At 69.0% G+C, this 55538-nt stretch carries 53 protein-coding genes (2 of these 53 running past the window's edge); 33 read left to right on the plus strand and 20 right to left on the minus strand.

Going from position 1 to position 55538, the window contains the following annotated elements; genetic code table 11:
- Positions 1-2, minus strand: partial view of a hypothetical protein gene (locus ACRC20_RS00650; protein WP_438684392.1) — a 2-nt sliver only. It extends 661 nt beyond the left edge of the window; just 2 of its 663 coding nucleotides fall inside the window; only part of the start codon is in view: it crosses the left edge, with 2 bases visible at positions 1-2; the stop codon falls past the left edge of the window.
- Between the two features lie 169 nt (positions 3-171).
- On the opposite strand from ACRC20_RS00650, the gene ACRC20_RS00655 reads away from it, so the two are divergent.
- The 4 genes from ACRC20_RS00655 to dnaE all read left to right on the plus strand — a co-directional run bounded on the left by ACRC20_RS00655 (position 172) and on the right by dnaE (position 5971).
- Positions 172-702 (plus strand): DUF5078 domain-containing protein, encoded by a 531-nt coding sequence (locus ACRC20_RS00655; RefSeq protein ID WP_438684393.1) that lies wholly within the window; start codon positions 172-174, stop codon positions 700-702.
- A gap of 42 nt (positions 703-744) precedes the next feature.
- Positions 745-1293 (plus strand): signal peptidase II, encoded by a 549-nt coding sequence (lspA, locus tag ACRC20_RS00660; protein WP_438684394.1) that lies wholly within the window; start codon positions 745-747, stop codon positions 1291-1293.
- A gap of 44 nt (positions 1294-1337) precedes the next feature.
- Positions 1338-2264, plus strand: a complete 927-nt coding sequence (locus ACRC20_RS00665) for an RluA family pseudouridine synthase (protein WP_438684644.1) — start codon at positions 1338-1340, stop codon at positions 2262-2264.
- Positions 2265-2476: 212 nt separating this feature from the next.
- Complete coding sequence (gene dnaE / locus ACRC20_RS00670; protein ID WP_438684645.1) at positions 2477-5971, plus strand: DNA polymerase III subunit alpha; 3495 nt, start codon at positions 2477-2479, stop codon at positions 5969-5971.
- A 54-nt stretch (positions 5972-6025) separates the two neighbouring features.
- Here dnaE and scpB read toward each other — a convergent pair whose 3' ends face one another.
- Positions 6026-6796: a methylmalonyl-CoA decarboxylase gene (gene scpB / locus ACRC20_RS00675; RefSeq protein ID WP_438684395.1), complete on the minus strand. Its 771-nt coding sequence runs from the start codon at positions 6794-6796 to the stop codon at positions 6026-6028.
- A gap of 183 nt (positions 6797-6979) precedes the next feature.
- Here scpB and ACRC20_RS00680 point away from each other — a divergent pair, with 183 nt between their 5' ends.
- Both ACRC20_RS00680 and ACRC20_RS00685 read left to right on the plus strand, forming a co-directional pair.
- Complete coding sequence (locus ACRC20_RS00680) at positions 6980-7708, plus strand: VOC family protein (RefSeq protein WP_438684396.1); 729 nt, start codon at positions 6980-6982, stop codon at positions 7706-7708.
- A gap of 11 nt (positions 7709-7719) precedes the next feature.
- Complete coding sequence (locus tag ACRC20_RS00685; RefSeq protein ID WP_438684397.1) at positions 7720-8592, plus strand: ribokinase; 873 nt, start codon at positions 7720-7722, stop codon at positions 8590-8592.
- Between the two features lie 30 nt (positions 8593-8622).
- Here ACRC20_RS00685 and ACRC20_RS00690 read toward each other — a convergent pair whose 3' ends face one another.
- The 3 genes from ACRC20_RS00690 to ACRC20_RS00700 form a co-directional block, all read right to left on the minus strand.
- The gene (locus ACRC20_RS00690; RefSeq protein WP_438684398.1) at positions 8623-9516 is read right to left on the minus strand and encodes an ABC transporter permease; all 894 of its coding nucleotides are present in this window, start codon (positions 9514-9516) and stop codon (positions 8623-8625) included.
- Positions 9513-10496, minus strand: a complete 984-nt coding sequence (locus tag ACRC20_RS00695) for an ATP-binding cassette domain-containing protein (RefSeq protein ID WP_438684399.1) — start codon at positions 10494-10496, stop codon at positions 9513-9515. Before ACRC20_RS00695 ends, ACRC20_RS00690 begins: the two co-directional genes overlap by 4 nt.
- 109 nt (positions 10497-10605) lie before the next feature.
- Positions 10606-11979 carry a WS/DGAT/MGAT family O-acyltransferase gene (locus ACRC20_RS00700; protein ID WP_438684400.1) on the minus strand — a complete coding sequence of 458 codons (1374 nt, stop codon included), beginning with the start codon at positions 11977-11979 and terminating at the stop codon, positions 10606-10608.
- A 322-nt stretch (positions 11980-12301) separates the two neighbouring features.
- Here ACRC20_RS00700 and dnaK point away from each other — a divergent pair, with 322 nt between their 5' ends.
- The 4 genes from dnaK to ACRC20_RS00720 are packed head-to-tail and all read left to right on the plus strand — an operon-like array spanning position 12302 to position 16432.
- On the plus strand, positions 12302-14161 hold the full coding sequence (dnaK, locus tag ACRC20_RS00705) for a molecular chaperone DnaK (protein ID WP_438684401.1): 1860 nt from the start codon (positions 12302-12304) through the stop codon (positions 14159-14161).
- The gene (grpE, locus tag ACRC20_RS00710) at positions 14148-14801 is read left to right on the plus strand and encodes a nucleotide exchange factor GrpE (protein ID WP_438684402.1); all 654 of its coding nucleotides are present in this window, start codon (positions 14148-14150) and stop codon (positions 14799-14801) included. Before dnaK ends, grpE begins: the two co-directional genes overlap by 14 nt.
- Before the next feature lie 54 nt (positions 14802-14855).
- Positions 14856-16046, plus strand: a complete 1191-nt coding sequence (gene dnaJ, locus ACRC20_RS00715) for a molecular chaperone DnaJ (RefSeq protein WP_438684403.1) — start codon at positions 14856-14858, stop codon at positions 16044-16046.
- Positions 16043-16432, plus strand: coding sequence for a heat shock protein transcriptional repressor HspR (locus ACRC20_RS00720; protein ID WP_438684404.1), 390 nt, complete (start codon positions 16043-16045; stop codon positions 16430-16432). Before dnaJ ends, ACRC20_RS00720 begins: the two co-directional genes overlap by 4 nt.
- A gap of 35 nt (positions 16433-16467) precedes the next feature.
- On the opposite strand, the gene ACRC20_RS00725 is transcribed toward ACRC20_RS00720, so the two are convergent.
- Entirely contained in the window at positions 16468-18381 is a 1914-nt protein-coding gene (locus ACRC20_RS00725) for a beta strand repeat-containing protein (RefSeq protein WP_438684405.1), read from the minus strand.
- Between ACRC20_RS00725 and ACRC20_RS00730 the strand changes: the two genes are divergently transcribed.
- A complete protein-coding gene (locus ACRC20_RS00730) occupies positions 18368-19012 on the plus strand; it encodes a hypothetical protein (protein WP_438684406.1) in 645 nt (214 codons plus the stop codon). The two genes, ACRC20_RS00725 and ACRC20_RS00730, sit on opposite strands and share 14 nt — an antisense overlap.
- Positions 19013-19098: 86 nt before the next feature.
- Positions 19099-19995, plus strand: a complete 897-nt coding sequence (locus ACRC20_RS00735) for an aldose 1-epimerase (RefSeq protein WP_438684646.1) — start codon at positions 19099-19101, stop codon at positions 19993-19995.
- Between the two features lie 73 nt (positions 19996-20068).
- Here the strand turns inward: ACRC20_RS00735 and ACRC20_RS00740 are convergent, their stop codons facing one another.
- The 3 genes from ACRC20_RS00740 to ACRC20_RS00750 all read right to left on the minus strand — a co-directional run bounded on the left by ACRC20_RS00740 (position 20069) and on the right by ACRC20_RS00750 (position 22190).
- On the minus strand, positions 20069-21526 hold the full coding sequence (locus ACRC20_RS00740) for a hypothetical protein (protein ID WP_438684407.1): 1458 nt from the start codon (positions 21524-21526) through the stop codon (positions 20069-20071).
- A 168-nt stretch (positions 21527-21694) separates the two neighbouring features.
- On the minus strand, positions 21695-21991 hold the full coding sequence (locus tag ACRC20_RS00745) for a hypothetical protein (protein WP_438684408.1): 297 nt from the start codon (positions 21989-21991) through the stop codon (positions 21695-21697).
- A gap of 10 nt (positions 21992-22001) precedes the next feature.
- The gene (locus ACRC20_RS00750; protein ID WP_438684409.1) at positions 22002-22190 is read right to left on the minus strand and encodes a methionyl-tRNA formyltransferase; all 189 of its coding nucleotides are present in this window, start codon (positions 22188-22190) and stop codon (positions 22002-22004) included.
- On the opposite strand from ACRC20_RS00750, the gene ACRC20_RS00755 reads away from it, so the two are divergent.
- From ACRC20_RS00755 to ACRC20_RS00820, 14 genes are all read left to right on the plus strand, one after another.
- Positions 22189-22734: a hypothetical protein gene (locus ACRC20_RS00755; RefSeq protein WP_438684410.1), complete on the plus strand. Its 546-nt coding sequence runs from the start codon at positions 22189-22191 to the stop codon at positions 22732-22734. The two genes, ACRC20_RS00750 and ACRC20_RS00755, sit on opposite strands and share 2 nt — an antisense overlap.
- Before the next feature lie 88 nt (positions 22735-22822).
- On the plus strand, positions 22823-23422 hold the full coding sequence (gene pdxT / locus ACRC20_RS00760) for a pyridoxal 5'-phosphate synthase glutaminase subunit PdxT (protein WP_438684411.1): 600 nt from the start codon (positions 22823-22825) through the stop codon (positions 23420-23422).
- Positions 23423-23483: 61 nt separating this feature from the next.
- On the plus strand, positions 23484-24242 hold the full coding sequence (locus ACRC20_RS00765; RefSeq protein WP_438684412.1) for a YebC/PmpR family DNA-binding transcriptional regulator: 759 nt from the start codon (positions 23484-23486) through the stop codon (positions 24240-24242).
- A gap of 172 nt (positions 24243-24414) precedes the next feature.
- Positions 24415-25002, plus strand: a complete 588-nt coding sequence (ruvC, locus tag ACRC20_RS00770; protein WP_438684413.1) for a crossover junction endodeoxyribonuclease RuvC — start codon at positions 24415-24417, stop codon at positions 25000-25002.
- Positions 24999-25598, plus strand: coding sequence for a Holliday junction branch migration protein RuvA (ruvA, locus tag ACRC20_RS00775; protein WP_438684414.1), 600 nt, complete (start codon positions 24999-25001; stop codon positions 25596-25598). The genes ruvC and ruvA overlap by 4 nt, the downstream gene beginning before the upstream one ends.
- A gap of 59 nt (positions 25599-25657) precedes the next feature.
- Complete coding sequence (gene ruvB, locus ACRC20_RS00780; RefSeq protein WP_438684647.1) at positions 25658-26674, plus strand: Holliday junction branch migration DNA helicase RuvB; 1017 nt, start codon at positions 25658-25660, stop codon at positions 26672-26674.
- A 24-nt stretch (positions 26675-26698) separates the two neighbouring features.
- Positions 26699-27136 (plus strand): PPOX class F420-dependent oxidoreductase, encoded by a 438-nt coding sequence (locus tag ACRC20_RS00785; protein ID WP_438684415.1) that lies wholly within the window; start codon positions 26699-26701, stop codon positions 27134-27136.
- A 53-nt stretch (positions 27137-27189) separates the two neighbouring features.
- Positions 27190-27513, plus strand: coding sequence for a preprotein translocase subunit YajC (gene yajC, locus ACRC20_RS00790; RefSeq protein WP_438684648.1), 324 nt, complete (start codon positions 27190-27192; stop codon positions 27511-27513).
- Positions 27506-28144: a hypothetical protein gene (locus tag ACRC20_RS00795; protein ID WP_438684416.1), complete on the plus strand. Its 639-nt coding sequence runs from the start codon at positions 27506-27508 to the stop codon at positions 28142-28144. The genes yajC and ACRC20_RS00795 overlap by 8 nt, the downstream gene beginning before the upstream one ends.
- A gap of 13 nt (positions 28145-28157) precedes the next feature.
- Positions 28158-29813, plus strand: coding sequence for a protein translocase subunit SecD (secD, locus tag ACRC20_RS00800; RefSeq protein ID WP_438684417.1), 1656 nt, complete (start codon positions 28158-28160; stop codon positions 29811-29813).
- Complete coding sequence (gene secF, locus ACRC20_RS00805) at positions 29810-30940, plus strand: protein translocase subunit SecF (RefSeq protein WP_438684418.1); 1131 nt, start codon at positions 29810-29812, stop codon at positions 30938-30940. The genes secD and secF overlap by 4 nt, the downstream gene beginning before the upstream one ends.
- Positions 30930-32597: an ABC transporter substrate-binding protein gene (locus tag ACRC20_RS00810; protein ID WP_438684419.1), complete on the plus strand. Its 1668-nt coding sequence runs from the start codon at positions 30930-30932 to the stop codon at positions 32595-32597. The genes secF and ACRC20_RS00810 overlap by 11 nt, the downstream gene beginning before the upstream one ends.
- On the plus strand, positions 32590-33135 hold the full coding sequence (locus tag ACRC20_RS00815) for an adenine phosphoribosyltransferase (protein ID WP_438684420.1): 546 nt from the start codon (positions 32590-32592) through the stop codon (positions 33133-33135). Before ACRC20_RS00810 ends, ACRC20_RS00815 begins: the two co-directional genes overlap by 8 nt.
- Before the next feature lie 57 nt (positions 33136-33192).
- Positions 33193-35577 carry a RelA/SpoT family protein gene (locus ACRC20_RS00820; RefSeq protein ID WP_438684421.1) on the plus strand — a complete coding sequence of 795 codons (2385 nt, stop codon included), beginning with the start codon at positions 33193-33195 and terminating at the stop codon, positions 35575-35577.
- Positions 35578-35644: 67 nt separating this feature from the next.
- Here the strand turns inward: ACRC20_RS00820 and ACRC20_RS00825 are convergent, their stop codons facing one another.
- The 3 genes from ACRC20_RS00825 to ACRC20_RS00835 all read right to left on the minus strand — a co-directional run bounded on the left by ACRC20_RS00825 (position 35645) and on the right by ACRC20_RS00835 (position 37868).
- Positions 35645-35935, minus strand: coding sequence for a hypothetical protein (locus ACRC20_RS00825; protein ID WP_438684422.1), 291 nt, complete (start codon positions 35933-35935; stop codon positions 35645-35647).
- Positions 35936-36172: 237 nt separating this feature from the next.
- Positions 36173-36967: a peptidylprolyl isomerase gene (locus ACRC20_RS00830; RefSeq protein WP_438684423.1), complete on the minus strand. Its 795-nt coding sequence runs from the start codon at positions 36965-36967 to the stop codon at positions 36173-36175.
- Positions 36968-36977: 10 nt separating this feature from the next.
- Positions 36978-37868 (minus strand): peptidylprolyl isomerase, encoded by an 891-nt coding sequence (locus ACRC20_RS00835; protein ID WP_438684424.1) that lies wholly within the window; start codon positions 37866-37868, stop codon positions 36978-36980.
- Between the two features lie 104 nt (positions 37869-37972).
- Between ACRC20_RS00835 and ACRC20_RS00840 the strand changes: the two genes are divergently transcribed.
- Entirely contained in the window at positions 37973-38683 is a 711-nt protein-coding gene (locus tag ACRC20_RS00840) for an MBL fold metallo-hydrolase (RefSeq protein ID WP_438684425.1), read from the plus strand.
- Positions 38684-38694: 11 nt separating this feature from the next.
- Positions 38695-40002, plus strand: a complete 1308-nt coding sequence (gene hisS / locus ACRC20_RS00845; protein WP_438684649.1) for a histidine--tRNA ligase — start codon at positions 38695-38697, stop codon at positions 40000-40002.
- Here the strand turns inward: hisS and ACRC20_RS00850 are convergent.
- Positions 39999-41072 (minus strand): Rv2578c family radical SAM protein, encoded by a 1074-nt coding sequence (locus ACRC20_RS00850; RefSeq protein WP_438684426.1) that lies wholly within the window; start codon positions 41070-41072, stop codon positions 39999-40001. The two genes, hisS and ACRC20_RS00850, sit on opposite strands and share 4 nt — an antisense overlap.
- Before the next feature lie 76 nt (positions 41073-41148).
- Positions 41149-42081 (minus strand): KPN_02809 family neutral zinc metallopeptidase, encoded by a 933-nt coding sequence (ypfJ, locus tag ACRC20_RS00855; RefSeq protein WP_438684427.1) that lies wholly within the window; start codon positions 42079-42081, stop codon positions 41149-41151.
- A 198-nt stretch (positions 42082-42279) separates the two neighbouring features.
- On the opposite strand from ypfJ, the gene ACRC20_RS00860 reads away from it, so the two are divergent.
- From ACRC20_RS00860 to ACRC20_RS00870, 3 genes are all read left to right on the plus strand, one after another.
- The gene (locus ACRC20_RS00860) at positions 42280-44034 is read left to right on the plus strand and encodes a thiamine pyrophosphate-binding protein (RefSeq protein WP_438684428.1); all 1755 of its coding nucleotides are present in this window, start codon (positions 42280-42282) and stop codon (positions 44032-44034) included.
- A 141-nt stretch (positions 44035-44175) separates the two neighbouring features.
- Positions 44176-45585, plus strand: coding sequence for an alpha/beta hydrolase (locus ACRC20_RS00865; protein ID WP_438684650.1), 1410 nt, complete (start codon positions 44176-44178; stop codon positions 45583-45585).
- A 56-nt stretch (positions 45586-45641) separates the two neighbouring features.
- Entirely contained in the window at positions 45642-46724 is a 1083-nt protein-coding gene (locus ACRC20_RS00870; RefSeq protein ID WP_438684429.1) for an alpha/beta hydrolase, read from the plus strand.
- On the opposite strand, the gene ACRC20_RS00875 is transcribed toward ACRC20_RS00870, so the two are convergent.
- The 6 genes from ACRC20_RS00875 to ACRC20_RS00900 all read right to left on the minus strand — a co-directional run bounded on the left by ACRC20_RS00875 (position 46653) and on the right by ACRC20_RS00900 (position 53209).
- Positions 46653-48083 (minus strand): cytochrome P450, encoded by a 1431-nt coding sequence (locus tag ACRC20_RS00875; protein ID WP_438684430.1) that lies wholly within the window; start codon positions 48081-48083, stop codon positions 46653-46655. The genes ACRC20_RS00870 and ACRC20_RS00875 overlap by 72 nt on opposite strands.
- Positions 48084-48228: 145 nt before the next feature.
- On the minus strand, positions 48229-49251 hold the full coding sequence (locus ACRC20_RS00880) for an SIS domain-containing protein (RefSeq protein WP_438684651.1): 1023 nt from the start codon (positions 49249-49251) through the stop codon (positions 48229-48231).
- Positions 49252-49268: 17 nt separating this feature from the next.
- Positions 49269-50192 (minus strand): N-acetylglucosamine kinase, encoded by a 924-nt coding sequence (locus ACRC20_RS00885; protein WP_438684431.1) that lies wholly within the window; start codon positions 50190-50192, stop codon positions 49269-49271.
- Positions 50189-51472 carry an MFS transporter gene (locus tag ACRC20_RS00890; protein ID WP_438684432.1) on the minus strand — a complete coding sequence of 428 codons (1284 nt, stop codon included), beginning with the start codon at positions 51470-51472 and terminating at the stop codon, positions 50189-50191. Before ACRC20_RS00890 ends, ACRC20_RS00885 begins: the two co-directional genes overlap by 4 nt.
- 89 nt (positions 51473-51561) lie before the next feature.
- On the minus strand, positions 51562-52164 hold the full coding sequence (locus tag ACRC20_RS00895) for a hypothetical protein (RefSeq protein WP_438684433.1): 603 nt from the start codon (positions 52162-52164) through the stop codon (positions 51562-51564).
- A gap of 325 nt (positions 52165-52489) precedes the next feature.
- Complete coding sequence (locus ACRC20_RS00900; protein ID WP_438684434.1) at positions 52490-53209, minus strand: hypothetical protein; 720 nt, start codon at positions 53207-53209, stop codon at positions 52490-52492.
- A gap of 244 nt (positions 53210-53453) precedes the next feature.
- On the opposite strand from ACRC20_RS00900, the gene ACRC20_RS00905 reads away from it, so the two are divergent.
- Together ACRC20_RS00905 and ACRC20_RS00910 are read left to right on the plus strand one after the other, a co-directional pair.
- The gene (locus ACRC20_RS00905; RefSeq protein ID WP_438684435.1) at positions 53454-55082 is read left to right on the plus strand and encodes an ABC-F family ATP-binding cassette domain-containing protein; all 1629 of its coding nucleotides are present in this window, start codon (positions 53454-53456) and stop codon (positions 55080-55082) included.
- Positions 55083-55232: 150 nt separating this feature from the next.
- On the plus strand, positions 55233-55538 hold the 5' end (the start) of the coding sequence (locus ACRC20_RS00910) for an AAA family ATPase (protein ID WP_438684436.1). 474 nt of this gene lie beyond the right edge of the window; 306 of the gene's 780 nt are visible here — the first part of the coding sequence; its start codon is at positions 55233-55235; the stop codon falls past the right edge of the window.

Raw genomic sequence — 55538 nt, forward strand, 5'->3', positions numbered from 1 at the left:
ATAACAACTATTCAAGCGCCCGGCGGGCCCCGTCCCGCGACGCGTCGCGGGACGTTACCTGTCCGCGTCGAAGCCATTGCCCTATCGTGAGGAAGCGCGCAGCGGCGCGTCCTGTCCGGCCCGGGCAGGGGGAGCGGCGATTTTCGATATTATTGCGCTATAGTAAGTATCATGGCTTCGCAACTGAGAAAATCCTTGAAACGTGCAGGCGCGGGCATGTTTGCCCTCGGTTCGGCCGCCCTTGGCTTCCCCGGAGTCGCCGCCGCCGACCCGCCGCCGGACTACATCGACGGATACGTGCACTCCACGGACGAGTACCCCATCCCTCGCCGGATGCTCCTCACCACGTGCAGCGCCGAGCAGCTCCTGGACGCGGCGAAGTACGCGGCCCCGATGGAGTTCGACCGGTACATGATGGAGTACAAGAAGCACGGCGAGGCCCTCGACGAGCAGACTCGGGACCGGCTGCACTGGTTCTTCTCCCTCCCGCCGGGCGTGAAGGGGCCGCGCCGCGACTTCTCCGAGCACATGGCCGCGACGTTCGGCGACCCGCTCGACGTCCTGTACACCGACTACGCGAAGCTTTTCGTGAACAACAAGGGCGTCGCGGCGAAGATGACGGACAACTGCGCGAAGTACCCGAAGGACGACCAGTCCGCGTGGGACTGGCGCGACGACGACGCCCCGGTCGCTTACAGCTAGCGCCGGTGCCGCACAGGAGCGGCTGCTAAGCTCTGTCCCGCTATGGCGACTTCCCCCACACAGGCCGCAGAAGCCTCTCACAGCCCAAAGTCGCGCGCAGCGGCGGTGCGGTTGCTCTTCGGGGTCGCCGTCGTCGTCGCCCTCGTGGACCTGGCCTCGAAAGCGGCCGCAGTGGCCTACCTCGACCCGGAGCGCCCGGTCCGCGTCCTCGGCGGCGCGCTCTGGCTGGTGCTGGTGCGCAACTCCGGCGCGGCGTTCTCCATGGCCACCGGCTACACGTGGGCGCTCACCGCGATCGCGGTGGTGGCGGTCGTCGCGATCGTCCGGATGAGCCGGGCGCTGGGCTCGCTCTGGTGGGGCACAGGCCTCGGCCTGGTCCTCGGCGGCGCTTTCGGGAACCTCGTCGACCGGGTGTTCCGCGCCCCCGCGCCGTTCCGGGGCCAGGTCGTCGACTTCCTGTCGCTGTTCTCCGACCACGGCGAAGGATGGGCGGTGTTCAACCTCGCGGACTCGGCCATCGTCTGCGGCGCGGTGCTCATGGTGGCGTTGAGCTTCCTCGGGGTGGAGCATTCCGTCGGGCAAGAGCGTTGATCGAAACCTCGCCGGTCGGCGATGACGAGACCACGCAGTCGGCGGTGCGCGCGCTGCCGGTCCCGGAAGGGCTGGCGGGGCTGCGCCTCGACGCGGGACTCGCGCGGCTCCTCGGCGTCCCGAGGACACGGGCGGCCGAGCTCGCCGACGCGGGGCACGCCTTGATCGACGGGAAAGCCGCGGGACGCTCGGACCGGCTGGTCGTCGGGTCCTGGTTGGAGGTGACCGTTCCGGCCGCTCCGTCCGTCCCAGTCGTCGAGGACCCGCTCGAAATCATCCCAGGGCTGAACGTGCTCTATTCCGACGAGCATGTCGTGGTGGTGGAGAAGCCCCCCGAGATCGCGGTGCACCCGTCGGTCGGATGGAGCGGCCCGACCGTGGTGGGCGGCCTCAAAGCGCTCGGCTTCCACATCGCGACCACGGGGGTGGCCGAGCGGCAAGGCGTCGTGCAGCGCCTCGACGTCGGCACCTCGGGCGTCATGGTGCTCGCGGCCTCCGAGCACGCGTACACCGTGCTCAAACGCGCTTTCAAGCACCGTGAGGTGGAGAAGTGGTACGAGGCGCTGGTGCAGGGCCACCCGGACCCGTCGAGCGGCACGATCGATGCGCCCATCGGCAAACGCCCCGGTCCGGGATGGCGTTTCGCGGTCACCACGGACGGCAGGCACAGCATCACCCATTACGACACCGTCGAGGCGTTCGGGGCGGCGAGCCTGGTCGCGGTGAAGCTGGAGACCGGGCGCACCCATCAGATCCGGGTGCATTTCTCGGCGCTGCGCCATCCCTGTTGCGGCGACATGCTGTACGGCGCGGACCCCAAGCTCGCGGCGCGCCTCGGCCTGCGGCGCCAGTGGCTGCACGCGCGCAGCCTCTCGTTCGCGCATCCTGGGGACGGCCGGATCATGCGTTTCGAGTCCAGCCCTCCCGAGGACCTGTCGCGCGCGCTCGCGGTGCTGCGCGAGCAGGTGTGACCCCATCTGCCCCAGGCGCCACACCGCCGATCGGCGGTCCTCGCGCCGCGACGGTCCGACACGCCGCCTTGTTGTCCGCAAAGATTGCGCGGTTCGGTTTCCGGCCCGAGCGCGGGTAGGCTGGAACCCCTCTCGGACCTTTGTGACGCCTGAAGGGAAGGACGACCGTGGCCGATTCGTTCGTGCATCTGCACAACCACACCGAGTACTCCATGCTGGACGGGCATGCGCAGGTCAACGCGATGTTCGCGGAGGCGGCGCGGCTGGAGATGCCCGCTGTGGGCATGACCGACCACGGGAACATGTGGGGCGCGGCGGAGTTCTACCGGACGGCGAAGAAACACGGGGTCAAGCCCATCATCGGCATTGAGGCGTACCTCGCGCCGTCCTCCCGCTTCTCCACCAAGCGCGAGTTCTGGGGCCAGCCGGGCCAGCGCTCCGACGACGTCTCGGGCTCCGGGGCCTACACGCATATGACCATGGTCGCCAAGGACGCCCAAGGCCTGCGCAACCTCATGAAGCTCTCCTCGCTCGCCTCTATCGAGGGCCAGCTCGGGAAATGGCCCCGGATGGACGCGGAGATCCTCGCCGAGCACGGGCGGGGGATCATCGCCACCACCGGCTGCCCCTCCGGCGAGGTGCAGACCAAGCTGCGCCTCGGCCAGTTCGAAGCCGCCTGCGAGGCGGCGGGGCGGTTCCAAGAGATCTTCGGCAAGGAGAATTTCTACCTCGAACTGATGGACCACGGCATCGACATCGAGCGCCGGGTCCGCGAGGACCTGCTGCGCCTCGGCGAGCGGCTGAAGATCCCTCCGGTGGCGACGAACGACTGCCACTACGTGAAGCAGGAGCACTCCAGGGGCCACGAGATCCTGCTCTGCGTGCAGACCGGCAAGACCATGTCCGACCCCGGGCGGTTCAAGTTCGACGGCGACGGGTACTACCTCAAGTCCGCCGAGCTCATGCGCGCCGCTTGGGACTCGCAGGTGCCGGGCGCCTGCGACAACACGCTGCGCATCGCCGAGCAGGTGAGCAGCTACGACGAGGTGTGGACCCCGCGCGACCGGATGCCGGTGTTCCCGGTGCCGGACGGCGAGGACCAGAACTCGTGGCTCAGCCACGAGGTGGACCAAGGGCTCGAACGGCGGTTCCCGGGCGGCGTCCCGGACCACTACCGGGCCCGCGCCGCGTTCGAGCTCGACGTCATCAAGCAGAAGGGCTTCCCCTCGTACTTCCTCGTCGTCGGCGACTTGATCGCCCACGCGCGCGAGGTCGGGATCCGGGTGGGGCCGGGCCGTGGCTCGGCGGCGGGCTCGTTGGTCTCCTACGCCCTCGGCATCACGAACCTCGACCCCATCGAGCACGGGCTCCTGTTCGAGCGGTTCCTCAACCCGGAGCGGCCCTCGGCCCCAGACATCGACATCGACTTCGACGACCGCCGCCGGGGCGAGATGATCCGCTACGCCAGCGAGAAATGGGGCGCGGACCGCGTCGCGCAGGTCATCACGTTCGGCACGATCAAGACGAAGGCCGCGATCAAAGACTCCGCCCGCGTGCTGCACGGCCAGCCCGGCTTCGCGATGGCCGACCGGATCACCAAGGCGCTGCCCCCGGCGATCATGGCGAAGGACATCCCGCTGTCCGGGATCACCGACCCCGAGCACGAGCGGTACAAAGAGGCCACCGAGATCCGCGAGCTCATCGCGAGCGATCCCGATGTCGCGAAAATCTACGAGACCGCGCTCTCGCTGGAGGGCCTGATCCGCAACGCGGGCGTGCACGCCTGCGCGATCATCATGTCCAACGAGCCGCTCATCGACACGATCCCGCTGTGGAAGCGCGCGCAGGACGGGGCGATCATCACCGGCTGGGACTACCCGTCCTGCGAGGACATCGGCCTGCTGAAGATGGACTTCCTCGGCCTGCGCAACCTCACCGTCATCGGGGACGCGATCGAGAACATCCGCCAGAACCGAGGGGTCGACCTGGACCTTGAGACGGTGCCGCTCACCGACCCGGCGACCTTCGCCCTGCTCTCCCGGGGCGAGACCTTGGGCGTGTTCCAGCTCGACGGCGGGCCGATGCGCGACCTCTTGCGCCGGATGAAGCCGACGGGGTTCGGCGACATCGTCGCCGTCCTCTCGCTGTACCGGCCGGGCCCGATGGGCGTGAACGCGCACAACGACTACGCCGACCGCAAGAACAACCGCCAGCAGATCAAGCCGATCCACCCCGAGCTCGAAGAGCCGCTCAAGGAGATCCTCTCCGAGACGTACGGCCTCATCGTCTACCAAGAGCAGATCATGTTCATCGCGCAGAAGGTCGCGGGCTACTCGATGGGCAAAGCCGACGCGCTCCGCAAAGCCATGGGCAAGAAGAAGCTCGAAGTGCTCCAGGCCGAGTACGAGGGCTTCTCCGAGGGCATGATCGGGAACGGGTTCTCCGAGGCCGCGATCAAAGCGCTCTGGGACACCGTGCTGCCCTTCGCGGACTACGCGTTCAACAAGTCGCACGCCGCCTGCTACGGCCTGGTCGCGTACTGGACCGCGTACCTCAAGGCCAACTACCCGGCCGAGTACATGGCGGCGCTTTTGACCTCGGTCGGCGACGACAAGGACAAAGCGGGCGTGTACCTCGCGGACTGCCGCAAGATGGGCATCACCGTGCTCGCCCCGGACGTGAACAAGTCGCGGGTGGACTTCGCCGCTGTCGGGGAGGACATCCTCTTCGGCCTCTCGGCGGTGCGCAACGTCGGGGTGGGGCTCGTGGAGTCGATCATCCGCACCCGCGAGGCGGAGGGCGCGTTCACGAGCTTCTCGGACTACCTCGCCAAGGCAGACATCACCGCCTGCAACAAGAAAGCCGTGGAGTCGCTCGTCAAGGCGGGCGGCTTCGACGCGCTCGGGCATCCCCGGAAAGGCCTCTACTTGGTGCACGCCGAGGCGGTCGACTCGGTGATGGGCACGAAGAAGGCCGAGGCGCAGGGCCAGTACGACCTGTTCTCCGACTTCTTCGAGACCGGGTCGGAGGAGCTCTCCGCCGCGTTCGAGGTCAAGATCCCGGACGAGGAGTGGGACACGAAGCAGAAGCTCGCGCTGGAGCGGGAGATGCTCGGCCTCTACGTCTCGGGGCATCCGCTGGCCGGTCTGGAGCAGGCGCTCGCCGCCGCGACCGACGTGTCGATCCGCTCGATCCTCGACGGCGAGGTCAAGGACGGGTCGAGCGTGAAAGTCGGCGGCGTGCTCTCCGGGGTGAACCGGCGGGTGAACAAGAACGGCGCCCCGTACGCGAGCGCCCAGCTCGAAGACCTCGTCGGCGGCATCGAGGTGTTCTTGTTCCCGCAGAACTACGTGGCGTACGGCGAGGAGTTCGTCGAGGACGCGGTCGTGTTCATCAACGCGAGGGTGAACTTCCGCGACGACCGGATCGCGCTCATCGCGAGCGACGTGGTCCCGGCGGAGCTCACCCCGCAGGCGGCTGCGGGCTCGCTGCGCCTCTCGGTCGCGGAGAGCTGGTGCAACCCGGACTCGGTCGGCCAACTGCGCGAGATCCTCGAGCGCAACCCCGGCCCGACCCCGGTGCTGCTCGACCTGCACCGGAACGGCAGGTCGTTGTCGTTCCGGCTGGACGAGGCGCTCACGGTGACGCCGTCGCCCGAGCTGTACGGGGACCTCAAGGCGCTCATCGGGCCGGGCTGCCTCGGCTGACCTCGGACGTCGCGACGTGGTCCGCGGGGGCTCGCCGCAGGGCCGCGCGGCCCCTTAGAACCTGGGCTTGCGCTTTTCGAGGAAGGCCGCGATGCCTTCGCGGTAGTCCGGGCCGCAGTAGACTTCGCGGCGGAGGTTGTGCAGGTATTCGAAGGTGGTGGGCGCGATGGGCGCCGACTCGCTGAGCACCCGGAGCGTCTCCTTCGCGGAAGCGATCGCGGCGCCCGAGCGCGTCGTCACGGTCCTCGCCATGCCGTAGACCGCCTCTTCGAGCTCGGCGGACGGGACGACCCGGTTGACGATGCCGACGAACTCGGCCCGCTCGGCGGATATCGGCTCGGCCGAGAAAAACATCTCTTTCACGATGTTGAGCGGCAAGCGGCTCATGAAGTTCAGCAGTCCGGACATGCTGTAGGGCAAACCCAGCGTCACCGGTGTCACGGCGAACGTCGCCGTCGGCTCGCAGTACACGATGTCGCAGGACAGCACCAGGTCGCACGCGCCGCCCCACACGGACCCGTTGACCATGGCGATCACCGGCGCGGGGAAAGCCTTCACCGCGCGCAGCAGCTGCTCCAACGGATCGTTGTAGGGGAGCGGGTCCACATCGGCGTGGGGCAGCTCGTCCACGTCGTGGCCTGCCGACCAGACTTTGCCGTTGGCAGAGCTGCGCAGCACGACGGCCCGCGCGCCCCTGGCCCGGAAATCGGCGAGGGCCGCCATCGTCTCAGCGATCAGATCCGCGCTCAGCGCGTTGCGCTTGGCTTCCCGGTCGAAGGCGATGGTGCCGACGGAGTCCGCGAACGCGGTTTTGACGAAGGCCATGTCCAATCCTCAGGTCTACGCGACGCCGTGCGCGGCGACCGCCCGTTCCACGTCCATACGCACATCCACGACCATACCCAGCTTGAGGACCACAGCGGCGGCCGAGCCTCGTTTCACAGCCCTGACACGGTATTGCCGGGGTCCGGCGCTGCGCGGGCCGGGCGGTGCTGATTGAATTGCGCCATGCCTCTTGACCTCGCCCTTGACCGAGTGCTGCTGGACGTGCCGGACCAGGAGCGGGCGCGGGCCGCGTACACGCGGCTGCTCGGGACGGACGCGGGCCTCGAGCCGAGGGTCTCGAACGGCGGGGTCCAGCTGGGCCTTCCGACGTGGGCGCCCCGGCAGGGGCTGATGTTCTCGGCGCAGGACTACGACGCGGCCGTGCGCCTCTTGGCCCGGCGCGGCCTGCCGCTCGAGGAGAAAGCGCCAGCCTCCGACGGCAGGCGCGAGGCCGCGGCCGTCGTGAGCGGGCTGCTCCTCGGCGTCGTTGAAGGCCGTGTTGTCGAAGGCTCGCCCGCGCAGGCAGCGCAGGGGGGCGTCGGCGCCGTCGACCACGTGGTCGTCTCGACCACGCATCTGGACCGGATTGTCGCCACGCTCGGCGGCAGGCTCGGTCTGGACCTCCGGCTGGAGCAGCGGATCGCGCCGCTCATCAACCAATTGTTCTTCCGATGCCAGAACACGGTGGTCGAGGTGCTGGCGAAGCCCGGCCTGCCGGGGAAGGGGGACTCGATCTGGGGGATCGCGTGGCGCGTCGGCGACGTCGAGGCGGCACGCGCCCGACTCGTGGCGGGCGGCGCCGAGGTCAGCGAGGTCCGCGCGGGCATGAAGCGGGGGACCCGCGTCGTCACGGTGAAGGATCCCGACCTGGCTGCGCCGACCCTCTTGATCGAGCATCAGGTGAAGCCATAGGCTGGACGGCTATGGCATCCCCTCCCCGCGTCGCGGTCTTCGGCAGTGTGAACCAGGACCTCGTGCTCCGCGTGCAGCGACCCCCGCACCCCGGGGAGACGGTGATGGCGAAATCGGTGGAGCGCCTCCCCGGCGGCAAAGGGGCAAACCAGGCTGTGGCGGCGGCGCGGGCGGGCGCGCTCGTCCAGTTCATCGGGTCGTTCGGCGAAGACGAGGTCGGCGCCGTGCTTCGCGGCAGGCTGCGGCGGGAGAAAGTGGGCCTCACCGGGAGCATGACCGTGCCGGGCCCGAACGGCGTCGCCGTGATCATCGTGGACGACACCGGCGAGAACGTCATCGTCGTGCCGCCGGGGGCGAATGACAAACTGGCGATGACCGAGGCTGCGGAGAGCGTGCTGACCAGGGTCGACATGATGCTGTGCCAGTTGGAGGTGCCGTTCGAGGCGATCGTGGACGCGCTGCGGGTGTCGCGGGCCGCGGGCGTGCTGGCGATCGTCAACTTCTCCCCGGTCCCGTCCGGACCGTTCCCGCCGGAGCTCTTGGAGCTCGCGGACGTGCTGATCGTCAACGAGGGGGAGGCCCGCGAGCTGGGGGACCGGCTGCGCGGCGCGACGCATGTGGTGACCACGCTCGGCGCGCGGGGCGCCCGTTACCGAGGGCCTCGGGGCGAGGCGAGCGCGCCGTCGCCCAAGGTGCAACCGGTCGACACCACCGGTGCGGGCGACGTCTTCGCGGGAGTGTTCGCGGCCTCGTGGCATCTCGGACCAGAGCAGGCGTTGCGCCGGGCGGCGGTCGCGGGGTCCCTCGCGACGCTGGTCCCCGGCGCGGGGAACTGCGCGCCGACTGCGGAGGCGATCGACGAGGCGATGCGCAAGGCGAGGTGAGCAGCCGACGGGGCTGCTCCTCGTCCGGCCCTAGGTGATGTCGCGGGCCCTGGCCCGCCACCAGCCCAGCCCGAGGAGCACGACGGCCCACGCGGCGAGGGACGGGGGGCCGTACGCGAGCATGGTGATGCCGGTGTTCTGGTCCGGCCCCGACGTGTCGAGCATGATCGCGGAGCCCAGCAGGGTCTGCCCCGTCGCGCTCACCGGGAGGAACCGCGCCAGGGAGGCGGCGCCGGGGCCCTGGCTGCTGAGCGTGATGAAGCCGAGGATGAGCCAGACGAGCGGCTCGCCGGGGAAGGACCAGAAGGCTTGGGCGACTGTGGCGGAGAGCGGATTCCCGCTCAACAGCCCGAGCCCCGCCCCGATCCAGGTCCACAGCACCGCGACGAGCACCGAGGCGAGGCAGATGCCCGCGACGAAGCTCGCGCTGATGGTCGAACGGTGCAAGGTGCTGGACTCGAAGGAGCCGAGGAGGTAGGTCGCGAGCACCACCACAAGGTCGAGCACCAGGCCGTAGCCTATGCCGAAGAGCGTGGTGACGAGCAGTTTCGCCAGGATCGCCCGGTCTCGGGAGCGGGCGGTGGTGAAGGTGTGGGTGATCGTCCGGTGCTGGAATTCCGCGGCGGTGTTGACCCCGGCGAAAATCCCGCAGAACAAGATGGTGAGCGCCCCGGCCGCGAAGAACCCCGCATAGCCGAGCATCAGGGTGAGCGCGCTGAACAGGCTGGAGCCGTACCGGTGGAACGAGTCTTTGTCCCCGTGGACTCCGGCGAGGGCGGCGAGCCCCGCGACCGTCGAGAGGGCCGTGATGACGAGCGGCGCGGTGAGCAGGATCCACCAGAATCGGAGCGAGCGGACTTTGCGCCATTCGGACTTGACGAGCCGGAGGAACTCGAAGCCGCCTGCCGTGCCTGCCGTGGTCATGACCGGATCTCTCTGGCCAGGTACTGCGGTGTGACGAGGGAGGTGTAGAGCTGTTCGAGGCCGACGGAGTCGTCCGCCTGCCCGAAGAGCGCGATCTGGGCCTCGGCGGCGGCTTCGGCGATCTCTTCGCGGCCCGGCCCGGTGACGAGCAGCCGTCCGTCCGACGTGGGCTCGACGCCTGCCGCGCCGCGCTCGCGGAGCGCGGCTGCGAGCGCCTCGGGGTCGGCGCTGGCGACGTAGGTGCGGGTGGCATGGGCTCCGCGCAAGGTCTCCAACGAGCCCTCGAACACGACACGGCCTTGGCTGATGACGACGAGGTGGTCGATGGTCTGCTCCACCTCGCGCAACAGGTGGCTCGACATGAGCGCGGCCCCGCCCGCCCTCGCGAACGCGCGGAGGAACCCCCGCAGCCAGCTCAGCCCGGCCGGGTCCAGACCGTTCGCGGGCTCGTCCAGGATGAGGATGCGAGGGTCGCCGAGGAGCGCGGTCGCGATCGCGAGGCGTTGGCGCATGCCGAGCGAGTAGGTCTTGGGGCGCCCTGCCGCCGCCGGGCTCAGCCCGACTGCCTCCAGCACGTCGGCGGCTTTGGAGTCGGGCACGCCGAGCGCCGCGCAATAGATCTTCAGATGGTCGACCGCCTTGCGGTTCGGGTGCATGCTGCTCGCGTCGAGCACGCCTGCGACGACCCTGCCGGGGTTGCGTGTCGAAGCCAGCGGCGACCCCTCGACGAGGATCTGGCCCGCGTCGGGCCGCACCAGGCCGAGGATCGCCCGCAGTGTGGTGGACTTGCCGCTGCCGTTGGGGCCGAGGAAGCCGGTGACCGCTCCGTGCAGGACGCTGAAAGAGAGGTCCGAGACCACGGTGTTCCCTCGGAACGATTTGGTGAGACCACGCACTTCGACCGCGGGCACGGCCCCCGGCGCGGGCGCCGCGCCTGGTCGGATGACCGCTCCGGTGAGCGGATCGGCGATGGCTGTCATGCGAGCCCTCGGAAGTTCATCGTGTCTGGAGATTACACGAAGCGGGCAGCTGGCGGCAGATTCTGCAGGTCAGAGGCGTGTTCTCGCGGAGCCGCCTGGGCGGCGGGCGCTAGACGCCCGCCGCCTCTTCGAGCTCGGCGAGGGAGTTCTCCAGGTGCCCGAGGATCCTCGGCATATGGGGCACGCTCGAACGGCATCCGGTGAGGCCGAAGTGCAACAGGTTCGCCGTGCTGGTGACGGTGATGTTCAGCGCCAGCCCGTCCATGGCGATAGAGGCGGGGTAGAGGCCGACCAGTTCCGCTTGGTTCCAATATCGCGCGGTGCTTGGCCCCGGCACATTGGCGATGCCGATGTTGAACGCGGGCGCGACCCGGTCGCGCATCCCGGGGAAGGCGCCCATGCTGGCTGGCGCTGTGTTGATCAGCCCTGCGACGAGCTGCTGGAGCGGCGTCATCGTCGCGAGCATGGACTTCGCGCTGCGCACGGAGCGCACGATGGCGTCGAACCGCTCCAGCGGGTCGTCCTTGTCGGTGGCGAGGTTCGCGAGCAGGGAGGTGATGGCGTTGCCCGTCCCCTGGTCCTCCTTCGACCGCATCGACACCGGGCAGGCCGCCACGAGCGGTTTGTCCGGCAGCGCGCCGTGCTCCGCGAGGTACGCGCGCAGGGCTCCGGAGCACATCGCGAGCACCACGTCGTTGACGGTGCCGTCGAGGGCTTTGCCCACGGTTTTGACGCGCGGCAGCGCCCATGAGCGGGCGGCGATCCGCCGGGCTCCGCCGATCCCGACGTTGAGCATCGTCTTCGGGGCCTGCATCGGGCGGACGAGGTCGTCCTCGCGGAAGAGGTGCGACCCGTAGCGGGCCAGTCCCGGCATCACCTCGGCCACGCCTCTCGCCGCGGAACGCGCTCCTCGGATCATGGCCATCGGGCTCAACGACCCGCCCGGGCCGCTGCTCGCGCCTCGGTGCTCGCGCGGGGCCCACACGGCGGGGCAGCCCAGCGCCTCCGAGTCGTCCGAAAGCGCGCGTTGCAGGGCGCGCAAGGCGCCGACCCCGTCGACGAGGCTGTGGTGCACTTTGGTGTAGACCGCGAGCTTGCCGTCGGCGAGCCCCTCGATGACGGCCATTTCCCACAACGGGCGGTGCCGGTCCAGCGGGGCGCTGTGCAGCCGGGAGGCGAGGGCGAAGAGCTCGCCCATGCCTGCGGGCTCGGGCAGCGCGAGCCGCCGCACGTGGTATTCGAAGTCGAGGTCGGGGTCCACGGTCCACTGCAACGAGCCCGCGGCTCCGAGCGGCAGGCCGGGGCGCTTGCGGAAATCGCTCGACACCTCCGTGGTGGCGAGCAGTTGGTCGTGGAAGACGCGCCCGTAGTTCGGGCCAGCTTCGGGCGGCGGTTGGAACAGCTGTACGGCTCCAACGTGCATGGGGTGCTCGCGCGACTCCATGAGAAGGAACATGGCGTCGCTGACCGGCATAAGAGACATCGTTGGCTCCTCGTTCGGCGATATTCGGTTTCTGCGGTGATCGCGGGCCGGCTCCTATGCCGAGCTCCACGTCACAGACTGTACAGAGGATCGCCTAAGTAGGCGGTAACGAAAATATAAAAACCACTTTAAAAACTGAGGTCTTCGTCACTTTTCCGCCTTTCTCGGCGTAGGGGCGGGAATAACATCCGACCAACCGATGTTTTGCTGTGAGAAGACTTGAGCGATAGATGCTCAACTCTTATTGACGAATCAAAGAAAATGTGGCAGACTTGAGCGCGATTCGCTGAAGTCTATCGAACAGCAAGGAGAAAAGGGAACTATGGCTCGTGCAGTAGGCATCGACCTCGGCACCACCAACTCTGTGGTCTCGGTCCTCGAAGGCGGCGACCCCGTCGTCATCGCCAACTCGGAGGGCGCTCGGACAACGCCGTCCGTCGTGGCCTTCGCCCGCAACGGCGAAGTGCTCGTCGGCCAGCCCGCCAAGAACCAGGCGGTCACGAACGTCGACCGGACCATCCGCTCGGTCAAGCGCCATGTGGGCACCGACTGGTCCGTCGAGATCGACGACAAGAAGTACACCCCGCAGGAGATCAGCGCCCGCGTGCTGCAGAAGCTCAAGCGCGACGCGGAGGCGTACCTCGGCGACACCGTCGTCGACGCGGTGATCACCGTTCCGGCCTACTTCAACGACGCGCAGCGCCAGGCCACCAAGGAGGCGGGCCAGATCGCGGGGCTCAACGTCCTGCGCATCGTCAACGAGCCGACTGCGGCCGCGCTCGCCTACGGGCTCGACAAGGGCGAGAAAGAGCAGACCATCTTGGTCTTCGACCTCGGCGGCGGCACCTTCGACGTGTCCCTGTTGGAGATCGGCGACGGCGTCGTGGAAGTGCGCGCCACCTCCGGCGACAACCACCTGGGCGGCGACGACTGGGACCAGCGTGTCGTGGACTGGCTCGTGGAGAAGTTCAAGAGCACCTCGGGCATCGACCTGACCAAGGACAAGATGGCGATGCAGCGGTTGCGCGAGGCGGCCGAGAAGGCGAAGATCGAGCTCTCCTCCAGCCAGAGCACCTCGATCAACCTGCCCTACATCACCGTCGACGCGGACAAGAACCCGCTCTTCCTCGACGAGCAGCTCTCGCGCAGCGAGTTCCAGAAGATCACCTCTGATCTCTTGGAGCGCACCCGTGCGCCGTTCCAGCAGGTCATCAAGGACGCCGGGATCTCGGTCGGCCAGATCGACCACGTGGTCCTCGTCGGCGGCTCCACCCGCATGCCCGCCGTCACCGACCTGGTGCGCGAGCTGACCGGCGGCCGGGAGCCCAACAAGGGCGTGAACCCGGACGAGGTCGTCGCGGTCGGCGCGGCCCTGCAGGCGGGCGTGCTGCGCGGCGAGGTCAAGGACGTGCTGCTCCTCGACGTCACCCCGCTCTCCCTCGGCATCGAGACCAAGGGCGGCGTGTTCACCAAGCTCATCGAGCGCAACACCACCATCCCGACCAAGCGCTCGGAGACCTTCACGACCGCCGAGGACAACCAGCCCTCGGTGCAGATCCAGGTCTACCAGGGCGAGCGCGAGATCGCGTCGCACAACAAGATGCTCGGCTCCTTCGAGCTGACCGGCATTCCGCCCGCCCCGCGCAACGTCCCGCAGATCGAGGTCACCTTCGACATCGACGCCAACGGCATCGTGCACGTCACCGCGCGCGACAAGGGCACCGGCAAGGAGAACCGGATCAAGATCCAGGACGGCTCGGCGCTGTCCAAGGAGGACATCGAGCGGATGGTCAAGGACGCCGAGGCGCACGCCGAGGAGGACAAGGCCCGGCGCGAGGAGTCCGAGGTGCGCAACCAGGCCGAGAGCCTCGCGTACCAGACCGAGAAGTTCCTCAAGGACAACGAGGACAAGGTGCCCGCAGACGTCAAGGAGAAGGTGGCCGCCGCCGTCGGCGAGGTCCGCACGTCCTTGGAAGGCTCTGATCTGAACGCGATCAAGCAGGCGGTCGAGAAGCTCGCGACCGAGTCCCAGGCCGTCGGCCAGGCGATCTACGAGGCTTCCGCCTCGGAGCCCGGCGCGGCGGGCGAGGGCGCTGCCTCTGCCTCGAGCGCGGACAGCGACGTGGTGGATGCGGAAGTCGTGAACGACGAGACCGACGGGAAGAGCCATGGCCGAGCCTGAGACGTCAGCCGAGCGCGAGCCGGTCACGATCACCGACCGTCGCAGGATCGACCCGACGACCGGGACGGTGCGCGAGGGCGAGCAGGTCCAGGCCCCTCCTCAGGAGCAGCCCGCTCCTGAGGAGGGCTCCCCGCTCGCCGCTGCCGAGACGCAGGTGGTCGAGCTCACGGAGGACTTGCAGCGGGTGACCGCCGAGTACGCGAACTTCCGCAAGCGGGTGGACCGGGACCGGGCAGGCGTGGTCGAGGCGGCGAAAGCCGCCGTGCTCGCGCAGCTCTTGCCGGTCGTGGACGACCTCGGCCGGGCGCGCGGCCACGGCGACTTGGAGTCGAGCCCGTTGAAGTCGGTGGCGGACAAGCTGCAGCAAGTCCTCGACGAGCAGGGGATCGCCGCGTTCGGCGAGCCGGGCGAGTCGTTCGACCCGCAGCTGCACGAAGCGGTGCAGCACACCGGCGAGGGCGACGTCTCGGTCATTTCGGCGGTGTACCGGCAGGGCTACCGGTTCGGCGAGCGGATTCTGCGCACCGCGATGGTGGTCGTGGAGGACGTTCCGGGCACGGAGCCGGTCGACCAGGGCCCGTCGTCGGACGGGCCTGGCCCCCAGCAGGAAACGGTCGGGGAGCAATCCGACGATCAGTGACAGTTCTAGAATCACTGACAAGGGAGCATGATAAGAGAGAGGAGGTGACGCCGGGTGAGCCCACGAGAATGGGTTGAGAAAGATTTCTACGCGACGCTCGGCGTCGACTCCAAGGCGAGCGCGGACGAGATCAAGAAGTCGTACCGGAAGCTCGCCAGAGAGCTCCATCCGGACGCGCATCCGGGGGACACGGCCGCCGAGCAGCGGTTCAAGGAGGTCTCCGAGGCGTACAGCGTGCTCTCCGACCAGGGGAAGCGCAAAGAGTACGACGAGACACGGGCGCTCTTCAGCTCTGGGGCGCGCACTGGGGGAGGTGGTTTCTCCGGTTTCGGCAGCGGCTACTCGTCGGGGGCGCGCGACTTCGGCGTCCGCGATTTCGCCGACCTCTTCGAGGGCGGCGGGGGCGCCTCGTTCTCGGACATCTTCGGCGGAGCCTTCCGCGAAGGCCGTTCCGGGCGCGGCTCCCCGAGCAGGCCAGGAAGCCGGGCCCGTCGGGGCAACGACCTGGAGACCGAGACCACGCTCGGCTTCCGCGAGGCCGCAAGGGGAGTGACCATCCCGCTGCGGATCACCAGCCAGGTGACGTGCGAGACATGCCGTGGCTCCGGGGCGCGCAAAGGCACCTCGCCGCGCAAATGCTCGTACTGCGACGGCTCGGGCCTGCTGACCCGGCAGGAGGGCTCCTTCGGCTTCACCGAGCCGTGCGCAGAATGCCGGGGCACCGGCCAGATCATCGACGACCCCTGCACGGACTGCTCGGGCACCGGGCTGACGACCCGCTCGCGCACGATCACGATGCGGGTGCCGCCGGGGGTGCACGACGGCCAGCGGATCCGTCTCGCCGCGCAAGGCGAGCCTGGCATCCGGGGCGGCAGCCCAGGCGACCTCTACGTCACCGTCCACGTGGAGCCGGACCCGGTGTTCACCAGGGACGGGGACGACCTCCGTTTGACGGTGCCGGTGCGTTTCACCGAGCTCGCGCTCGGCTCGACGCTCACAGTCCCGACCCTCGACGGCAAAGTCGGGGTCCGCGTGCCTGCGGGCACTGCGGACGGCAGGACGCTGCGGGTTCGCGGCAAGGGCGTCGACAAACGCGGCGGCGGCGCGGGCGACCTCCTGGTCACGCTGCAAGTGGCGGTTCCGGTCAAGCTGGACGAGGCCGCGCTCGAATCGTTGCGCAAGTACGCGGCTTCGGAAGAGGCGAGCGGCTTCGACCCCAGGGCGAATTGGGCGGGCTCGAAATGACCGGGCGCCCGGGCGAGCACCACGATCCGCACGCCAAGATCTATGTGATCTCGGTGGCGGCGCAGCTTTCCGGCATGCATGCCCAGACGCTGCGAACGTACGACCGTATGGGGCTTGTGAGCCCGGGGCGGGCTCCCGGCGGCGGCAGGCGCTACTCGGCGCAGGACGTGGAGCTTTTGCGGGAGGTGCAGCGCCTCTCGCAAGAAGAGGGCGTGAACCTCGCCGGGATCAAGCGGATCCTTGAGCTCACCAAAGAGGTCTTGGAGCTGCGGCAACGCCTTGTCGAGGCGGCAGAGGGGGCGCGGTCGGTCCCGCAGGGGCGCGAGCTCGTGCCGTTCCCGAAGTCCACGGCTCTCGTTGTCTGGAAGCCGCGCAACAGCCGCTGATTCCTGTGGTCCAGGCGGCGGTTCGCTGCGTTGTCCTATTGGGGCACGCCGAACTGTGTGCCGAGCCCGCCGTTGAGCGCGCCGAGGCCGATCACGCCCGCGCCGAGCCCCATGCCGATGATCGTGCCGATCGTCCCGCCGGTCACCGCGCCGACCTCGCTGGACGAAACCAGGGCGAGTTGGCCGAGAGGCGAGCCTGCCTGGCTGCCGAGGAGGTTGTTCGTGGCGTCGTTGGCGATTTTGGCTCCGACCAAGGGGCCGTAATTCGCTCCGAGAACGGTCGTTCCGACGGCCCCGACGGCTCCGGAGGCCCCACCGACGAGCGCCCCCGCGAGAGGGTTGCCCGCGGCCTGGCTGTTCTGGGCGGCGGCGGCAAGGATCTGTCCGACGCCGTAGGGATCGCCGGAGAAAGGGTTCGGCGAGTCTGCCTTGGTGAAGACGTCGGTGCCGAGCGTCGTGCCGAGGGCGCCGTTGACCGCGCCCAGCACGGTGCCAGTGGACGCCACGAACGGGTAGGAGGCCCCGCCGAACGTGGTGCCGACGACTGCGCCTGCCGCCCCGCCGATCAGGCCCCCGACCGGGCCTGCGAACTGCGTGCCGACCCCGCTGCCGATCGTCGTGTAATTGAAGGCCCCGGTGGCTGTCGTCGGCGCGCCGTCGTGCAGGCCTGCGACCGTGCCGCCGATTGCCCCGCCGATCAGGCCGCCGAGGGGGCCTGCGGCCTGCCGTCCGGCTTGGCCTGCGGGGATGCCGCCGTTGATGGCGGCCTGCACCGCTGTCCCGTAGCCCTCGGGGTCGAGAGTGTTCACCGAGGCCGTGCTCGGCTGGGCAGTGCTCGGCTTGGCCGGGGCGCCGCCGGTCGTCGGCGCGGCGGCGCTCGGCGCGCTCCCAATGAAGCCTGGCGAGCTCGTTTGGCTCAGCGCGCTGACGCTGCCCTGAGCCGCAGGACTGGCAGATGCCGCGCTGAACAGCGTGCCGAGCCCGCCGTTGAACGGCACGCCGAGCTGCGTGCCGAGCCCGCCATTGACCGCCGCGACCGCTGCCGTCTCAAGGCCGACGAAGGCGCCGATAGGGGCTCCGGCGATGGCCCCGATGGACGTCCCGATCTCGGTGATGGCGACGAGGCCGACTTGGCCGACCGGGCCGAGCTGTTGGATTTGGGGGCCGAACATCGCGTTCGCCAGGTCGACGGCGACAACCGCGCCCACATCGCCATACCGGTTCGTGGCGATTTCAGTGAGCGCGGGTGTGGCGGCGAGCCCGATCGCCCCGCCGAGGAGCGCCCCGGCGACGGGATTCCCGGTCGCCTGGCTCGCGGCTGCCGCGACCCCGAGGACCTGTCCGACGCCGAGGGGGTCGCCCGCGAGCGACGGCGTGCCTATATCGGAGCCGAGCGTCGTGCCGAGCGCTCCGTTGGTCGCGTCGATGACCGCCGTGCTGGTGATGATGTTCGCGTACGCCGCCACGCCGAATGCGCCGCCGATAGCGGCGCCGATCGCCTGGCCGACCGGGGCTCCGAGCGGGCCTGCGAGCTGGTTCCCGGCTGCCCCGAACGTATTTGCGTAGAAAGCTGCTCCGGTGGGGGTGACCTGCGAGCCGTCTTGCACGCCCGAAGCGGCTCCGCCGACAAGGCCGCCGAGAAGGCCGCCGAGCGGACCGGCTGCCTGGTTCCCGGCGGCGCCTGCGGGGATGCCGTCGTTGATCGAGTTTTGCAACGCCTGGCCGAAGTTGTACGGATCTTTGATATTTCCAGGCCCGGTCGGGGGGCCTATCGCCTGCGCTGAAACGCTTGGCGCGTTCCCGACTGGGTTGTTGGGCGCCGCCACGTTCGGGACGCCTGCGGTGGCGGCGAGACCTGTGCCGGTCGTGCCGGCCGTGCCGCCGAGGGTCTGGCCGGTCGCGGGCTTGGCGCTCTCCGCCGGGGAGTTCGCGCCCGTGCCGGTCTTCACGGAGTCGGCGGAGGAAGAGCCGGTTCCGTTCGTGCCCGAACCACTCACGCCTGTTTTCGGCGATCTGGCGCCGGAGGACCCTGTGCCGGAGGATTGCGTGCCCGAGGAGCTTGTGCCGGAGGAGCTTGTGCCTCCGCCGCTGCTCGATCCCGAGCCGCTCGCATGGCCGCTCGTGCCAGTGTGGCTGCCCACGCCGCCTGCGGCTCCGCTAGAGCTGCTGCTGGAACCACCGCCCGAGCTTCCACCGGTGTGGTTGCCTATGCTGCCGGAGCTGCTGCCACCACTGCCGGAGCTGCTGCCGCCGCTGCTGGAACCACTGCCCGAGCTTCCGCTGGTGTGGCTGTTTGTGCCCCCAGAGCTGCTCCCGCTGCTGGAGCTGCCGCCGGAGCTGCTGCTGCCGCCGGAGCTGCCGCCGTGGTTGTCTGCGGATCGAAACACGAAGTTGTCTTGCCGTACGAGGGCGGGGCCCGCCGAAGCGTTTGGGAAGGGCGCGGCGAAGACTGCCAGGGCGGCGACCACGGCAACAGAAAGGGATTGCAGTTCTTGGCGGAAGCCGCTCATGGCAGGTGCTCCTTTGAACCTGGCGTGCCTCCTCGTCTCGGAGGCCGTGGACGGGCGGTCAAGCCCGTGACGACCACGTTACCCCCTCATTGTGACGCGGACAACATCGATGCGGCCCCCGGGGGCGCTATGGCATGATCCAGGGACATGACCAAGCTGCAGACATTCGCCCTCGCCGACGAAGCCTCCGACCTCTCCGCCGTCTTCGTGCCGGGCGCGGGCATGATCGGCGTCTCCCTGTCCGACAACGGGGTCGAATTGCTCGGGCAGCGGCGCGGATTGGAAGCGTATGTGTCGGCGGGCAAGACCATGGGCGTCCCGCTGCTGCATCCCTGGGCGAACCGCTTGAGCGCGCACGACTACACCGTCACGGGCGAGACGGTGGTGTTGGCTCCAGACGCCGCAGGGGTGCACTCCGATGGGAACGGCCTGCCCATGCACGGCCTCTTGGCCGCGAGCCCGGACTGGCAGGTCCGATCCGCCACGGCGGGCGAGCTTGTGGCCGAGTTCGATTTCGGGGCGCGGCCGGAACTGCTCGCCAGCTTCCCGTTCCCGCACCGGCTGACTCTTGCGGCCACGCTCGCCGAGCGCAGGCTGCGGATTCGCACGACGCTGACCGCCACGTCGTCGAAGCCGGTGCCCGTGTCGTTCGGCTTCCACCCGTACTTCCAGATCCAGGGGGAGCCGCGCGGGCAATGGCGGGTCGAGCTTCCGGAGCGCCGCCATCTCGCGCTAGACGGCTTGAGCATCCCGACCGGGGAAGGCGCCAGGCAGCAGGCGGAAGCCTTCGAGCTCGGCGAGCGCCTCTTCGACGACGGCTACGACGAGATCGCGCCGGGCGCGGTCTTCGCCGTCTCGGCGGGCGGGCGGCGGATCGAGGTGGCTTTCGACGAGGGCTATCCCTGCGCCCAGATCTTCGCCCCTGCGGGGGAAGACGTGATCTGCTTCGAGCCGATGACGGCGCCGGCCAACGCGCTGCGCAGCGGCGACCAGTTGCGTTTTGCCAGCCCCGGCGTGCCGTTCGGCGCGGAGTTCTCGATCAGGGTGTCGTGAGGGCCGAGCTCGCTCGCCTTCTCCTCGCTGGTGAAGTCGACTCGCCCGCTTCGCAAGGCAAGCGCTCTGCGCCTTAATACGTGCCCAGCGCGCCGTTGGCCGTGCCGAGGCCGATCACGCCCGCGCCGAGCCCCACGCCGATGATCGTGCCGATTGTTCCGCCTGCGAGCTGGCCGATCTCGCTGGACGAGACCAGGGCGAGTTGGCCGAGGGGGGAGCTGGCCTGGCTGCCGAGCGCCTGGCCCACGATGTCGTTGCCGATTTTGGCCCCGACCAAGGTGCCGTAGGTGCCGCCGAAAACAGTTGTGCCGACCGCGCCGATGGCTCCGGCTGCTCCTCCGACCAGCGCTCCCGCGATAGGGTTGCCGGTGGCTTGGCTGTCGTTGGCCGCTGCGGCCAAGATCTGTCCGACGCCGTAAGGATCGCCTGCGAAAGGATTCGACGAGAGCGCCATGTCGGCGATATTGACGCCGATTGTGGTGCCGAGCGCGCCGTTGACCGAGCCGAGCACGGCGCTGCTGGCGACCGCGAACGGATAGGCGGCCGCGCCAAAAGTGGTGCCGATGGCCGCGCCTGCGGCCCCGCCGATCACACCTCCGGGCGGGCCTGCGAGCTGCGCGCCGACCGCGCTGAGGACTGCCGTGTAGTTGGCGGCCCCGCTGGCGGTCGTTGGCACGGCGTCGTGCAGGCCTGCGACCGTGCCGCCGATTGCCCCGCCGATCAGGCCGCCGAGGGGGCCTGCGGCTTGCCGCCCGGCTTGGCCTGCGGGGAGGCCGTCGTTGATCGCGGCCTGTATCGCAGGCCCGAAGCCCTCAGGGTCGACAGTGTTCGCCGGGGCCGTGTTCGGTTGGGCGGTGTTGGGCTTGGCTGGAGCGCTGCCGATGGCCGGAGCCGTGACGTTTGGCGCGCTCGCGATGGGATTCGGCGAACTCGCTTTGCTTGGCGTGCTGGCGCCGCTCGCCGGCGCGCCGCCGGTGCTCGGGCTCGCGGCTTGGGGGTCTGCCGCGGCCCGAGTAGTTGCGCCTTTGCTCGTGCCGCTGGAGCTGGATCCGCTCGTGCCTGTGCTGCCTGTGCTGCCTGTGCTGCCTGTGCTGCCTGTGCTGCCTGTGCTGCCTGTGCTGCTGGAGCTGTTGCGCGTTGTGCCGCTGCCTCCACCGGCACTGCCGCTAGGGCTGCTTCCACTGCTAGAGCTTCTGCCGCTGCCGGAGTTGTTGCCGGAGTTGTTGTGCGTGGTATTGCTTCCGCCTGTGCCAGAGCTGCTTCCGCCTCCGCCAGTATTGCCGCCGCTGCTCGAGCCTTTGCTGCCGCTGGCTCCGCCGCCGGAGTTGGCTCCTCCGCCGTGGTCGCCCCCGCCGTGGTCGCCCCCGTGGTGATCGGCGAGCCTGAATGCGGAACTGTTTTGCCGAAGAGAAGAGGGGGGCTCGGCAGAGGCCTGCGGGGGCGCTCCGAGGAACGCTGCCAGCGCGGCGATGACCGCCAGTGCGGACGGCGCGCCTGTCGCCCGCGCGGAGTGGGTAGGTTCGAGCTTCATAGCGCCGACTCCTTTGGCGTGTGCAGCTCCCGCAGTCGCCTGCGGGCGCTCTCTGCCAGATGCAAAGCCCTGGTGGTGACGAGACTATGCCACAATAGTGATCTATACCACATAGCGGCGTGTTTGTTACCGAGTCGGAATCTCGTCAGGATGCTCGCGGGCGGGCGGCTACGCCTCGGCGGTCAGCGGTTCTCCTTGGCCGCCGACGACCGCGATAGCGCCCGGCGTCGGGGTGGTCGGCGGCGGGGTCTGGTCGTGCTCGCCCGACACAAGGATCGCCGTGAGAATGATGATGACGACGACCGCGACGAGCCCGCCGATGAGCCACTTCTTCGCCTCGGACGATTCCGAGGGCGCAGCGGGGGCTGGGCTCTGCGCCGCAGCAGGCGCGGGCTGCTCGGCCGCGTAGACGGGGGGAGGCGTCACAGGCGCGGACGGCTGGTTCTGCTTGTACGGATACGTCATATGGACAACCCTAGTTCAGAGAGGCGGAGCAGGAGGCGTAGCCGACGCCCCGGTTCTCGGCGACCACTTGGCCGCCTCGGAGGATGCGGCAGCTGAACATGGGCCTGCCGCCGAGGTCGAGCGGACCCTCTTTCACCCATTCCACAGAGATGCGGACACTGCGGGGCAGTGTGACCGTGCTCGAATGGGTGAAAGGCATGGAGTACACGTACGACCCGCCCGAGGGGGTGCCGTCGTTCAGCGACACGCGCCCGACGCGAGCCCCGTTCCCGCCGCTGACTTCAAGGACGATGTCCGCCGTCGTCGGCGCGGGCGGGGCGGCGGATGTGCTTGTCGGCGCGGGCGGCGGAGGCGGTGGCGGGGTGGTCTCTGGAGCGGGCGGCGGCGGTGGCGGCGGCGCGGGCTCCGGTTCGAGGGTCCGGGTGACCGTCGTCGTCTGGGGAGGGGCGGGCGCGGGCGGCGGCGCGGCCGCGGGCGGCGGCTCGGAGGGCTCCGGCGGCGGCTCGGAAGAGGACTCGGAGAAGACCGGCGGGATGAGAGAGGTGCTCGACCGCGCGGCGGGGGCCTCGTGTTTCGACGGCCAGGCGAGATACGCGACGAGGCCCCCGACTGCCGCGAGGGAGAGCACGGTCCCGGCGATCAGTCCTTTCGACGGACCGCCCGGACCGGGTTTGCTCGGACTGGGCCCGGCGGGCTCCTGCGGAGTTGCGGGAGTCGGGGCGTCGTCGCGCCGATACGGGTAAGTCATGTGCTCATTATCGGCAACGACTCTGGCAGGCTTCAAGCGCCACGCTTTTTCGCGAACTCGTGTCCGAACGTATACTGCCTGGCATGGCCTTCCGCATCGGCGTTCTCGCGTTGCAGGGCGGAGTCGCCGAGCACGCGGCCGCCGTGCGGGCGGCGGGCGCGGAGCCTGCCCTGGTGCGCAGGCCCGAGGAGCTCGCCGGAGTCGACGCTCTGATCTTGCCGGGCGGCGAGTCCACGGCCATGACCAAGCTCCTGGCCATCAGCGAGCTGGCCGAGCCCTTGGGCGAGCGGCTGCGCGGCGGCATGCCCGCGTTCGGCTCCTGCGCCGGGCTCATCCTGCTCGCGGCCGAGGTGGACCCGCCAGACGCGCGGACCCGCAACTACGGCGCCATCGACATCGCCGTGCGGCGCAATGCCTTCGGCAGGCAGGTGGACTCGTTCGAGGAGGACCTCGACGTGCCGGAGCTCGGGCCGGAGCCCGCGCACGCGGTGTTCATCCGCGCGCCGTGGGTGGTCCGTGCCGGACCTGGGGTCCAGTCGCTCGCGACGGTGGCGGCCCCGGACGGCTCGGAGCCGAAAATCGTCGCGGCGAAGCAAGGGAATATACTGGTCACAGCGTTCCACCCGGAGCTAACGGCAGACATTCGCTGGCATGCGTTGTTCTTGTCGATGGCTCGCGCTTGACGCGTTGTTCGGTTGGGACCACGAACTCGTTGAGAATTGGTAGTCAAGAACTGAGGTATGTATGAGCGGCCATTCCAAATGGGCGACGACGAAGCACAAGAAAGCCGTGCTCGACGCGAAGCGGAGCAAGAACTTCGCCAAGCTGATCAAGAACGTCGAAGTCGCGGCGAGGCTCGGCGGCGGCGACGCCGGCGGCAACCCGACCCTGTACGACGCGATCGTCAAGGCTCGCAAGAACTCCGTCCCCAACGACAACATCGAGCGGGCGCGCAAGCGCGGCGCTGGCGAAGAGGCGGGCGGGGCCGACTGGCAGAGCCTCTTCTACGAGGGCTACGGCCCTGGCGGCACCGCGCTGTACGTGGAGTGCCTGACCGACAACAAGAACCGGGCGGCGGGCGACGTCCGCACCGCGTTCTCCCGTAATGGCGGCACGCTGGCGGACCCCGGCTCGGTCGCGTTCTTGTTCGCCCGCAAGGGCGTTGTCATCGTGGAGAAGGGCAACCTCACCGAGGACGACCTGCTCGGCCTGCTCCTCGAGGCGGGAGTCGACGAGATCAACGACCTCGGCGACAACTTCGAAGTGGTCTCCGACCCCGCGGACTTCCCTGCGGTCCGCGACGCGTTGCGCGCCGAGAAGATCGAGTACGACTCCGCCGAGGTGGAGTTCCAGTCGCTCTCGAAGGTCGAAGTCGACGCGGAGACGGCCCGAAAGGCGCTCAAGCTGGTCGACGCCCTTGAGGACTGCGACGACGTGCAGAACGTCTTCACGAACATGGACATCCCCGAGGCCGTCCTCGCGGAGCTGGAAGCCGAAGCCTAGGCGGCGATCTGCGGCGTTGCTCCGCTCCTCGTGTACCGGGCTCGTTCCTCGCTGTCTCCGTGCACCACGTCGCGGTGCGCCTTGCATCTCATCCGCCTATGCTCCGGCTTGGTTGGCGGGCGTCGCGGCGTGTCAGCCGGGCGCGGGGCCGCGTGTCCGATAGTATTCGAACATGCGAGTGATGGGCGTCGACCCGGGGTTGACCCGGTGCGGTCTGGCGCTGGTGGAGACCGGGGCGGGCCGCGCGGTCACGGCCCTCGACGTGGACGTGTGCCGGACCTCGCCGCAGGACCCGTTGCAGGACCGGTTGTCGCAGATCGCCGACGAGGTCGAGCACTGGCTTGACTCGCACCGCCCGGACGTGGTCGCCGTCGAGCAGGTCTTCGCCCAGCACAACGTGCGCACCGTCATGGGGGTCGCCCAGGTCTCCGGCGTGGTCGCCCTGCTCGCGGCCAAGCGCTCGATCCCGATGCGCATGCACACCCCGAGCGAGGTGAAGGCCGCCGTGACCGGCAACGGGCGGGCGGACAAAGACCAAGTGACCGCGATGGTGACGAGGATTTTGGGCCTCAAGGCCAAGCCGACGCCCGCCGACGCGGCGGACGCGCTCGCGCTTGCGATCTGCCATTGCTGGCGGGCGCCGCTGCTCGGCCGATTGCCCGGCGTCGAGGGCGCGGGCGGGGCGGGCGAGGCGCGGCCGAACCGTCTGGCGGAGGCCGTCGCGCTCGCGAAAACACGGAAAACAGGAGGTTGGTTGTGATCGCGTCAGTTCGCGGGGAAGCCGTCGAAGTCGGAGCCGACCACATCGTCGTCGAATGCGCGGGCTTGGGCTACCACGTGGTGGTCCTGCCGTCGACCGCCGTCGGGGCGACGAAGGGGACGCAGCTGCGCCTTGTGACGTCGTTCATCGTCCGCGAGGACGCGCAGACGCTCTACGGGTTCCCCGACCGGGAGACCCGGGACCTCTTCGACGTGCTGCGCACCGTCTCCGGTGTCGGGCCGAAGCTCGCCATGGCCGTGCTCTCGGTCCTTGAGCCCGCGCAGCTGCGCCGCGCGATCGGCGAGGGGGACCTCGCCGTGCTCACCAAGGTGCCGGGGGTGGGCAAGCGGGTGGCGGAGCGGCTGGCGCTGGAGCTGAAGGAGAAAGTCGGGGCCCCTGGCGGCGCGCTGGGCGCGTCGGGGGGCCCGGAGGGGAGCGCCCTCGTGCGCCAGCAGGTGGTGGACGGCCTCGTCGGCCTCGGCTTCGCGCTCAAACCCGCCGAGTCGGCGGCGGACTCTGTCCTGGTCGAGGACCCGGACGCGAGCGCTGCCGTCGCATTGCGCGGGGCGTTGGCGATCCTGGGGAAGAATAGGTGACTGTGACCACCGACCCAGAACGCCAGGCGGGCTCGGACCCAGCTGGTTTCGAGCGCGCGGTGCGGCCCGAGACGGCCCCCGGCGAGGCGGAGCTCGACGCGAGCCTGCGCCCGCGCTCGTTGGAGGATTTCATCGGGCAGTCGAAAGTCCGCGAACAGCTGCGCCTCTTGCTCCATGGCGCGAAATCCCGTGGCGCAGTGCCGGACCACGTGCTTTTCTCCGGCCCGCCGGGCCTCGGCAAGACCTCGCTCGCCATGATCGTGGCGAGCGAGATGGGCGCGGCGCTGCGGCTGACCTCCGGCCCGGCGTTGGAGCGCGCGGGGGACCTCGCGGCGCTGTTGTCCAACCTCGTCGAGGGCGACGTGCTGTTCATCGACGAGATCCACCGGATGGCGCGGCCCGCCGAGGAGATGCTGTACCTCGCGATGGAGGACTTCCGGGTGGACGTCGTGGTCGGCAAGGGCCCGGGCGCGATGGCGATCCCGCTGACCCTCGCGCCGTTCACCCTGGTCGGGGCGACGACCCGCACGGGGTCGCTCACGAACCCGCTGCGCGACCGCTTCGGCTTCGTCGGGCATATGGAGTTCTACACCCCCGAGGAACTGGCGCAGGTGCTGGCGCGTTCGGCGAAGATCCTCGCCGTCGAGCTCGCCGACGACGCGGCGATCGAGATCGCGAGCCGATCCCGGGGCACGCCCAGGATCGCGAACAGGTTGCTGCGCCGCGTGCGCGACTACGCGCAAGTCCGGGGCGACGGCGTGGTGGACCTGCGGGCCGCGCAGGCCGCGCTGCAGATTTTCGACGTGGACGAGCTCGGTTTGGACCGGCTCGACCGTGCTGTGCTCTCGGCGCTGGTCAACGGGCATGGCGGGGGGCCGGTGGGCGTCTCGACGCTCGCGGTGGCCGTGGGGGAGGAGCCCGCCACGGTGTCGGAGGTGTGCGAGCCGTTCCTCGTGCGAGCCGGACTCGTCGCCCGCACGCCGAGGGGCAGGGTCGCCACGCAGGCGGGCTGGGCGCACCTCGGGTTGAAACCTCCGGTGGAGCAGCGCGCAGCGTTGCTTTGGGAGGAAGAGTAGCTTGGGGTGCTATCCTGCTCTCCCGTGGCTGAATTGACTGATCCTCAGGTGGCGGCGTTCCTCTCAGCGGGGGACCGCAACGGAAAACTGAGCTATTTGCGCGCAGACCGTCGGCCGGCGATCGTGCCGGTGTGGTTTGTGGTGGACAACGGCGAGATTGTGTTCTTCACGGGGCCGCAGTCGCCGAAGGCGAAGGCTTTCGGGGAAGACCCCCGCGTGGCGTTCCTCGTGGACGACGGCCGTCCTCCGTACTCGTACGTCTCGATCACCGGCGTCGTGTCGAAGAGCGTCGAGCCCGAGCGCTTCGACGAGCTCCTCGCCAAGATCGTGGCCCGGTACGTCCCGGAGGAGGAGTTCGAGAAGACTCTGCAATTCTTCAAGGGGCAGGACGAGGCGCTGTACCGGATCCGCGCGACCAAGGTGCAGGCGAAGTTCGACCTGATGAACTCCCTCCAGGCCTAAGACCAGCAAGAACCTGAGGCGAAGCCTCGAGGAAGGATAGAGCTGTGCAGCAGATGCTGCCGTTGATCGGGCTCGGCGCCCTGATGTTCCTGGTGCTGTGGTGGCAGGGCCGTGCCCGGAGCAAGGCGATGGCGCAGGTCCAGTCGTTCCAAGACTCCCTCGTCGAGGGCGATCGCGTGGTCACGACGTCCGGGCTGCACGGCTCTGTGCGCGAGGTGCGGGACCAGACGATCCTTCTGGAGATCGCCCCAGGCGTGGTGACGGAGTGGACGAAGCTCGCGGTGCGGGAGAAGGCAGAGGAGCCGGAGCAGGCCGAGCCCGAGCTGGACGCGGCACCGTCGGCCCCGGCAGAGGCGAGCGGTGCGGACCATGCGTAAGGGGCTGCTCGGCGTCGCAGGCTTGCTCGCGGCTTGCGCGTTCTCGACGCTCCCGCAGGCGGGCGCGGAGCCCGCGTCCCGGTTCGAGGTCCGTCCCGTGGCGAAGAACGGCGCGGGCCTCAGCGACGCGCAGGGGAACATGGCTTTTTCGAAGACGAGCTACGCCCGGTTCTTCGCCGCGTACCCGAGCGTGCCGTCGAAGCAGGCCAGGCAGGCCGCCGCGTTGCTCTCGGAGGAGCAGACCGCCCAGTCGGGGGCGCTCGTGGCCGGAGCCGAGGGCTTGGACTGCTCGAAGCCCGACCCGCTGGCGGGCTCGGACGACCCGAAGCTGCCGCTCGTCGCCTGCTCCTCGGACACCAGCACGAAATACGTGCTCAAACCCGCAATCATCGACGGCTCGCAAGTCTCCTGCGTGGTCGCGGGCTCCGGAGCGAACCTCGTCTTCTCGTCGCAGGCGCAAGGCGCCTGGTCGCAATACACATCAAAGAACGCGGGCACGCTCGCCGCTGTCGTCGTCGACTCGAAGGTGGTCACGGTGATCGAAGTGAACGGATCGACTCCGTTCACTCTGCGGCTGGCCGCACAGGACGCGAGCCCGCTGGTCCAAGCGCTCGGAGGATGCAGTGCCTAGACGATCCCAGGGCATGCGGCCCTTGCAATATCTGACCGTGTTCGTGCTCTTCATCGCGGGGCTGTACTCGCTTGTGGTCTTCCAGGGCGACAAGAAGAAGATCCCGCACCTCGGCATCGACTTGCAGAGCGGCACCCGCGTGACGCTCACGGCGCGCACCCCGGACGGGAAGGACCCGGACCAGAACTCGCTCAAGCTCGCGAAAGACATCATCGGGCAGCGGGTGAACGGCCTCGGCATCGCCGGGTCGGAGGTGATCGTGCAGGGCACTAACCTGGTCATCACGGTGCCGGGCGAGGAAGGCTCGCAGGCGAAGTCGCTCGGGCAGACCGCGCGGCTCTACATCCGACCGGTGGCGAAGAACGCGGTGAACGGCCAGGCCACGGTGTGGGACAAGCAGAGCTCTCCGGAGATGTTCGCGCCGCCGCCGCCCGCCCCGGCTCCCGCGCCGCCTGCCGACGGCCAGGCCCCGGCGCCCGCGCCAGCCGACCCGAACGTCACGGACGAGCAGGCGAAGGAGATCCAGGAGGCTCGCGCGGTCCGCCAGTCGCCCAATGTGATCGTGAACTTGGGCCAGGACGAGATCCAGGGCATCAGGGCGATGGCGGTCACGGACCCGCAGGGCGCGACGAAGCTCATCGAGGAGAAGTTCGGCCCCCTCGACAAGGCGGTCAAGAGCTTGGACTGCGCGAAGCCCGACCCGCTGCGCGGCAACGACGACCCGAAGCTGCCGCTCGTCACCTGCTCGCAGGACGGCAACGAGAAGCTCGTCCTCGAACCCGCGATCATCGACGGGCAGGAGATCGCGTCGGCAGGCTCCCAGTTCGACAACCAGCGCGGCGGATGGGTGGTGAACCTGTCGTTCAAACCGCACGGCCAGGAGATCTGGGCGAAGTACACGGAGGGCCACGTCGGCACGCAGACCGCGATCACCCTCGACTCCCAGGTGGTGAGCCACCCGGTGATCCAGGGCGTGATCAACGGCAGCACCCAGATCAGCGGGAACTTCGACTCGAAAGCGGCGAAAGAGCTCGCGAACGTGCTGCAGTACGGCTCGCTCCCGCTCTCGTTCTCCTCGTCCGAGGCGCAGACCATCTCCGCCACACTCGGCCTCGCTTCGTTGCGCGCGGGTCTGATCGCGGGCGGCGTCGGCCTGTTCCTCGTGCTCTTGTACTCGCTGTTCTACTACCGCGCGCTCGGCTTCCTGGCCCTGTTGTCGCTGGTCTTGACCGGTGTGGCCAACTACGCGATCGTGGTGCTGCTGGGCAGGTGGATCGGCTTCACCCTCGACCTCGCGGGCATCGCGGGCTTCATCATCGGCATCGGCATGACGGCCGACTCCTTCGTGGTGTACTTCGAGCGGATCAAGGACGAGGTCCGCGAAGGCCGCTCCTTCCGCTCGGCCGTGCCGAGGGCGTGGGAGCGGGCGCGCCGGACGATCCTCTCTGGCAACGCGGTCACCTTCATCGCCGCCGCGGTCCTCTACATCCTGGCGATCGGCGAGGTGCGCGGCTTCGCCTTCACGCTCGGCCTCACCACGGTCATGGACCTCGTGGTGGTGTTCCTGGTGACCCATCCGCTGGTGCACGCCGCGTCCACCCGGGCGTGGTGGGCCAAGCCCAGCCGCACCGGCCTCGCCAGGGCGCGCACCCAGGCGGTGAGCTCGTGAGCGAGAAGACTGTGGGCAAGAAGACTGTGTCCGAGGAAGAAGCGAAGAAAGAGATCGACGCGGTGGACGAGACTGAGCGCGAAGAAGCCGGGTCGGCGCACGCCGAGGCGGCGGACAAGACCTCGCTGTTCACCCGGCTGTACACCGGCACCGGGGCGTTCGAGATCGTCGGCAGGCGCAAGCTGCTGTTCCGGGTCACGCTAGGGATCGTCCTGCTCTGCCTGGCGAGCTTCGCGATCCGAGGCTTCACGTTCGGCATCGAGTTCGTCGGCGGCACCTCGATCTCGTTCCCCGCCGAGGGCAAGCCCGACAGCGGCAAGGTCGCCAGGGTCGTCGCGGACGCGACCGGCCACGAGCCGGTCTCGGTGCAGACGGTTGGCGCGGGCTCGTCCGCGACCGTGCAAATCCGCACCGGCGATTTGAACAACGCGCAGACCGCCAAGGTGACCGACGCGCTCTTCGGAGCCTTCCAGCCGAAGGGGCATGACGGGAAGCCGAGCAAGGCCGCCGTCAACGTCTCCTCGGTGAGCTCCAGCTGGGGCGGGCAGATCACGGTCCGAGCCCTGATCGCGCTCGGCGTCTTCCTCCTCGCGGTGGGCGCCTACATCGCGATCCGGTTCGAGCTGGACATGGCCCTCGCGGCCATCGCCAGCCTGTTCTTCGACCTCCTCGTGACGGCGGGCGTGTACTCGATCGTCGGTTTCGAGGTGGTGCCCGCGACGGTGATCGGCCTGCTCACGATCCTCGGCTTCTCGCTCTACGACACGGTGGTGGTCTTCGACAAGGTGGCGGAGAACGTCCGGGGCGTCACCCGGACCACCCGGCGCACCTACGCCGAGCTCGCGAACCTCGCGATGAACCAGACGATGATGCGGTCCATCAACACCACGGTCATCGGCGTGCTCCCGGTGCTCGGCCTTATTGTCGTGGCAGTCCTCCTTCTCGGAGTCGGGACGCTCAAAGACCTCGCCCTTGTGCAGCTCGTCGGCCTGATCAGCGGCGCGTACTCCTCGATCTTCGTCGCCACGCCGCTTTTGGTGACGCTCAAGGAGCGCCGCCAGGAGTTCAAGCGGCACAACGCGAAGGTCGCCTCGCGCCGCCGTCAGGCTGAGGCGGATGCGGCGTAGCCTCCCACAGGCAGCGGCGCTCCTCGTCGCCGTGCTGTTGGGCTGCGCCACCGGTTGCGGGTTGTTCCAAGGCAAGGCCGGAGTGGTCAACTACTTCGTCGACGCCAAACTCCCGACCTACAACGCGAACACGGCCCTCGGCCGCTCCAGCGGCGCGCTCATGGCGTTCGCGCGAGTGCTGCCAGGGTTCGGCTACCTGGCACCGACCGGCGGAGCCGTCGCCGACTCCGATGTCGGCACGGCGGAGCAGCAGACCGGCCAGGGGGAAGAGTTCACCGTCCGCTACACCTTCAACCCCAAAGCGACATGGTCCGACGGCGTCCCGATGACCTGCGACGACCTCGTGCTCGCCTGGGCCGCGCTCGCGGGACGGGCGCCGGGGGCGCAGCCCGCGAGCAAGCTGGGCTACGAGCTCGTCTCCCAGATGCAGTGCGCGAAGGGCTCGAAGACGGCGACGGCGGTGTTCGAGCGGCATTTCCCGAACTGGCCCGGCTTGTTCGGGCCAGGGACGATCCTCCCGTCGCATGTGCTGGCCAAGGCCGCGGGCGTGGACGTCGTGGACGCGGTCGCCTCCGGCGACCAGGCCAAATTGCAGGCTGTGGGGAAGTTCTGGAGCACAGGGTGGGACTTCGCGGGCGCATCGGGCAACGCAGGCGCGGGGAAGTTCGACCCGGCCAGGTTCCCGGCGAGCGGGCCCTACCGGATCCAGTCCGTCGAATCAGGGGCCATGGTGTTGACGCGCAACGAGCGTTGGTGGGGAGACCCCGCGCGCACTGAGCGGATCAAGGTCTGGCCGAAAGGGTTCGTCCCGCCGGTGGCGGGAGCCCAGGTGGTCGACATCGGCAAGGACTCCATCGCCGACCTGCGGCTTCCCCCGGATCTGCACGGGCAGACGGTCGCGTCGCTCGGGATCGAGCAGTTCGTGTTGTCGGTCCGAGGCGCTCTGGCCTCGAAGCGGGCGAGGGAGGCGTTCGCGCTCTGCCTGCCGAGGGCCGAGCTCGCGGCGAAGTTCGGCGCGGGCGCGCCCCCTGCGGCGGGTGCCTTGTCCGACTCTCAGGACCCTTGGCAGCTGTCCCCGGCCCAGCCCGCCCGGTACGTGCAGCCGAACCCCGCCGACGCGTACAAGGCCCGTGACGAAGCCGCCAAGGGGCAGCAGCTCGCCCTGCGCGTGGGGTACCTCGCGCCGGACGCGCGCCGGGCCGCGCTGGTCCAAGAGGTCGCCAAGTCCTGCGAGGCGGCGGGAGTCCGGGTGACCGACGCGTCGAAGGAGTTCGACCCGCTCGCGCCGGGCAAAGGCCAGTTCGACCTGCTGCTGACGAGCTCCGATCTCGCGACCGGGGCGGGGGGAGCGGCGGGGCCGTCGTGGGATCTGACCTCTGCGGCGCAGGTGCGATCGGGCGAGGGCGAGAATGTTTTCGGCTACGCGAGCAGCAGGGTGGACGACCTCGTCGCGCAGCTCGCGCTCGCGGAGAAAGAGGACGACAGGGTCGGCCTGCTCGCCCAGGCCCAAAACGCGTTATGGGACGATCTGCCGGTGATCCCGTTGTTCGCCCAGCCCCGCCTTGTGTCGTGGAGCGAAGGACTGAGCGGCGTGATCCCAGGGGCCACGGCGTGCGCGACCGGATGGAACATGGACAAATGGAGCGCCGATGACTGAGTTTGCGAAGGGGCGCTTCGCGCGCGCGATCCGGAAGATCCCCGACTACCCAAGCCCGGGGATCTTGTTCTACGACCTCATTCCCGCGCTCGCGGACGGCGAGGCGCTGCACGAGGTGCTTGTGGCGCTCGACGAGTCGACGCCGAAGGCCGGGATCATCGCAGGGGTCGAGGCGCGCGGGTTCTTGTTCGCGGCGGCGCTCGCGGCGCGGCGCGGCTGCGGGGTGCTGGCGATCCGCAAGGCTGGGAAGCTTCCGCCTCCCGTGGCGGGGGAGGACTACGCCTTGGAGTACGGCGAGGCCCGGATCGAGATCCCGGTCGACGGAGTGGACCTCGCGGGCCAGGACGTCTTGCTGCTCGACGACCTCTTGGCCACCGGCGGCACGCTCGCCGCGGCCGCTGTGCTCTTGGCGGGCCGGGGGGCCAGGGTGCTGTCCGCAGCGTCGGTCGTGGAGCTGCCCGCCCTCGGCGGCCGCGCCAAGTTGACGGCGGAAGGGCTCGACGTTGTGACCCTGCTCAGCGACGACGACCTGCGGTAGGGGCAGCAGTTTCGGCAGCTAGAGGTATCATGGTCGGATGAAGGGCGTGGTGAGTCAATGACAGCGAGCCAGGAGATCCGCCAACCGACTCCGGTGCAGATTCCCGGCACAGGCTCGGCTGTGCCGGAGGAGCCTGCCGCGCCAAACCCGCCCGCCGCGTCAAACCCGAGCGCCGCTGCGGGCTCGGTCCCCAAGTCGGGCGGCAAACTGCGCAGCAGGATCGCCCGCAGCCTCGGAGCAGGCCGGGGGTCGGGGCTGCAGCCGGAGCTCGAGCCCCTCGCCGCGTTGCACCGCGAGCTGTATCCGAAGGCCAGCCTCTCGCTGCTGGCGAAGGCGTACGACATCGCAGAGGCCCGCCACAAAGGCCAGTTCCGGCGTTCGGGGGACCCGTACATCACCCATCCCCTCGCGGTGGCGCACATCTTGGCCGAGCTCGGCATGGACACGTTGTCACTGGTGGCGGCCCTGCTGCACGACACTGTCGAGGACACCGGGTACACGCTGGAGGAGTTGGAGCGGGACTTCGGCGCGGACGTGGCGCACATCGTGGACGGGGTCACCAAGCTCGACAAAGTGACCTGGGGCGCGGGAGCCGAGGCGGAGACGATCCGCAAGATGGTCATCGCCATGGCGCGCGACCCGAGGGTGCTCGTCATCAAGGTGGCCGACCGGTTGCACAACATGCGCACGATGCGGTTCATGCCTCCGGAGAAGCAGGTGCGCAAGGCGCAGGAGACGCTGGAAGTCATCGCGCCGCTCGCGCACCGCCTCGGGATGGCCTCGGTGAAATGGGAGCTCGAAGACCTCGCCTTCGCGGTTCTGCACCCGAAGAAATACGCCGAGATCGTGCGTCTTGTCGCGGACCGCGCACCCTCCCGGGACACCTACCTGGCCAGGGTGAAGGGCGAGCTGCAATCCGCGCTGACCTCGTTCCGGGTGGACGCGAAGGTGGCGGGGCGGCCCAAGCACTACTGGTCCATCTACCAGAAGATGATCGTCAAGGGGCGGGACTTCGACGACATCCACGACCTCGTCGGGCTGCGCATCGTCTGCGGCGAGGTCCGCGACTGCTACGCGGCGGTCGGCGTTGTGCACTCGCTGTGGCAGCCGCTTCCCGGCCGGTTCAAGGACTACATCGCCCAACCGCGCTACGGGGTCTACCAGTCGCTGCACACCACGGTGATCGGCCCGGAGGGCAAGCCGCTCGAAGTCCAGCTGCGCACCAAGGAGATGCACCGGGTCGCGGAGTTCGGGATCGCGGCGCACTGGCGCTACAAGGAGAACAAGGGCAAAGTCGGGCAAGACTCGGCCGAGGTCGACCGGATGGCGTGGATGCGCCAGCTCCTCGACTGGCAGCGGGAGGCCTCGGACCCAGGGGACTTCCTGGAGAACTTGCGCTACGACCTCGCGGTCAAAGAGATTTTCGTCTTCACCCCGAAAGGCGACGTCATCACACTGCCCGCGGGCTCCACGCCGGTGGACTTCGCGTACGCGGTGCACACCGAGGTCGGCCACCGCTGCATCGGGGCACGGGTGGACGGCAGGCTCGTCGCGCTCGAAAGGTCTTTGGAGAACGGCGAGGTCGTCGAGGTGTTCACCTCGAAAGCGGCCACCGCAGGCCCGTCGCGCGACTGGCAGGGCTTCGTGGTCTCCGCCCGCGCCCGGACGAAGATCAGGCAGTGGTTCGCGAAAGAGCGCCGCGAGGAGGCGCTCGAGACCGGCAAGGTCGCGATCGCCAAGGAGGTCCGGCGCTCCGGGCTGCCGCTGCAGCGCCTCCTCAACGCCGAGACGATGGCCGCTGTCGCGGGCGAGCTGCACTACGCCGACGTCTCCGCGCTGTACACAGCGGTGGGCGAGAACCATGTCTCCGCGCACAAGGTCGTGCAATGCCTCGTGGCCCATTTCGGCGGCGAGGAGGAGGCCGCCGAGGAGGCCGTGGAACGGGCGGGCACGGCGATGCTGCCGGTGCGCACGCGCCGCCGTTCGGAGGACTGCGGCGTCCAGGTGGTCGGCTCCGCCGACACCCCGACGAAACTCGCGAAGTGCTGCACTCCGGTGCCGGGGGACAAGATCCTTGGTTTCGTGACGCGAGGCGGTTTTGTGAGCGTGCACCGGGTGGATTGCACGAACTCCGCGTCGCTGCAAGACCAGCAGGAGCGGTTGATCGAGGTCATCTGGGCCCCGTCGCCGTCCTCCGTGTTCCTCGTGGCGATCCAGGTCGAGGCGCTCGACCGCCACCGTCTGCTCTCCGACATCACCAAGGCGCTCGCCGACGAGCGGGTGAACATTCTGTCCGCCTCGGTGACGACGTCGGGGGACCGTGTGGCGCTCTCGAAGTTCACGTTCGAGATCGGCGATCCCAAGCATCTCGGGCATCTGCTGTCGGCCGTGCGCAACGTCGAAGGCGTGTACGACGTGTACAGGCTCACCTCGGCAGCGTGACGAAGCTGTCTGCGGACGGATCGGCCGTGCCCGCCCCGTGGATGAGGCGGGCACAGCGCTGGTGTTGTCAGTGGGTGTGGCCTAGACCGCCCGCGTCCAGCTCGGAGCGCCGGACGGTCGTGTTGTCCTCGTGCGGGATCGAGGACGGGACCGGGTGGGGGATGCCGCTGTTGTAGCCGTCGGTGTGGCCCTCGTTGTGGCCCCCGTCCCGGTTGCCGCCGGAGCCGGTCGCGCCAGCGTTGCCGCCCGAGGACGAATTGGCGAAATGCCCGAGCGGGACGGCTGTCGCGGACGGGACCGTCGTTCCCCAGACGAGAACGACGGCGGCGAAGGCCAGGGGGCGGGACAGCGTTTTCATCAAAGTCCTCCAGATTCAGATCGGAGTCGAGGCGCTCTCGCATGCGAGCCGCGCCCGGCTGTTGTCGATTCGGTCTGTGCGCTCATGCGCACTTCGCCCCAATATACCCCTAGGGGGTATATTGGGGCGAAGTGCGCGCCACGAGGGGCTGGTTCGTGTCCGGAAAGGCGCGAGAGCGAGATCTTCCGTCAGGCGGCGGCCAGCGGCTGGCGCGCGCCAGCTCGGAGCCTGTGCGGATCAGGGCCCTTGGACGCCGAGGATCTGAACGGGGACCTTCGGCTCGCCGTCGCTCTCGCTCGTCGGGCCGGGAAGGACGCCGCCGCCCGCGATCTTGTCCAAGACCTCGAGTCCCGCCTCGTCGGTCGAGCCGAAGATGGTGTAGTGCGGCGGCAGGGGAGAGTCCTTGGTGACGAGGAAGAACTGGCTGCCGTTGGTGTCGGGGCCGGAGTTCGCCATCGCGAGGACACCGCGCGTGTAGAGGGTGTCGCCGGGGCCGGGCGAAGGGGCGGTCCTGCTGCCGATGGGGTACTCGTCGGCGAAGCTGTAGCCGGGGCCGCCTGTGCCGGTGGCGGTCGGGTCGCCGCACTGGAGCACGAAGATGCCGTCGGTGGTGAGCCGGTGGCATTTGGTGTTGTCGTAGAAATGCTGCTGCGCGAGGCTCAAGAAATTGAGCACCGTGCAGGGGGTCTTCCCCGGCGTGAGGGTCAGGGGGATGTCGCCCTGGTCGGTTTTGACCACCGCGCTCACGATCTCAGGATCGGTGGGGGCCGCCCCGTTCGGCGGCGGGGCGACCGGCCGGGGCGAAGGCGCGACCGGGGTGGACCGGAAGTCGCAGGGCGAGATCACGGGGGCCGCGGGCACGGCGCTGGGCGTGATCCCCGGAGCGGGCTCGGAAGCACTCGTGGCGAGCGTGGCCGAGGAGTGCGCGGAGAGCGCGTGCGACGACGGGGCCGCCACGGGCGAGGGCGCGCGGTCGCATCCGGTGATGACGACCGCGATCAACGCGACGGGCGTGAAAAACTTTCGCAACATCACGCTGTGCTCAGTGCCCCGCCGGAGCTGGTTGGGCTGGCGGAGCCGGTTGGGCTGGCGGCGCGGGCGGAGCTGGTTGGGCTGGCGGCGCGGCGTGGTTCGCCGGGGAGAGGTCCACGCTGACGATCTTCACGGGGATCTTCGGAGGGCCGTCGCCGCCGCCGCGCGGGCCAGGGGCGACGCCGCCTGCGGCGATCTTGTCGAGGGTCACCAGGCCCGGCTCGGCGATATGCCCGAAGACGGTGTAGCTCGGCGGCAGCGTGGAGTCCTGGTAGACGAGGAAGAACTGGCTGCCGTTGGTGTCCGGCCCGGCGTTCGCCATCGCGAGCGTGCCGCGCGTGTAGAACGTGGACCCCGTGGTCGCGACCGGCTTGCCCTTGGCGACGGGGTACTCGTCGGCGAACTTGTAGCCGGGCCCGCCCGAGCCGGTGCCGGTCGGGTCGCCGCATTGCAGGACGGAGAGCCCTCCGGTGGTGAGCCGGTGGCAGGTGGTGTCGTTGAAGTAGTTCTGCTGGGCCAAGGAGAGGAAGCTCTGCGTCGTGCAGGGAGCCTTGGCCCGGTCGAGGGCGACCGGGATGTCGCCTTGGTCGGTCTGGATCGTCACGTCTTGGGTCGGCGGCGTGATGGCGGCAGGGCCGTTCGCGGGCTTGGTCACCGGCTTCGACGCAGGCTCGGGCGATGCTTCGAACGCGCAGGACAGAGCTGCGGGCACTGCGGGAGCCTCCGGCTTCGGCCGGGATTGGACCCACCAGAACACACCGCCCGCGACCAGCGCGACGACCACGACGGCGGCGAACACGAGCGTCAACCGCTGGCGTTGGCGTTCGTGCTCTGCGCGTTTGGCGAGCTGGCGTTGGAGTTTGCGCTTGGCCGCCGCTCGTTTTTGTTCGTTGCTCGGCAAGGGGGCTCTACCTCCATGGCTTGGGGTCCCGGAACATTCAGACGATGCATTCTAGCCGAGAGGATGGCTCGACTTGACGAGAGTGCGGCTAGACTTGACCAGCCATGCTGATAAAATGCTTCTCCGCCGGGATGTTCCACACGAACTGCTACGTGCTCGCGCTCGGCCCCGGCTCGGACGCGATCATCGTCGACCCGGGCCAGTCTGCCGCCAAACAAGCGCGCGAGATGCTCGACGCGTACGACCTCAAGCCGGTCGCGGTGCTGCTCACCCACGGGCATATCGACCACATCTGGTCCGCGAGGGAGATCTGCGACGCGTACTCGATCCCCGCGTACATCCACCCGGACGACCGGGAGCTGCTCACGAAACCGGGCAAGGGGATCGGGTCCATGTTCGGCGCGCTGTCCTTCCTCACGGCGGGCACGGTCTTCCGCGAGCCGGAGAAGGTGCTCGAGCTCGCCGACGGCGACGAGCTCGACCTCGCGGGCTTACGGCTCACCGTGGACCTCGCTCCGGGCCACACGCCCGGATCGGTGCTGTTCGGCGGCGAGTTCGAAGGCCTCGCAGAGTCGGTTCCCATCGCGCGTGCGGACGGGACGAGTCGCGTCGTGCTCGCGGGCGATGTCTTGTTCGCCGGATCGATCGGCCGCACCGATCTGCCCGGCGGCAGCATGCCGAGGCTTCTGCGGTCGATCCGCGAGAAGCTGCTGACGCTCCCCGACGACACCATTGTGCTGCCAGGGCACGGCCTGGCCACCACGATAGGCCGGGAGCGCAGGACGAACGAATGGATCAGGGAGTTGCGGGCATGACGGAGCCGGGCATGGCGAAACAAGCGGAGCAGGCGAAGAAGGCGCAGAAGCTGCAGGCGCCCAAAGGGGTGCCGGACTATCTGCCGCCGGACTCGGCGCGCTTCGTCGCCACAAAACGAATCCTTGGCGAGGCTGCGGAGCTCGCGGGCTACCGGCCTGCGGAGCTGCCGATCTTCGAGGACACCGCGCTGTACGTGCGTGGCGTCGGGGAGTCGACCGACATCGTCGGCAAAGAGATGTACACCTTCCCCGACCAGGGCGGGCGATCGCTCACCCTGCGTCCGGAGTGGACCGCAGGCGTGGTCCGGGCGGTCGTCGAGCACGGGCTCGACCGGGGCCCGTTGCCGGTGAAGCTTTGGTACGCCGGGCCGTGCTTCCGCTACGAGCGGCCCCAGTCCGGGCGCTACCGCCAGTTCCAGCAGATGGGCGTCGAGGCGATCGGGGTCGACGACCCGGCGCTCGACGCCGAGGTGGTGGCCGTCGCGGACGAAGGCCTGCGCAGGCTGGGCTTGCAGGGCTACCGGTTGGAGATCAACTCCCTGGGGGACGAGACGTGCAGGCCCGAGTACCGGGAGCGGCTGCTCTCGTTCTTGCGGGGCTTGGACCTGGACGAGGCGACCCGCCAGCGCGCCGAGCGCAATCCGCTGCGCGTGCTGGACGACAAGCGGCCCGAAGTCAAGGCCCAGCTCGTCGACGCGCCGTTGCTCGTGGACTACCTCTCCGACACGGCCAAAGAGCACTTCGAGACGGTGCTCGCGCATTTGCGCGGGTTGGGAGTCGAGTACACCTTGAGCCCCAAATTGGTGCGGGGCCTGGACTACTACACGAAGACGACCTTCGAGTTCGTCCACTCCGGCCTCGGGGCGCAGTCCGCGATCGGCGGCGGGGGGCATTACGACGGCCTGGTCGCGGACTTGGGCGGCCAAGCGCTGCCCGGCGTCGGCTTCTCCATCGGGCTGGAGCGGACTTTGTTGGCGCTCGCGGCTGAGGAGGTCCCGGCGCAGGACTCGGGCTCGGTCCCGGTGTTCGGGGTGGCGCTCGGCTCGGAGGCGAAGGAACGGATGGCCCGCCTCGCGGGCGAGCTGCGCAAAGCCGGGATCGGCGTGGATCTCGCGTATGGAGATCGCGCGCTCAAAGCTGCGATGCGCGCGGCGGACCGCTCGGGAGCGAGGTTCGTGCTCATCGTCGGCGAGGCGGAGCTGGCCTCCGAGCACGCGCAGCTGAAAGACATGGGCTCGGGGGAGCAGTCCTCCGTGCCGCTGCCGGACGTTGTCGCAGAGTTGGCGCTGCGGCTCGCCGATATAAGCGGCGCCGCTTAAAACAATGTCTCTGGCTGCGGCTCCTGCTGCGGCTTGGCAGCGGGGCCGCGATCGCGCCCCGAGCTTTGCGGCCCCCGATGCGCATGCCTCGGGTAGACGGGCCGCTTGCCCCGGTGGCGCCGGAGGATCGGCGCCATGGTTTGCGAGAGCCATTCCCGGTAGGCGGGCGTGACGTACGAGCCCCGGGCGTACAGCTCCTTGTACCTTGGCACGAGGTCGGGACGCTCGCGCTCGAGCCAGGACATGAACCAGCCCCGCGTGCTCGGGCGCAGATGCAGCGGGAACGCGGTGACGCTGGTGGCCCCTGCTGCCGTGAGCTCCTTGACCAACTGCTCCAACTGATCGCGCGAGTCGGTGAGGCCCGGCAGGATCGGCGCGGCCATGACCCCGCAGGAGAAGCCCGCCTCGCGGACTGCCCGGACGAGGTCCATCCGCGCCTTCGGGGTGGGCGTGCCAGGCTCGAGCGACTGCTGCAACGGCTCGTCCACGAGCGCGATCGAGACCGCGAGATGCACCCGCACCCGTTTGGCCGCCTCTTGCAGGACCGGGAGGTCTCGGCGGAGCAGCGTGCCTTTGGTGAGGATGGAGAAGGAAGTGCCCGAAGCCGCGAGCGCTTCGATCACCCCTGGCATGAGCCGATAACGGCCCTCCGCGCGCTGGTAGGGGTCGGTGTTGGTGCCCATGGCGACGGGCTCTTTCGCCCATGAGGGTTTGCGCAGCTCCCGGCGCAGCACCTCCACCAGGTTGGTTTTCACGATGATCTGCTTGTCGAAATCCTCGCCGGGGTCGAGGTCGAGGTACTCGTGGCTCGACCGGGCGAAGCAGTACCGGCAGGCATGGGAGCAGCCGCGCATCGGATTGATCGTCCAGCCGAACGGCATGGCCGATGTCTTGGACACCGCGTTGAGCGCGCTGCGGCAGAGCACTTCGTGGAAAGTGACTCCCGAGAAATCCGGCGTGGTCACCGACCGGAGGAAGGTGCTCGCCTCAAGGCCGGGCAAGGCCTGCGCCTCGCCTGGGCGCGGGCCGTCGCCGTCATCGTTCCGCAGGAGCTGTCCTTGCCATCGCATGTAGACAATGGAACACCCGTTCGGGCTCTATGTCAAGAACATTCGTTCGAAAAGTTCGGACGGGGAAGCCTCGGCGTCAGGGATTGTTGAGGTCCCGGGCGTGGAAGGTGTCGCAGTCCGCGATCTGGCCGGACTTGTACCCCTTGAGGAACCAGACTTGGCGCTGCTCGCCGCTGCCGTGGGTGAAGGAGTTCGGGTTCGCCCTGCGGCCCGCCCGGGCCTGGAGGCTGTCGTCGCCGATCGCGTCTGCGGTCTTCACGGTCTCCCGCACGTCGTCCTCGGTGATTTCTTTGATGAGTGGGCGCTCGCCGTTCGGGCCGGGCTGCGAGGCCCAGTGCGCCCAGGCCCCCGCGAAGCAGTCGGCCTGCAGCTCTGTGCGCACCGCGCCGGACTCCGCGCCCTTCGGGTCGCCCTGCGAGGCGCGAATGGTGCCGAGCAGCGTGGAGAGGTGGTGCCCGTACTCGTGCGCCACCACGTACTCCTGGGCGAGCTTGTCGTCGCTGGCGCCCAAGTTCTCAAGCTCTTTGAAGAAGGTCGGGTCGAAGTACGCCTTGTGGTCGGCGGGGCAGTAGAACGGGCCGATCGAGCTCTGGGCGAAACCGCAGCCGGTCTGCACGCTCTGGTGGAAGATGACGAGCCTCGGCTTCGTGTACTGCCTGCCGGTCTGCTTGGGGTACTGGGCCGACCACACCGCGTCCACGCTGTTGCTGGTGTAGAGGATCCGGCATGTGAGGTCCGAGTTCGCGAGCGAGGAGTCCCTCGCGCATTGCGCGACCTTCGCCTGCAGCTGCGCGTCGCCGGCGCCGGACTGCGCGGCGCCGCCTTGCCCGGCTCCGGACAGCGGGTTGCTGCCGCCGCCGTTGCCGCCGAGCAGGAGGCCGAGCACGAGCACGATGATGCCGCCCACGCCGCCGCCGACGGCGAGCTGCGGGCCCCGGCCGAAACCGCCGCCGCCTGAGCCGGTGTCGATGTTGCTCGCGTCGAGTTGGATGCCTTCGTTGAAGGTCACGGCGGGTCTCCTAGCTTCGGGGAGGTGTGCAACGTGGATGGTACCAGAACATCGGTAAACCCTCTTTGATCTGGTGTTTCAACGACTTCGGGCAGGCTCTTGCGTTTCTGTTCGCGGAGGGGCAGACTGGACTCATCACAGAAAGTGACCCCGATCATAGTTGAGTTTTCGGCCGTAGTTCTCAATGAGGTGAACGACATGCTTGATTCCGATTCTCGCGCGGTCCAAAGGGAGCCGTTGGACCCCGCGCGCCCCGCCCAGGCCGCGCCGCGAGTGGCCGACCTTGTCGCGGACCAGCTTTTCGAAGCGGGCGTCCGGCACGTCTTCAGCGGGGGCGGGGACAACATCGACGACCTGTACGACGCGGTGCAGGGCCGAGCGGGCATGACCGCGGTCGTCGCGAAGCACGAGTTCTCGGCGGCGGCGATGGCGGACGGCTACGCGAGAGTCGGCGGGCGGCCCCGTCCGGTGTGGGGGCCGAGCGAGTCGGTCGGGAAGGTCGGAGTCGTCATGGCGGGCTCGGGCGGCGGCTGCCTGCAACTCGTCGCGGGCCTGGGCGAGTCGTTCGCGAGCCGCGTCCCCGTGCTCGCGCTGGTGGGCCAGCCGCCCGCGGGCCTGGCGGGTTTCGGCGCGTTCGGGGACGGCAGCGGGCGGACGGGGAGCCTGGACGTGGCGCAGGTGCTGCAGTCGGTCTCGGTGTTCTGCAGGCGCGCGCACGACCCGTCGCTGGTCGCGAACCTCGTCGAGCAAGCGCTTGAAATGGCTGTTCGGCTTTCCGGGCCAGCAGTGGTCATCCTGCCGAAGGACGTCCAGCAGGCAAGGGCCGCCGGACGGGCCGCGCATTGGGGGGCGCACGGCGAGCCGATCGCGAAGCTGCGGGCGAACGGTTTGGGCCTGATCGGATTCGCCACCGAGCTGGCGAAGGCTGCGCCGCAGGTGGTCATCATCGCGGGCGACGAGGTCGGCAGGCATGGCGCTCGTGCCGAGCTCGCCGACCTGGCCAGGGTGCTCGGCGCGAGCGTCGCGGTCGCCCCGGACGCGAAAGACGTGATCAGCCCGGTGGACAGGCACCTCATCGGCGTCGCGGGGAGCATGGGCCACCCGCAGGTCGGCGAGGCGGTCCGAGCGGCCAGGGTGTGCCTTCTCGTCGGCACGAGGGCCCCGGAGCAGACCCGTTGCGGGCTGGAGGCCGCGTTGAAGGGGGTGGAGGTGCTCTCGCTCGGGGAGCGCCCGCCGCACATCGAGGCGGCGCATCTGCTCACCACGGACCTTCGCGGCACGCTCCGCGCGCTGTGCAAGGCGCTGCGCCCGATGTCGCAGCACCGCCAGCCGTCCGCCCATCCTCCGGTGGCGCTCGCCGTCCCCGCCCGCTCCTGCTCGGGCGTCGGCCACGCGGATGTGGTCGCCGCGCTGGACGAGGCTATTGCGCAGGGCTCCGACGTGGTCGTCGATGTCGGGAGCGTCGGGACGGCGTGCGTGCACCGGCTGCCCTGCCGGGAGGAGGGCAGATTCGTGGTGGCGCTCGGGGCGCCCGTGCTGGGCTACAGCTTCGGCGCGGGGATCGGATGCGCGTTCGCGCGCGGTCGGCGGACCTTCGTGATCGCCGGGGACGGAGCCTTCTACGCGCACGGCATGGAGCTGCACACGGCGATCGAGCACCATCTCCCGATCACATTCGTCATCTGCAACAACAACGCGCACGGCAAAAGCGTCGTCCAGGAGCAGCTCTTCCACTCCGGCGAGCACGGCTACCACCGCTTCCGGCCCGCGTCGATCGCGGCAGGCATAGCGGCGATGTTCCCAGGCCTGTCCGCAGTTTTGGCGCAGACCCTGCCGGAGTTGCGGCGCGCGCTCGCGGACACAGCGCGATCGGACGGCCCGGCCCTCGTGGAGGTGCTGTGCGACCCCGACGAGATCCCTCCCTTCCTCCCATTCCTCGCCGCGCTGCGATAGGCGCGCGGCCTGCTGAGAGCCGCGCGCGGCTCTCAGCAACCGCTCAGTCTCCCTTGGCAGGATGGCATCGTGCTCAACACGGCGACATCTCACATGGCTTCGGCGGCTGCATCGCTCGCAGCGCCTGCGGACAACCCGATGATGAAGTACCGCGACGGAATCCGGATCCAGCAAGGCTGGTTCCCCTGGGTCCTTGAGATCCTCGCGGTCGTGGCCCTCGCCTACGCGCTCAGCGGCCGGGACCGGACGAAGCGGTGGTGGACGCGCTGGATCCCGGCGGCAGCGGTTGTGGCCCTCGGCGCGATTTGGGCGGTCTACCAGTACATCGACGAGAACGGCCTCGCGGGCGACCCGGCGCCGAGCGCCCTTTGGTTCTGGGTGGGAGTTTCCGGCGCGGCTGTCGCGGTCCTGGTCCTCGGCTGGCGGGGGCAGTGGTGGGGACGGCGCGCGGTCGCGGTCCTCGCCGTCCCGCTGTGCCTGCTCTCGACCGGCGTGGTCGTCAACCAATGGGTGGGCTACTTCTCGACGCTGGAGCAGGCGTGGGACGAGCTGACCGCGGGCCCCTTGCCGAACCAGGTGGAGGCCGCCGACCTCCCGGCGCTGCAGGGGACGGCGCAGACGGCAGGACGCATCGTCCCGGTGGACGTCCCGAACGACGCGAGCCATTTCACGCACCGCACCGAGTACGTGTACCTGCCGCCGACGTGGTTCGCGACGAAGACCCCGCCGCAACTGCCGGTGGTGATGATGATCGGCGGCGAGTTCGACACGCCGTCGCACTGGATCCGGGTCGGCGACGCGGCGGACCTCGCCGACAAATTCGCCGCCGACCACGGCGGCAACGCGCCGATCATGGTCTTCGTGGACACGAGCGGGAGCTTCAACACCGACTCCGAGTGCGTGAACGGCCCGAGGGGCAACTCCGAGGACCACTTGGTGAAGGACGTCCCGCCGTATGTGGTCTCGAAGTTCGGGGCGAGCTCGGACCCCGCGAAATGGGGCGTCGTCGGCTGGTCGATGGGCGGGACGTGCGCGGTGAACCTCGCGGCGCGCCACCCGGACCAGTTCAGCGGCTTCGTGGACATCGCGGGCGACATCCGCCCGAGCGCGGGTGACGAGCAGACGACCATCAAGAACCTGTTCGGCGGCGACGAGGCGGCCTACAACGCGTACGCACCGCTCGCCGCGGTCGCCGCGCACGGGCACTACAACCGCACGGCGGGCTGGTTCCAGGCTTCCAGCAGCCCGATGAAAGCCCCGAAAGGGATGAAAATGACCGAGGCCGCCGCCGACGTCGGCAACGCCGGGTTCGGCGGTCGCGACCCCGGCGGGTTCATGGGGTCGGGCGACTACCTCGGCGCCGCGCGGCAGATCTGCGAGGCGGGCGAGCAGCAAGGCATGCAGTGCGCGGTGATCGCGAAGCCGGGCAAACACACCTGGCAGTTCGCGTCGGACGCGTTCCGCGACGCGCTGCCGTGGCTGGCCGGGTATCTTGGTACCCCGGGAGTGTCGCCGTCGCCGTTGCCTGCGTCCACCCCCGCGACGCAGTAGGCGTCTGTTTCTCAGGCTTGTTCGAGGGAGCACAAGCGCTGCATACGATGATCGGAGTGTTTTCTTTGTCTGGGAAGTCCAGGAGCCGGATCATCCGGCTCGGACGCGCCTTCGGGGCGTTGGCGGTCATGCTGGTTTTGATTCTGAGCGGCGCGCGCGGCAGGCTCGTGCCGTCCGCGTCGGCCGATCCGGGTCCGGCGGATCCGATTCCGGGCGCGGTCGACGAGAAAGGGCTGGAGGCGCTCAAGGGCAAGCCGCAGCCGTCCGGCAAGCTCGTCCGGATCTACATCCCCGACTCGATCAGCCATTTCCCGCACCGGAACGAGTACGTGTACCTGCCGCCCGCCTGGTTCGCGGAGAAGACGCCGCCGAGGCTGCCTGTGGTGATGATGATCGCGGGGCAGGGGGACTCGCCGGAGTACTGGGCGCGCAACGGCCAGGCGGTGCAGATCGCGAACGATTTCGCCGCAGCGCACGGCGGCAACGCGCCGATTCTGGCCTTCGTGGATTTCGGCGGCTATTTCAACGCCGACACAGAATGCGTGAACGGTCCTCGCGGCAACGTGGAGGACCATCTTGTGAAAGAGGTGCCGCAGTTCGTCGCGTCGAAGTTCGGCGCGAGCCCCGGCGGGGGCGACTGGGGGATCGTCGGGTGGTCGATGGGCGGGACGTGCGCGGTCACGCTCGCGACCATGCATCCGGACCTGTTCAGCGGCTTCGTGGACATCGTCGGCTACCAGCGGCCCGCCCTCGCGGAGGGCTCGGACACGCTCGGAGCGCTGTTCGGCGGCAACAAAGCGGCGTACGACCAGCACGATCCGCTGGTCGCGATGGCGCAGCACGGCTCGTACGGACGCACGGCGGGCTGGTTCCAGGTGACCGGCCACCCCGGCAGGGAGAACGAGACGAAGGCGGACTCGGACGCGAGCGTCTGGGTCGATCCGGATTCGATCAACGCGGCCAAGACGCTGTGCGACGCGGGCCGGAACGCGGGTGTCGCCTGTTCGGTCTATGTCGGCCCCGGCAGGCACCTGTGGCCGTTCGCGCGCTCCACGTTCGCCGAAGCCCTACCGTGGCTCGCGGGTTATCTGCACACCCCCGGCGTGCCGGAGATTCCGCTCGCCCCGTCGGATATCTGAGCCCTCGGAGCTCCTGCTTTCCCGGCTCTGCCGCTCTGCGCCTTGGACGGCAGGGACGAACCGGACCGGAACTTTCGCGAATCCCCAGAGCGTCGGATTCGTCCCCTGCTCCGCAGGGGCCGCGAGCTCGACCTTCGCGACGTTCGCGACCATCGCGCGCAGGATCGCGTCGGACTCCATCTTGGCGAGCAGCGCGCCGAGGCAATGGTGGACGCCGTGGCCGAAGGCCAGATGGTCGACGGGATCGCGGTCGATCTTGAAGGACTCCGGATCGGGGTAGTGCGCCGGGTCGTGGTTCGCCGCGCCGAACGCGAGGAGCACACGGGATCCGGCGGGAATGCGCTGGCCCTCCGCGTCGTAGTCGACCAGCGCGGTCCGGTAGAAGCCTTGGACGGGCGAGCTGTAGCGCAGCCCCTCCAGCGTGCAAGAGCTGATGAGCCCGGGCTCCTCGCGGAGCCGGTCGTACACGTCGGGCTGTTCGGCGAAAACGTTCACGAGAGCCCCGAGCAGGCTGGTCGTGGTCTCGTTCCCCGCGATGAGCACGATCACCACAAGCCAGAAGTACTCGCTTTCGGTGATCTCGCCGCGCTCGACGGCCCTGGACCATTCGGCGATGAGGCTGTCGTCGCGGGTCCAGTTTCGTTGGCGGCGGATCCGCTGGAGGTAGTGGTTCATCGGGAAGATGCCCATGAGGAGGGCGAATCCTTCCCGGAGGATGTTCGGGGCCAGCCTGACCTCGGCGACTTTGACGATACGGCGCGACCAGCGGTGGAAGTCTGCGTAGTCCTCGACGGGGACCCCGAGCATATGGCTGATCGCCATCATCGGCATCGGGGCCGCGACCTCCTCCACGAACTCGTGCTCGCGCCCGTCCGCCAGGGGAGCGACCAACTGCTCCGCGAGCTGGTCGATCCATTCACCGAGCCGGTCGAGGCTTTTGCGGGTGAAGCTCGGCATGGTGAGCGCGCGGAGCCTGGCGTGGTCCGGGTTGTCGATGGAGATGATCGAAGGCAGATGGAATCGCACCCGGACGATCCCCTCGCCGGAAATGAGCGTGTCGTGCGCGCGGGAGGCCTGCTTCACCGCGTCGTACCTGCTGATCAACCAGATATTGTGCTTCGGGCTGTACCGGGCGGCCGGGCCCTGGCGCAGGTCGTCGTACTCGGGATACGGGTTTGCCAGCTCTTTTTTGCCAAGGACGTCGAAGCCGGTGCGCAACTGTCCGGGCACTCGGTTCGGCAGCAGCGGACGGAGCGATCTTCGGAAGTAGTTCCACGCGTCGTGGAGGATGAAGACGGTGCCCTCTCTGACGAGGAGGGCGAGGATGCTGAGCGGTCCAACCTTGCGATTCGTGTCCATAGGCCGATCATAACCTTGTTTTTGTGATAGAGGTCATGGGGAAATATCACAAAAGGATTCACTTGGGACGATTTCACGGACCACGGAGGGCTTTCTCCCAGGTGGGACGTCTTCAATTAAGTGATCTGCGCCACTTCTTCGAAAACTAGAGCGTCTTCGTCACTTTCTGAAGCCCGCGGGGCGAGTCGGGGTTCTCGCCGCGCAGCAGCGCGAGGCGGAGCGCCAGCGCTTGCGCAGGCAGGATCTCGAGCAGCGGGGAGGCCTCCTCGGGGACGGGTCCGGGCAAGACGATCCCGGCCCCGGCGGCGCGGACGCTCTCGGGCGACCCGACGCAGAAGATGTCGGCCCGCTGGCCCTGCAGGCGCGGCAGAACGCTCCGCGCGGCCTCCCCGCCCTTGCCCGAAGCCGCGACGAGCAGCGCAGGAGTGGACGCGTCCACCGCTGCGAGCGGCCCGTGCAGAAGGTCGGCGGCCGAGAACGCGAGCGCGAAGAGGTAGCTGGTCTCCATGAGCTTGAGCGCGGCCTCCCGCGCGGTGGCGTACGAGTACCCCCGGCCGACAGCCACGACGCGAGGGGCGAACCGGTAGCGCTCGGCCAGGCGCCCGATAGGCTCCTCCTGCCTGTCCAACAGGCCGTGTGCGAGGTCGGGGAGCGCTCGCAGCGTCTGGTCCGAGGAGCCGTGGAGCTCTTTGACCAGCGAGCAGAGGGCGAGGAGCTGCGCGGTGTACGACTTGGTCGCGGCCACGGCTCGCTCCGGCCCGGCGAGCACGTCGATGTGCTCGTCGGCGGTTTGGGCCAGCGGGGAGTCGGGGGCGTTGGTCACCGCGAGGGTGAGCGCGCCGCATTCGCCCGCGACGGCGAGCGAGCGCACGAGGTCGGGGGAGCCGCCCGACTGGCTGACCCCGACGACGAGCGTCCCAGTGTAGTCGGGCCGGGCGCCGTAGACCGTGAGCACGGAGGGGGACAGGAGGCCCGAGGGAATGCCAAGCAACGTCTCGAACAAATACCCCGCGTAGAGGGCCGCGTGGTCGCTGGTGCCGCGAGCGGCGAAGAGCACATGCCGCGGGCGGAACTGGGCGATCCGTCGGGCGGCGCAGACGACCGAGTCCTGCCCGTGCGTCAAAAACCGCGACCACGCCTCGGGCTGCTCGCGGATCTCGGCGGCCATGAGCGCGCCGGGCTCGGTCACAGCGCTTCCTCCGCGAGCAGCAGCGCGCCGAGCGCTGGCGGGGCTTCGAGCACGGAGACCTCGGAGAACCCCGCCTCATACAGCTTGGCGCTGACCACGCTTTGGAAAACAGGGGCGTTTGTGAGCAGTCCACCGGCCAACACGACATCCAATGTACCGGCAAGGGGCCGCTGCCCGAGGCGGCTCTGCTCTCGGTCGAGCCGCTTTTGCACGGTCGTGGCGAGTCCGGCCAGCGCGTTCGCGGCTTGTTCGCGAATCCTCGCAGAGACGGGCTCGCCCTGTTCCGCGAGGGCGAGGACAAGCTCGGCGCGTTTGGCCCAGACCCCTCGCTCTTGATGCTCGTACACGTGGTCGAGCAGTTCGACGGCGGACGCGCAGCCGCAGTGGCTCAGCAATTGGCGGCCGAGCTCGCCCTGGTCCTCGCCCCGGTCGTCGGATCGGAGCGTGTGGCGGACCGCCTCGCGGAAGATCCAGAACCCGCTTCCCTCGTCGCCGAGCAAGTATCCCCAGCCGCCTGCGCGTGCGGTCGCCCCGCCCCGCACGGAGCCGAAGGCCACCGACCCGGTGCCGGAGAGGAGGGCGATCCCGGTCCTCTTCCTCGCAGCGGGGAGCAGCAGCTCGGTGTCGTGCACGACGGCGACCTCGGCCAGGGGCGCCCGTTCGCGGAGCATGCCCGCGAGCGAGCCGATCTGCCGTTCGCTGTCCGCGCCTGCCGCGCCCGCGCAGATGGATCCGACCGATCTCGTGTCGACGAGGGCGAAGATCTCGTCGAGTCGCTGCCCGACCAGCTCTCGGCTGACCGACTGCAGATTGGCGCTGCCCGTGGTGTGGTCGAGGACCGTCTCGCCCGCCAGCGAAGCCACAGCGTGGGTCTTCGAGCCGCCGATGTCGATCCCCAGCGCGATCTTCGCGCGGCTCACCAGCGGCCGCCGTTCGCCCAGAATTGTTCGATCTCCTCCACCTCGCGGCCCTTCGTCTCCGGGGCGAGCAGCCAGACGAAGACGAACGCCGCTGCGGCCACCGCGGCGAGGATCGCGAACGTGCCCGCCCCGCCGAAGGCGTGCAGCACGGTCAGGAACTGCCAGGAGATGACGACATTCGCCAGCAGATCGGCGGTGAGCAACGCGCTCGACCCGGTCGAGCGCAGCCGCGATGGGAAGCTCTCTCCGGCATAGGTCCAGATGAGCGCTCCGAATCCGAAGGTGAACCCCATCGTGAAGACGGCGGTCCCGGCGAATCCGAGCAGCCCCTCCCAGTGGCTGAAGTGGACCTCGGCCTCGGGGCGCCCGAGCCCTGTCTGTCCGAGAAAAAGCACTGCGAGCAGGACAGATGAGGCGGCCATGACCGCGATTCCGGTCAACAGCACCGGTCGGCGGCCAAGCCGGTCGACGACCGCCATGGCGAGGAGCACGGAGGCCAAGCTCGCCACTTGCACCCAAGTGGAGACCGACAACGCGTCGTTCTCGCTGAACCCCATGGCCTTGAAGATGGCCGGACCGTAGTAGACCACCGCATTGATCCCGGTGAGCTGCGCGAAGGCGCCGAGCCCGACGACGAAGACGAATCCTCGCAGGTACGGCGGGCGCAGTATCTCGCGAAGCCTGGTTCTGGCGTGGCCCGAATCGCCGGGCGCGGCAGGAGCGGCAGGCGGATCGGGCAGAAAGACGAGCAGGACGCAGGCCAGCACGGCAGGGGCGGCTGCGACGGCGAGCACCGTCCGCCAGGCCTCGGCCTCGCTCGCGGCGCGGGAGCAGAGGTAGCCGAGGATGATGCCGGAGACGCAGGCGACCTGGTACGACGCGAGCATCGCGCCTCGCCGCCGCGCGGGGGCCGATTCGGCGACGAAGACCGGTGTCGCCACGATAGCCACGCCAGTGACCAGTCCGACGAGGAAACGCGCGACGATCAACGGGCCGAGCCCCCAGGCGAGGGCAGAGAACAAGGAGAACACCGCGAACCCGACCGCCACCAGGAAGGTCGAGCGCTTGCGTCCGGCTTTCTCGACGAAGGGGGAGCCGAGCGCCGCGCCGATCAGCTGGCCGACCACGGCGGCTGTGGCGAGCGTTTCCTTGTGCGCGTCGTCGAGCTGGAACTCGTGGCCCAGCATGAACAACGTGCCGCCGATGATCGAGCTGTCGTATCCGTACACCACGCCGAGCGCGATGGTCGTGACGGCGAGCAGGCGCGCGGAAGCAGGCATCCGTCGATTATCGGCTATCGGCTTTTGAAAACGAGAGCGCCCGGCCCGCAGAACAATCTGCGGGCCGGGCGCTCTCGTGCCTGCTGGGCTCAGTTGTCGCCTGCGTCGGCGGCTTCGCCCGCGTCGGCAGCCGAAGGCTGGTCGTCGTAGACGGGCATCAGGTCGTCGCCGCAGTGCTTCGAGTAGAGGGCGTTGAAGCCCTGGAAGGCCTGGATGGCGCTCTTGACCGTGTCGAACATCCCGCTGGCGAGCTCGCCGGTCTCCGGACGCGGGGCGAGCGGGTTGGAGGCGTTGTCGAAAGAGGTCGCCGTGTCGTCGTTCACCTGGGCGAGGTTGTCGGCGGCGTCGCGCAGGTCGGCGAGGTCCACGCCGCCTTCAGCGGCCCGCAGCTCGCCGCTGGACTGGCGGAGCGAACGGGAGAGGTCGCGCGCCTTGAAGAAGAGGTCGATGATGTTGACCTGCCCGGTCTCGAGCTCCGGGTGGTCGGGGTGCGGCAGCGCGGGGGAGATGGTCTGGGCGATGCCGTGGATCTTGTCCATGTTGACCGCCGAGTCGTGCGCGGCGCGGTCGAGGGCGTCGCAAGAAGCCTGGGCGCCCGGAGCGGGGTCGGCGTGCGAGGAGGCGGCGGCGACTCCGAATCCAGCAACAGCGATGGAGCTCAACAATGCGGTGGTCACGCGGGATGTTTTCATCGACAACTTCGACTCTTTCAGCTAATGCGGCTCGTTGGGGCCTTCGGTATTTATTCGGCTGGCCGCGCGACACAAGCATCGCGTGCCAGCATCGGCATGGACGAACTAGGCACGTCTCGCCGGGGTCCGGACTTGAGATGTCATCAGGATGCCATCGCCGCCATCGAAACCCGTGTCACGCTCGACGCTTTGAGTCGGAGCGGTGGGCTCTCCTGTGCGCCAGTTCTTTCGAGGACATTACCATAAACGCACTGGGGTTTTTATAAAATCCCAGGTCACATGGTTACAGTTCGCAGGAAACTCCCAGCAAAGCAGCAGCCGTCGCTTACTGCCCGCTGTTGTCGTCCGCCGGAGGGGCCTGGTCGTCGGCGGGAGCGGGCGCCTCCGCGGGGGGAGCGTTGTCCTGGTCGTCTGCCGGGGGAGCCTGGTCGTCCGCCGGGGCGGGCTCCTGGTCGCTCACGTCGGCGGCGGCGGCCGCAGGGTTGTCCCAGTCGGGGCGCAAGTCCACGCCGCACTGGGCCGAGTACACGTCGTTGAAGTGGTGGAACGCGTTCATCGTGTTGCCGATGTGCGTGATCATCTGCGAGGCGACCTCGTCCATCGGAGGGCGCGGGCCGAGGATGTTCGACGCGGAGTCGAAGGCCGAGGCGGTTTCGTCGTCCGCCTGGGCGAGGCCGTCGGCGGCGTCGCGCAGGTCGGCGGGGCCGACGTTCCCCTCGGCGCCGCGCAGCCCGTTGCCGGCCTGGTGCAACGAGCCCGCGATGTCGCGCGACTGGAGGAAGAGCTGGATGAGGTTGACCTGTCCGGTCTGCATCTCGGGGTTGTCCGGGTGGGGCAACGCCGGAGCGATCGTCGGGCCGATGTCGTGGATCTTGTTCACGCCGATGGCCGCGTCGTTGGCCGGTCCAGCCAAAGCGTCGCAGGCCGACTGGACTTCGGGGGAGCCTTCGGCCGCCGGGGTGGCGATCGAAGAGGCCGCGACGCCGAGCCCGGCGGTGGCGAGGGAGCCAAAAATGGCCGCCGTCATGCGAGAGATGTTTTTCATGGGGTTCTGGCTCTTTCCGTGATTCTGCACGTTCTGCGCGACATTCTGCGGTTCTGCGCGCTGGGAGATCTAAAGCCTGGCACGGGCCCTCGGAACACGTCCAGCCGTGGGTCAAGTCTTGACGTTATCGTTGTTTTCCGATCCCGGATCGTCACCAGACTGTCATCGGGCTCGAATCGGTTGCTCGATCGGGGCCGGGAAACGGTTCCCCAGCACCCTTCGCCCTCAGGTAGAATCACGGCCCGTGATTGTGGCCAACGACCTCGAAGTGCGAGCTGGGAGCAGGACGCTGCTCTCCGCGACGGGGTCTGCGCTCCGCATCCAGCCCGGAGACAGGATCGGTCTCGTCGGGCGGAACGGGGCGGGCAAGACCACCACGATGCGCATCCTCGCCGGCGAGACCAAGCCGTACGGCGGGACGATCTCGCACACTGGCGAGCTTGGCTATCTCCCCCAAGACCCGCGCGAGGGCGACCTGTCCGTCCTCGCGAAAGACCGGGTGTTCTCGGCGCGCGGCCTGGACGCGATCCTGCGGGAGATGGACAAGCAGCAGGTCAAAATGGCCGAGGTCGTCGACGAGCGCGAGCGGGACAGGGCGATCCGCGCCTACGGCGAGCTCCAGGAGCGGTTCGAGGCCCGAGGCGGCTATCTCGCCGAAAGCGAGGCGACGCAGATCTGCGTGCGCCTCGGCCTGCAAGACCGGGTGATGGAACAGCCCATCGGGACGCTCTCGGGCGGGCAGCGCCGCCGCGTCGAGCTCGCGCGGATCCTTTTCGCGGCGACCGAGGGCGGCGACGGGTCCGGCACCACGCTGCTGCTGGACGAGCCGACGAACCACCTCGACGCCGACTCCATCACCTGGCTGCAGTCGTTCCTCCAGCACCACAACGGCGGCCTGCTGCTCATCACGCACAGCGTGGAGCTCTTGGACGCGGTGGTGAACCGGGTCTGGTACCTCGACGCGATGCGGGGCGAGGCCGACGTCTACAACACGAACTGGAAGACATACCTCAAGACCAGGGCGCTGGACGAGGAGCGCCGTCGGCGCGAACGCGCGAACGCGGAGAAGAAGGCTTCCTCCCTGCAGACCCAGGCCGCGAAGCTCGGCGCGAAGGCCACCAAGGCCGTCGCGGCGAAGAACATGGCCCGGCGCGCCGAGCAGATGCTCTCCGCGCTCGAGCCGGACCGGGTGGCCGACAAGGTCGCCGACATCCGTTTCCCGGATCCCGCCCCCTGCGGCAAGACGCCGCTGACCGCCGAGGGGCTGTCGAAGAGCTACGGCTCTTTGGAGATCTTCGCAGGCGTCGACTTCGCCATCGACCGGGGCTCGCGTGTGGTGATCCTCGGGTTCAACGGCGCGGGGAAGACGACGCTCCTGCGGATTCTCGCGGGGGCGGAGACCCCGGACACGGGCGCGGTGGTTCCCGGCCACGGCCTCAAGATCGGGTACTTCGCCCAGGAGCACGACACCATCGACCCCGACGATTCGGTCTGGGACAACATCCGCCACGCCGCCCCGGACGCCCCGGAGCAGCGCCTGCGCGACCTGCTCGGCCAGTTCATGCTCACCGGCGACCAGCTCGCCCAGCCCGCTGGGACGCTCTCGGGCGGCGAGAAGACGCGTCTCGCGCTCGCGGGGCTGGTCTCCTCCGGCGCGAACGTGCTGCTCCTCGACGAGCCGACGAACAACCTCGACCCGGCCTCTCGCGAGCGCATTCTCGGCGGCCTGCGAAAGTTCACCGGGGCGATCATCCTGGTGACCCACGACCCCGGCGCGGTGGAGGCCCTCGCGCCGGAGCGGGTCATCGTCTTGCCGGACGGCACCGAGGACCATTGGTCGGACGAGTATTTGGAGCTCGTCGAACTCGCGTAACCTCGGCGGTCAGCGGGCGATCTGCGGCGTTGCTCCGCTCCTCGCGCCCCGCTCGTTCCTCGCTGTTCGTACGCCACGTCGCGGTGCGCCTTGCAGCTCGTCCCGCTGTTCCGTCGAGAGTGTCGGTGCTCGGGTCTATCCTCGGTTCTGATGAGCGAGGAGACTGTTTCCGACGAGCCCGCCGCGCCGTTCGTGGCGGGCATGCGGATACCGCCGCAGCTGCGATCGAGGCTTCCGGCCGACCGCTGGCCGCTCACAACGCCGTCCGTCGCGCGGCTCGTTGGGGAGGGCGTGCGGTTCACCCGTCCGGTCACGTTCTTGGTCGGCGAGAACGGGTCGGGCAAGTCCACGCTCGTCGAAGGGCTGGCGGGAGCGCTCAAGATCAACGCGACCGGCGGGCGGCTCGCTCGCGCCTATAGCGATCCCGACGAGTTGCGCACGCCGCTCGGCGGGGTG

The organism is Segniliparus sp. (genome assembly GCF_051660745.1).
Taxonomy (GTDB): domain Bacteria; phylum Actinomycetota; class Actinomycetes; order Mycobacteriales; family Mycobacteriaceae; genus Segniliparus.

Bases quoted from the DNA above. Each gene is read 5' to 3' on its own strand.
- ACRC20_RS00655 (WP_438684393.1), top strand. From the start codon at position 172: ATGGCTTCGCAACTGAGAAAATCCTTGAAACGTGCAGGCGCGGGCATG.
- lspA (WP_438684394.1), top strand. From the start codon at position 745: ATGGCGACTTCCCCCACACAGGCCGCAGAAGCCTCTCACAGCCCAAAG.
- dnaE (WP_438684645.1), top strand. From the start codon at position 2,477: ATGCTGGACGGGCATGCGCAGGTCAACGCGATGTTCGCGGAGGCGGCG.
- scpB (WP_438684395.1), bottom strand. From the start codon at position 6,796: ATGGCCTTCGTCAAAACCGCGTTCGCGGACTCCGTCGGCACCATCGCC.
- ACRC20_RS00680 (WP_438684396.1), top strand. From the start codon at position 6,980: ATGCCTCTTGACCTCGCCCTTGACCGAGTGCTGCTGGACGTGCCGGAC.
- ACRC20_RS00685 (WP_438684397.1), top strand. From the start codon at position 7,720: ATGGCATCCCCTCCCCGCGTCGCGGTCTTCGGCAGTGTGAACCAGGAC.
- ACRC20_RS00690 (WP_438684398.1), bottom strand. From the start codon at position 9,516: ATGACCACGGCAGGCACGGCAGGCGGCTTCGAGTTCCTCCGGCTCGTC.
- ACRC20_RS00695 (WP_438684399.1), bottom strand. From the start codon at position 10,496: ATGACAGCCATCGCCGATCCGCTCACCGGAGCGGTCATCCGACCAGGC.
- ACRC20_RS00700 (WP_438684400.1), bottom strand. From the start codon at position 11,979: ATGTCTCTTATGCCGGTCAGCGACGCCATGTTCCTTCTCATGGAGTCG.
- dnaK (WP_438684401.1), top strand. From the start codon at position 12,302: ATGGCTCGTGCAGTAGGCATCGACCTCGGCACCACCAACTCTGTGGTC.
- grpE (WP_438684402.1), top strand. From the start codon at position 14,148: ATGGCCGAGCCTGAGACGTCAGCCGAGCGCGAGCCGGTCACGATCACC.
- ACRC20_RS00720 (WP_438684404.1), top strand. From the start codon at position 16,043: ATGACCGGGCGCCCGGGCGAGCACCACGATCCGCACGCCAAGATCTAT.
- ACRC20_RS00740 (WP_438684407.1), bottom strand. From the start codon at position 21,526: ATGAAGCTCGAACCTACCCACTCCGCGCGGGCGACAGGCGCGCCGTCC.
- ACRC20_RS00745 (WP_438684408.1), bottom strand. From the start codon at position 21,991: ATGACGTATCCGTACAAGCAGAACCAGCCGTCCGCGCCTGTGACGCCT.
- ACRC20_RS00755 (WP_438684410.1), top strand. From the start codon at position 22,189: ATGGAGTACACGTACGACCCGCCCGAGGGGGTGCCGTCGTTCAGCGAC.
- ACRC20_RS00750 (WP_438684409.1), bottom strand. From the start codon at position 22,190: ATGCCTTTCACCCATTCGAGCACGGTCACACTGCCCCGCAGTGTCCGC.
- pdxT (WP_438684411.1), top strand. From the start codon at position 22,823: ATGGCCTTCCGCATCGGCGTTCTCGCGTTGCAGGGCGGAGTCGCCGAG.
- ACRC20_RS00765 (WP_438684412.1), top strand. From the start codon at position 23,484: ATGAGCGGCCATTCCAAATGGGCGACGACGAAGCACAAGAAAGCCGTG.
- ruvC (WP_438684413.1), top strand. From the start codon at position 24,415: ATGCGAGTGATGGGCGTCGACCCGGGGTTGACCCGGTGCGGTCTGGCG.
- yajC (WP_438684648.1), top strand. From the start codon at position 27,190: ATGCTGCCGTTGATCGGGCTCGGCGCCCTGATGTTCCTGGTGCTGTGG.
- ACRC20_RS00795 (WP_438684416.1), top strand. From the start codon at position 27,506: ATGCGTAAGGGGCTGCTCGGCGTCGCAGGCTTGCTCGCGGCTTGCGCG.
- secD (WP_438684417.1), top strand. From the start codon at position 28,158: ATGCGGCCCTTGCAATATCTGACCGTGTTCGTGCTCTTCATCGCGGGG.
- ACRC20_RS00810 (WP_438684419.1), top strand. From the start codon at position 30,930: ATGCGGCGTAGCCTCCCACAGGCAGCGGCGCTCCTCGTCGCCGTGCTG.
- ACRC20_RS00815 (WP_438684420.1), top strand. From the start codon at position 32,590: ATGACTGAGTTTGCGAAGGGGCGCTTCGCGCGCGCGATCCGGAAGATC.
- ACRC20_RS00820 (WP_438684421.1), top strand. From the start codon at position 33,193: ATGACAGCGAGCCAGGAGATCCGCCAACCGACTCCGGTGCAGATTCCC.
- ACRC20_RS00825 (WP_438684422.1), bottom strand. From the start codon at position 35,935: ATGAAAACGCTGTCCCGCCCCCTGGCCTTCGCCGCCGTCGTTCTCGTC.
- ACRC20_RS00830 (WP_438684423.1), bottom strand. From the start codon at position 36,967: ATGTTGCGAAAGTTTTTCACGCCCGTCGCGTTGATCGCGGTCGTCATC.
- ACRC20_RS00840 (WP_438684425.1), top strand. From the start codon at position 37,973: ATGCTGATAAAATGCTTCTCCGCCGGGATGTTCCACACGAACTGCTAC.
- hisS (WP_438684649.1), top strand. From the start codon at position 38,695: ATGGCGAAACAAGCGGAGCAGGCGAAGAAGGCGCAGAAGCTGCAGGCG.
- ACRC20_RS00850 (WP_438684426.1), bottom strand. From the start codon at position 41,072: ATGCGATGGCAAGGACAGCTCCTGCGGAACGATGACGGCGACGGCCCG.
- ACRC20_RS00860 (WP_438684428.1), top strand. From the start codon at position 42,280: ATGCTTGATTCCGATTCTCGCGCGGTCCAAAGGGAGCCGTTGGACCCC.
- ACRC20_RS00865 (WP_438684650.1), top strand. From the start codon at position 44,176: ATGAAGTACCGCGACGGAATCCGGATCCAGCAAGGCTGGTTCCCCTGG.
- ACRC20_RS00875 (WP_438684430.1), bottom strand. From the start codon at position 48,083: ATGGACACGAATCGCAAGGTTGGACCGCTCAGCATCCTCGCCCTCCTC.
- ACRC20_RS00880 (WP_438684651.1), bottom strand. From the start codon at position 49,251: ATGGCCGCCGAGATCCGCGAGCAGCCCGAGGCGTGGTCGCGGTTTTTG.
- ACRC20_RS00890 (WP_438684432.1), bottom strand. From the start codon at position 51,472: ATGCCTGCTTCCGCGCGCCTGCTCGCCGTCACGACCATCGCGCTCGGC.
- ACRC20_RS00895 (WP_438684433.1), bottom strand. From the start codon at position 52,164: ATGAAAACATCCCGCGTGACCACCGCATTGTTGAGCTCCATCGCTGTT.
- ACRC20_RS00900 (WP_438684434.1), bottom strand. From the start codon at position 53,209: ATGAAAAACATCTCTCGCATGACGGCGGCCATTTTTGGCTCCCTCGCC.